This window comes from Thermomonospora sp. CIF 1 (assembly GCF_001896795.1).
Taxonomy (GTDB): Bacteria; Actinomycetota; Actinomycetes; order Streptosporangiales; family Streptosporangiaceae; genus Thermomonospora; species Thermomonospora curvata.
In genome coordinates this window covers 338,675-396,345 of the sequence record NZ_MOYN02000018.1, presented here as the reverse complement: position 1 = coordinate 396,345, position 57,671 = coordinate 338,675, and the positions used below count along the sequence as shown (strand labels likewise).

The 57,671-nt window shown below is 71.9% G+C and carries 52 protein-coding genes (2 of these 52 running past the window's edge); 36 read left to right on the top strand and 16 right to left on the bottom strand.

Going from position 1 to position 57,671, the window contains the following annotated elements; genetic code table 11:
* Positions 1-415, bottom strand: partial view of a hypothetical protein gene (locus tag BUE48_RS12525; RefSeq protein ID WP_286989860.1) — the 5' portion only. 335 nt of this gene lie to the left of the window's left edge; only the first 415 of its 750 coding nucleotides appear in the window; its start codon is at positions 413-415; the stop codon falls past the left edge of the window.
* Positions 416-570: 155 nt separating this feature from the next.
* Between BUE48_RS12525 and BUE48_RS12520 the strand changes: the two genes are divergently transcribed.
* From BUE48_RS12520 to BUE48_RS12500, 5 genes are all read left to right on the top strand, one after another.
* A complete protein-coding gene (locus BUE48_RS12520; protein WP_012852867.1) occupies positions 571-882 on the top strand; it encodes a hypothetical protein in 312 nt (103 codons plus the stop codon).
* A gap of 308 nt (positions 883-1,190) precedes the next feature.
* Positions 1,191-4,940 carry a DISARM system helicase DrmA gene (drmA, locus tag BUE48_RS12515; protein ID WP_502694610.1) on the top strand — a complete coding sequence of 1,250 codons (3,750 nt, stop codon included), beginning with the start codon at positions 1,191-1,193 and terminating at the stop codon, positions 4,938-4,940.
* 2 nt (positions 4,941-4,942) lie between these two features.
* A complete protein-coding gene (drmB, locus tag BUE48_RS12510; RefSeq protein WP_286989858.1) occupies positions 4,943-6,841 on the top strand; it encodes an MrfA Zn-binding domain-containing protein in 1,899 nt (632 codons plus the stop codon).
* Positions 6,838-7,593: a DISARM system phospholipase D-like protein DrmC gene (drmC, locus tag BUE48_RS12505; protein WP_012852864.1), complete on the top strand. Its 756-nt coding sequence runs from the start codon at positions 6,838-6,840 to the stop codon at positions 7,591-7,593. The genes drmB and drmC overlap by 4 nt, the downstream gene beginning before the upstream one ends.
* 153 nt (positions 7,594-7,746) lie before the next feature.
* A complete protein-coding gene (locus tag BUE48_RS12500; protein ID WP_286989857.1) occupies positions 7,747-9,300 on the top strand; it encodes a serine/threonine-protein kinase in 1,554 nt (517 codons plus the stop codon).
* 277 nt (positions 9,301-9,577) lie between these two features.
* On the opposite strand, the gene BUE48_RS12490 is transcribed toward BUE48_RS12500, so the two are convergent.
* The gene (locus BUE48_RS12490; protein WP_286989856.1) at positions 9,578-10,228 is read right to left on the bottom strand and encodes a GntR family transcriptional regulator; all 651 of its coding nucleotides are present in this window, start codon (positions 10,226-10,228) and stop codon (positions 9,578-9,580) included.
* A 260-nt stretch (positions 10,229-10,488) separates the two neighbouring features.
* Here BUE48_RS12490 and BUE48_RS12485 point away from each other — a divergent pair, with 260 nt between their 5' ends.
* From BUE48_RS12485 to BUE48_RS12475, 3 genes are all read left to right on the top strand, one after another.
* On the top strand, positions 10,489-11,469 hold the full coding sequence (locus BUE48_RS12485; protein WP_286989855.1) for a Rieske 2Fe-2S domain-containing protein: 981 nt from the start codon (positions 10,489-10,491) through the stop codon (positions 11,467-11,469).
* 52 nt (positions 11,470-11,521) lie between these two features.
* Positions 11,522-12,163, top strand: a complete 642-nt coding sequence (locus BUE48_RS12480; RefSeq protein WP_052305497.1) for a TetR/AcrR family transcriptional regulator — start codon at positions 11,522-11,524, stop codon at positions 12,161-12,163.
* Positions 12,164-12,709: 546 nt separating this feature from the next.
* Positions 12,710-13,366: a GntR family transcriptional regulator gene (locus BUE48_RS12475; protein WP_041441670.1), complete on the top strand. Its 657-nt coding sequence runs from the start codon at positions 12,710-12,712 to the stop codon at positions 13,364-13,366.
* 220 nt (positions 13,367-13,586) lie between these two features.
* On the opposite strand, the gene BUE48_RS12470 is transcribed toward BUE48_RS12475, so the two are convergent.
* The gene (locus BUE48_RS12470; RefSeq protein WP_286989854.1) at positions 13,587-13,712 is read right to left on the bottom strand and encodes a hypothetical protein; all 126 of its coding nucleotides are present in this window, start codon (positions 13,710-13,712) and stop codon (positions 13,587-13,589) included.
* A 271-nt stretch (positions 13,713-13,983) separates the two neighbouring features.
* Between BUE48_RS12470 and BUE48_RS12465 the strand changes: the two genes are divergently transcribed.
* The 4 genes from BUE48_RS12465 to BUE48_RS12450 all read left to right on the top strand — a co-directional run bounded on the left by BUE48_RS12465 (position 13,984) and on the right by BUE48_RS12450 (position 18,012).
* The gene (locus BUE48_RS12465; RefSeq protein WP_012852857.1) at positions 13,984-14,667 is read left to right on the top strand and encodes a PaaI family thioesterase; all 684 of its coding nucleotides are present in this window, start codon (positions 13,984-13,986) and stop codon (positions 14,665-14,667) included.
* Between the two features lie 121 nt (positions 14,668-14,788).
* Positions 14,789-15,193 carry a nitroreductase family deazaflavin-dependent oxidoreductase gene (locus BUE48_RS12460; protein ID WP_012852856.1) on the top strand — a complete coding sequence of 135 codons (405 nt, stop codon included), beginning with the start codon at positions 14,789-14,791 and terminating at the stop codon, positions 15,191-15,193.
* 238 nt (positions 15,194-15,431) lie between these two features.
* Positions 15,432-16,625, top strand: a complete 1,194-nt coding sequence (locus tag BUE48_RS12455) for an acyl-CoA dehydrogenase family protein (RefSeq protein ID WP_012852855.1) — start codon at positions 15,432-15,434, stop codon at positions 16,623-16,625.
* A gap of 415 nt (positions 16,626-17,040) precedes the next feature.
* Complete coding sequence (locus BUE48_RS12450) at positions 17,041-18,012, top strand: alpha/beta hydrolase (RefSeq protein ID WP_012852854.1); 972 nt, start codon at positions 17,041-17,043, stop codon at positions 18,010-18,012.
* Between the two features lie 9 nt (positions 18,013-18,021).
* On the opposite strand, the gene BUE48_RS12445 is transcribed toward BUE48_RS12450, so the two are convergent.
* A complete protein-coding gene (locus BUE48_RS12445; protein ID WP_041441665.1) occupies positions 18,022-18,657 on the bottom strand; it encodes a DsbA family oxidoreductase in 636 nt (211 codons plus the stop codon).
* 174 nt (positions 18,658-18,831) lie between these two features.
* On the opposite strand from BUE48_RS12445, the gene BUE48_RS12440 reads away from it, so the two are divergent.
* The 12 genes from BUE48_RS12440 to BUE48_RS12385 all read left to right on the top strand — a co-directional run bounded on the left by BUE48_RS12440 (position 18,832) and on the right by BUE48_RS12385 (position 33,452).
* Positions 18,832-19,326, top strand: coding sequence for a GNAT family N-acetyltransferase (locus tag BUE48_RS12440; RefSeq protein ID WP_169313020.1), 495 nt, complete (start codon positions 18,832-18,834; stop codon positions 19,324-19,326).
* A 213-nt stretch (positions 19,327-19,539) separates the two neighbouring features.
* On the top strand, positions 19,540-21,384 hold the full coding sequence (locus BUE48_RS12435; protein WP_012852851.1) for a methylmalonyl-CoA mutase family protein: 1,845 nt from the start codon (positions 19,540-19,542) through the stop codon (positions 21,382-21,384).
* Complete coding sequence (gene scpA / locus BUE48_RS12430) at positions 21,381-23,591, top strand: methylmalonyl-CoA mutase (RefSeq protein WP_286989852.1); 2,211 nt, start codon at positions 21,381-21,383, stop codon at positions 23,589-23,591. The genes BUE48_RS12435 and scpA overlap by 4 nt, the downstream gene beginning before the upstream one ends.
* Before the next feature lie 5 nt (positions 23,592-23,596).
* Positions 23,597-24,586, top strand: a complete 990-nt coding sequence (meaB, locus tag BUE48_RS12425; RefSeq protein ID WP_012852849.1) for a methylmalonyl Co-A mutase-associated GTPase MeaB — start codon at positions 23,597-23,599, stop codon at positions 24,584-24,586.
* Between the two features lie 265 nt (positions 24,587-24,851).
* Complete coding sequence (locus BUE48_RS12420) at positions 24,852-25,856, top strand: GNAT family N-acetyltransferase (RefSeq protein WP_012852848.1); 1,005 nt, start codon at positions 24,852-24,854, stop codon at positions 25,854-25,856.
* 395 nt (positions 25,857-26,251) lie between these two features.
* Entirely contained in the window at positions 26,252-27,151 is a 900-nt protein-coding gene (locus tag BUE48_RS12415; protein WP_286989851.1) for a hypothetical protein, read from the top strand.
* A gap of 734 nt (positions 27,152-27,885) precedes the next feature.
* Positions 27,886-28,326: an HNH endonuclease gene (locus tag BUE48_RS12410; protein ID WP_012852846.1), complete on the top strand. Its 441-nt coding sequence runs from the start codon at positions 27,886-27,888 to the stop codon at positions 28,324-28,326.
* Between the two features lie 227 nt (positions 28,327-28,553).
* Complete coding sequence (locus BUE48_RS12405) at positions 28,554-29,573, top strand: coiled-coil domain-containing protein (protein ID WP_012852845.1); 1,020 nt, start codon at positions 28,554-28,556, stop codon at positions 29,571-29,573.
* 366 nt (positions 29,574-29,939) lie between these two features.
* Positions 29,940-31,055: an acyl-CoA dehydrogenase family protein gene (locus BUE48_RS12400; protein WP_012852844.1), complete on the top strand. Its 1,116-nt coding sequence runs from the start codon at positions 29,940-29,942 to the stop codon at positions 31,053-31,055.
* A complete protein-coding gene (locus BUE48_RS12395) occupies positions 31,052-31,996 on the top strand; it encodes an acyl-CoA dehydrogenase family protein (protein WP_012852843.1) in 945 nt (314 codons plus the stop codon). Before BUE48_RS12400 ends, BUE48_RS12395 begins: the two co-directional genes overlap by 4 nt.
* A 10-nt stretch (positions 31,997-32,006) precedes the next feature.
* Positions 32,007-32,774 carry an enoyl-CoA hydratase gene (locus BUE48_RS12390; protein ID WP_286989850.1) on the top strand — a complete coding sequence of 256 codons (768 nt, stop codon included), beginning with the start codon at positions 32,007-32,009 and terminating at the stop codon, positions 32,772-32,774.
* A 348-nt stretch (positions 32,775-33,122) separates the two neighbouring features.
* Entirely contained in the window at positions 33,123-33,452 is a 330-nt protein-coding gene (locus tag BUE48_RS12385) for a DMT family transporter (protein WP_012852841.1), read from the top strand.
* 62 nt (positions 33,453-33,514) lie between these two features.
* Here BUE48_RS12385 and BUE48_RS12380 read toward each other — a convergent pair whose 3' ends face one another.
* From BUE48_RS12380 to aceA, 6 genes are all read right to left on the bottom strand, one after another.
* Positions 33,515-34,150, bottom strand: a complete 636-nt coding sequence (locus BUE48_RS12380) for a LysE family translocator (RefSeq protein ID WP_012852840.1) — start codon at positions 34,148-34,150, stop codon at positions 33,515-33,517.
* A gap of 41 nt (positions 34,151-34,191) precedes the next feature.
* Positions 34,192-35,598, bottom strand: coding sequence for an aldehyde dehydrogenase family protein (locus BUE48_RS12375; protein ID WP_012852839.1), 1,407 nt, complete (start codon positions 35,596-35,598; stop codon positions 34,192-34,194).
* 193 nt (positions 35,599-35,791) lie between these two features.
* Positions 35,792-36,748: an ABC transporter ATP-binding protein gene (locus BUE48_RS12370; RefSeq protein ID WP_012852838.1), complete on the bottom strand. Its 957-nt coding sequence runs from the start codon at positions 36,746-36,748 to the stop codon at positions 35,792-35,794.
* Between the two features lie 3 nt (positions 36,749-36,751).
* Positions 36,752-37,555 carry an ABC transporter permease gene (locus BUE48_RS12365; protein ID WP_012852837.1) on the bottom strand — a complete coding sequence of 268 codons (804 nt, stop codon included), beginning with the start codon at positions 37,553-37,555 and terminating at the stop codon, positions 36,752-36,754.
* A complete protein-coding gene (locus tag BUE48_RS12360) occupies positions 37,548-38,336 on the bottom strand; it encodes an ABC transporter permease (protein WP_012852836.1) in 789 nt (262 codons plus the stop codon). The genes BUE48_RS12365 and BUE48_RS12360 overlap by 8 nt, the downstream gene beginning before the upstream one ends.
* A gap of 154 nt (positions 38,337-38,490) precedes the next feature.
* A complete protein-coding gene (gene aceA / locus BUE48_RS12355; RefSeq protein ID WP_012852835.1) occupies positions 38,491-39,780 on the bottom strand; it encodes an isocitrate lyase in 1,290 nt (429 codons plus the stop codon).
* A gap of 152 nt (positions 39,781-39,932) precedes the next feature.
* On the opposite strand from aceA, the gene BUE48_RS12350 reads away from it, so the two are divergent.
* The 7 genes from BUE48_RS12350 to BUE48_RS12320 all read left to right on the top strand — a co-directional run bounded on the left by BUE48_RS12350 (position 39,933) and on the right by BUE48_RS12320 (position 47,784).
* Positions 39,933-41,369 (top strand): helix-turn-helix transcriptional regulator, encoded by a 1,437-nt coding sequence (locus tag BUE48_RS12350; protein ID WP_286989847.1) that lies wholly within the window; start codon positions 39,933-39,935, stop codon positions 41,367-41,369.
* 139 nt (positions 41,370-41,508) lie between these two features.
* Positions 41,509-42,516, top strand: a complete 1,008-nt coding sequence (locus BUE48_RS12345; protein ID WP_012852833.1) for a glucosyl-3-phosphoglycerate synthase — start codon at positions 41,509-41,511, stop codon at positions 42,514-42,516.
* Between the two features lie 235 nt (positions 42,517-42,751).
* Positions 42,752-43,981, top strand: a complete 1,230-nt coding sequence (locus BUE48_RS12340; RefSeq protein ID WP_012852832.1) for an acyl-CoA dehydrogenase family protein — start codon at positions 42,752-42,754, stop codon at positions 43,979-43,981.
* Between the two features lie 489 nt (positions 43,982-44,470).
* Positions 44,471-45,073 (top strand): TetR family transcriptional regulator, encoded by a 603-nt coding sequence (locus tag BUE48_RS12335; protein WP_012852831.1) that lies wholly within the window; start codon positions 44,471-44,473, stop codon positions 45,071-45,073.
* Positions 45,074-45,225: 152 nt separating this feature from the next.
* A complete protein-coding gene (locus tag BUE48_RS12330; protein ID WP_286989845.1) occupies positions 45,226-45,564 on the top strand; it encodes a hypothetical protein in 339 nt (112 codons plus the stop codon).
* Positions 45,561-46,709 (top strand): glutathionylspermidine synthase family protein, encoded by a 1,149-nt coding sequence (locus BUE48_RS12325; RefSeq protein WP_012852829.1) that lies wholly within the window; start codon positions 45,561-45,563, stop codon positions 46,707-46,709. The genes BUE48_RS12330 and BUE48_RS12325 overlap by 4 nt, the downstream gene beginning before the upstream one ends.
* A gap of 103 nt (positions 46,710-46,812) precedes the next feature.
* Entirely contained in the window at positions 46,813-47,784 is a 972-nt protein-coding gene (locus BUE48_RS12320) for a phosphotransferase family protein (protein WP_012852828.1), read from the top strand.
* Positions 47,785-47,796: 12 nt separating this feature from the next.
* On the opposite strand, the gene BUE48_RS12315 is transcribed toward BUE48_RS12320, so the two are convergent.
* From BUE48_RS12315 to BUE48_RS12305, 3 genes are all read right to left on the bottom strand, one after another.
* The gene (locus tag BUE48_RS12315; RefSeq protein ID WP_286989844.1) at positions 47,797-48,387 is read right to left on the bottom strand and encodes a class F sortase; all 591 of its coding nucleotides are present in this window, start codon (positions 48,385-48,387) and stop codon (positions 47,797-47,799) included.
* Positions 48,374-48,871, bottom strand: coding sequence for a hypothetical protein (locus BUE48_RS12310; RefSeq protein WP_041439596.1), 498 nt, complete (start codon positions 48,869-48,871; stop codon positions 48,374-48,376). Before BUE48_RS12310 ends, BUE48_RS12315 begins: the two co-directional genes overlap by 14 nt.
* Before the next feature lie 166 nt (positions 48,872-49,037).
* Positions 49,038-50,231: an acyl-CoA dehydrogenase family protein gene (locus BUE48_RS12305; protein WP_286989843.1), complete on the bottom strand. Its 1,194-nt coding sequence runs from the start codon at positions 50,229-50,231 to the stop codon at positions 49,038-49,040.
* 53 nt (positions 50,232-50,284) lie between these two features.
* Here BUE48_RS12305 and BUE48_RS12300 point away from each other — a divergent pair, with 53 nt between their 5' ends.
* On the top strand, positions 50,285-50,629 hold the full coding sequence (locus BUE48_RS12300; protein WP_012852824.1) for a DUF6285 domain-containing protein: 345 nt from the start codon (positions 50,285-50,287) through the stop codon (positions 50,627-50,629).
* Here the strand turns inward: BUE48_RS12300 and BUE48_RS12295 are convergent.
* Both BUE48_RS12295 and BUE48_RS12290 read right to left on the bottom strand, forming a co-directional pair.
* The gene (locus BUE48_RS12295) at positions 50,614-51,294 is read right to left on the bottom strand and encodes a carboxymuconolactone decarboxylase family protein (RefSeq protein WP_286989842.1); all 681 of its coding nucleotides are present in this window, start codon (positions 51,292-51,294) and stop codon (positions 50,614-50,616) included. The two genes, BUE48_RS12300 and BUE48_RS12295, sit on opposite strands and share 16 nt — an antisense overlap.
* 75 nt (positions 51,295-51,369) lie before the next feature.
* Positions 51,370-51,924, bottom strand: coding sequence for a VOC family protein (locus tag BUE48_RS12290; RefSeq protein WP_286989840.1), 555 nt, complete (start codon positions 51,922-51,924; stop codon positions 51,370-51,372).
* Between the two features lie 268 nt (positions 51,925-52,192).
* Here BUE48_RS12290 and BUE48_RS12285 point away from each other — a divergent pair, with 268 nt between their 5' ends.
* Positions 52,193-54,346 (top strand): anthranilate synthase component I, encoded by a 2,154-nt coding sequence (locus tag BUE48_RS12285; protein WP_012852821.1) that lies wholly within the window; start codon positions 52,193-52,195, stop codon positions 54,344-54,346.
* A 131-nt stretch (positions 54,347-54,477) separates the two neighbouring features.
* Positions 54,478-54,624, top strand: a complete 147-nt coding sequence (locus BUE48_RS12280) for a GPGG-motif small membrane protein (protein ID WP_012852820.1) — start codon at positions 54,478-54,480, stop codon at positions 54,622-54,624.
* Positions 54,625-54,699: 75 nt separating this feature from the next.
* On the opposite strand, the gene BUE48_RS12275 is transcribed toward BUE48_RS12280, so the two are convergent.
* Entirely contained in the window at positions 54,700-56,754 is a 2,055-nt protein-coding gene (locus tag BUE48_RS12275) for a molybdopterin-containing oxidoreductase family protein (protein ID WP_012852819.1), read from the bottom strand.
* A 244-nt stretch (positions 56,755-56,998) separates the two neighbouring features.
* Between BUE48_RS12275 and BUE48_RS12270 the strand changes: the two genes are divergently transcribed.
* The gene (locus BUE48_RS12270) at positions 56,999-57,460 is read left to right on the top strand and encodes a DUF4352 domain-containing protein (RefSeq protein WP_286989839.1); all 462 of its coding nucleotides are present in this window, start codon (positions 56,999-57,001) and stop codon (positions 57,458-57,460) included.
* A 145-nt stretch (positions 57,461-57,605) separates the two neighbouring features.
* Positions 57,606-57,671, top strand: the beginning of a protein-coding gene (thyX, locus tag BUE48_RS12265; RefSeq protein WP_041439594.1) for an FAD-dependent thymidylate synthase. It continues 732 nt past the right edge of the window; only the first 66 of its 798 coding nucleotides appear in the window; the start codon lies at positions 57,606-57,608; its stop codon lies beyond the right edge, outside the window.

Genomic DNA, 57,671 nt, shown 5'->3' with positions numbered 1-57,671 from the left:
GGCAGGCCAGGCTCTCGATGCCGAAGCCGACCTCGCGGCCTCCGGGGACCGCCTGGGCGGCCAGGTCCCTCGGCAGGTAGTCGCATGAGGCGACCTCCGGTGGCGTGTCGTGACGGTCGGACTGCCGGTCAAGCCACCAAAAGTGCATCGCCAAAGCGGCGACCGGCAGCAGGACCGCCGCCGCCTTCACCCACAGCCGCACCCGTCGCTCCGCGATCGGCGCGCCGGTCACCGCCGGCAGCACGCCGTTGCAGGCCTCCATGTGGCGCTGCCGCATGACGGCGAGGGCCTCCTCGAACCGGCGGTCGCCGACCCTCCCGGACGGATGCCGCAGCCGAACCCGCTTTCCGTCCCGCAGGCAGAGCACGACGAACGCCTGGCGGCCCCGCCGCCCGGCCTCAATGTAAGAGACCACCGACCAAGGGAGCCGCTGGGGATGATCTGGAAGAGCGCATCCCGGGGACAGAACCGGATATCGGTGGCGGTGAGCGCGGTCGGCGGCCGCATCCAGTCTCCCCCCAGCGCGATGGTGAAGCCCAGGAGCGGGGGGAACATGAGGGCCAGCGCGAAATGAAGATTTTCGTGGTGGACGGACAGTTTCAGCGACACGCCGCCCACGACGACCAGGCACAGGACAAAGAACGCTGCAAGACGCTGTATTCGGGCGGGGCCGAATTCGATGCGGTCGGGGTACCGTCTCATTTCCTCGTCTTCGGAGAAGGCATGGACCCGACCGAGGATAGCGATCATGAGCTGGCGGTCCTTGCGGTGCGCCGCCCGGCCCCCGGCGGCCATTGCTGCGGCGAAAACTCAGCACAAAGCGGTATCTCTGGGCCGCGGGCACACTCAAACGACCGGCTTTTAGCGCTCCTGGCCGTTTAAGGTCATGTCTGCCGGGCCGCTCGGCGGCTCTGGCCGGGCAGATGGCGGGCGTCAGCGGCTTCGGGCAGCCGCCGGGCTCGTCTGCGGCACCGGCCATGACTTCGGCCGACTGCCCGGATTGTGTAGCGAAGTGTCGTAGCCATGTGCTTGTGTATCCGGTACACGAATACGGTGGAGCCGAGTGGAGAGGCATCGTGTCCGAAAACACCGACGGCCTGTTCGCAGATCCCCGCGGGACACAGATGTCCTTGGGGCACGGTGTGGTCCTGCCTGCCGAGACCGGACCTCCCGCCGGGCAGGAGCCGCCGGTGAACCCGCTGGACGCACCGCAGGAGTTCGCCGAGGCGACCTCCTTCGAGGTGCGCCGGGAGCTGGAGAAGCTGATCCGGCGGGACCTGCTCGGACCCTGGGACGGGCCGACCGAGGAGCTCCCTCCCCACATCCTCGGGCCGCGGGAACGCTACCTGGTCGGCATGCTCGGGCCCAAGCCCTCGGCCACCTCCGCGGTCGACAACGCCGACGAGCTGCCCGACACCGATCCCGGGACGGGCGGGGACGCCTCTGAAGGGGAGCTGCCCGACGTCCTCAGCCCACAGGCGCTGGGACGGATCTGGGCGTCGTCGATGGGGCTGTCCTTCTGTGTTCCCGGGAACGTCGATGCAGTCGCGGTGAAGGCGTCCTGGGGGCGCTACCACCGGCACGAGCGCGAGGCCGGCGACGGCCGCACGGTGCGGGTGTGGGCCCGTGAACCGGTTGAGCACGAGCGGCAGGTGCGGCTGGACGCCGAAGACTCCTACAAGATTCCGCTGACCGCCGAGCACGAGGAGGCACCGGGCGTGCTGCTGTCGGTGTCCGTCCGCCCCCGCGACGGCCGCCGGGTCGTGGAGGTGGCCTTGGTCAACCAGCAGCAGGAGCCGGTCAGCTACAAAGACGTCGCCTGGCTGTTCCAGCCGGAGCTGACCGTGACCGCCCTGGACGGGACCGAGGCGATCTTCCTGCCCGTCGACGACCCGGCCGATGACCTGCCGACCTCCGGCGGCGACCCCGAAGAGGCGCACCTGCGGCTGCTGTACCGCAACGAGCGCCGCTACGCCGCGGGCCGCAACGTGGCCGTTCACGCCGAGGTCGCCGAGGGCGAACGCCGGGCGCACCGGCTGACCACCACCTGGCTGCCGGCCTACGACGTGCCCGCCACCGTCGCGCCGACCGGCCCCGGCACCCCCCTGGAACACGTCGAGCTGTCCATGGACGCCCTGGCCACGGCCACCCCCCAGCAGCTTGAGGCCGGGCTGCAGCCGCTGGTCGACGGCTACCGGGCCTGGCTGGAGGAACGGGAGGCCGAGATCGGCGGCCTGCCAGAAGGGCTGCGTCCCGTCGCGGCCAAGGCAGTGGAGGATGCCCGGCGGGCCGCCGACCGCATCGCCGCCGGCGTTCGGCTGCTGTGCGACACCGCCCACCCTCGCCACGCCGAAGCCTTGCAGGCGTTCCGCTTCGCCAACGAGGCGATGGCGCTGCAGCGCCGCAACACCGCGCTGGTGCCGCTGCGGGAGAGCGGTCTGAGCCTGGCCGAGGCCAGGGCGCAGATCCAGGCCAAGGGGGCGGCCGCCGCCAGCTGGCGCCCCTTCCAGCTCGCCTTCGTCCTGCTCAACCTGCCCTCGCTGACCGACCCGGGCCACCCCGAACGGGCCGCCGACCACAGCGCCCTGGTCGACCTGCTGTTCTTCCCGACCGGCGGCGGCAAGACCGAGGCCTACCTCGGCCTGATCGCCTACACCCTGGCCATCCGGCGGCTGCAGGGCGTCGTCGGCACCGGTGAGGACGCCCGTGACGGGCGGGCCGGGGTGGCGGTGCTCATGCGTTACACCCTGCGGTTGCTGACCGCTCAGCAGTTCCAGCGGGCCGCCGCGCTGATCTGCGCCGCCGAGGTGCTGCGGCGGCGCGACCCGCAGACCTGGGGCGCCGAGCGGTTCCGGATCGGGCTGTGGGTGGGCGCCGGAGTGTCGCCCAACTGGTTCAAGGAAGCCAAGGACCAGGTCATCGAGGCCCGCGCCTCCGGCCGCGGCCACCGCGCCAACGTGCTGCAGACCCTGACCTGCCCCTGGTGCGGCGAACAGCTGAGGGCCGAACGCGACCTGTACATCGACGAGGAGCGGCGGCGCATCCTGCTGTACTGCCCGCGCGGCGAGGGCGCCGACGCCTGCCCGTTCTCCCGCCGGATCTCCGGCCCCGACGAGGGCCTGCCCATCCTCACGGTGGACGAGGAGATCTACCGGTACGCGCCCAGCCTGGTCATCGCCACCGTCGACAAGCTCGCCCAGCTCCCCTGGAAGGGGTATGCCGGCATCCTGTTCGGCCGCACCCGCACCCGCTGCCCCCGGCACGGCTTCCGGCACGACGACCTGGACGCCGAGACCGGCTGCGCGAGCAAGCACCGGGCGAACGGTCCCTGGCCCGCCGTGGCCGCCCAGCCCGTCGTCCGGCTCCGCCCGCCGGACCTGATCATCCAGGACGAGCTGCACCTGATCTCCGGAGCGCTCGGCACCACGGTGGGCCTGTTCGAAGGAGCGGTGGCCGAGCTGACCTGCTGGCCGTATCAGGGCCGGACCACCGGCCCGAAGATCGTCGCCTCCACGGCCACCACCAAGCGGGCACGCCAGCAGGTCCGCGGCGTCTTCGGCCGTGAGCTGGCGGTCTTCCCACCGCAAGTCATCGACGCCGGCGACACCTTCTTCTCCCGCCGCGAGCCGGTCACCCCCGCCACCCCCGGCCGCCGTTACCTGGGCATCTGCGCGCACGGGGTGCGCTTCAAATCCGCCCAGATCCGGCTGGCGGAGATCCTGCTGCTGGCCGGGCAAGCCCTCTTCGACGCCTACGGGGAGCCCGCCGACCCGTACATGACCGTGGTCGGCTACTTCAACGCCACCCGGGAGCTGGCGGGGATGCGCCGCTACCTCGATGACGACGTCACCACCCGGATCCGCCGCAACGGCAGGTTCCGGGGCCTGCCGAACCGGATCGTCACCAGCAGCGGCCTGCTCACCATCCAGGAACTGACCTCCCGGATCTCCTCCGGCGACATCAGCGACGTGCTCAAGCGGCTGGAACGTCCCTTCGACCCCGAACTGGACACCTCCCGGCGCCGTTTCGACGCCCCCGCCGAGCTGGCCCGGCATCTTGCCGCCAAGCGCAAGGCCCGCTCCGGGGAGAACGTCCCACCGCCGCACCCCCTCGCCCGGCGGTTCGGTGAGCGGCACAACGCCCAGCTCGACCCGGTGGACGTGGTGCTGGCCACCTCGATGCTCCAGGTCGGCGTGGACGTCTCCCGGTTCGGGCTGATGGTGATGACCGGCCAGCCCAAGAACACCGCCGAGTACATCCAGGCCACCTCCCGGGTCGGCCGGGACGCGGCGCGGCCGGGCCTGGTGCTCACCCTCTACAACTGGGCCCGGCCGCGCGACCTGGCCCACTATGAGGACTTCGAGCACTACCACGCCACCTTCTACCGGCAGGTCGAGGCGCTGTCGGTCACCCCCTACACCCGCCGGGCCCTGGACCGGGGGACCACCGGGCTGCTGGCCGCCGCCATCCGCCACGCCGCCGAGGAGTACTCCTGCAACCACAACGCCTGCGACGTCGACCTGTCCGGCCCGCTCGTCGGCCGGATCATCGACCGGCTGCTGGAGCGCGCCGAGACCGTCGCCCACACCCGCGGCCGTGACTACCTGGAGGAGCGGATCAAGACGGTGCTGGACGAGTGGGAACAGCGCAAGAGCGTCGGCACGGCTCGGCTCGGCTACCAGGACGGCACCTGGAACAAGCAGATCGTCTCGGGCCTGCTGCGGCCCGCCGGTAACGGAAAGTGGGACACCATGACCGTCGGCGTGTCCATGCGGGAGACCGAAAACGAGATCAACCTGCTCTTTCCCGGCGGCGACGCCCTGTTCCGGCCGCTCTACCACCAGCCCGACTGGACGTTCGGACCGCCCGCCGACGAAGACGGCGACACGGCGGCCGCCGACGGCGCCGACCGGTCCGGCATCTTCGGAGAGGGGGCCTGACCATGACCGAGACCGCGCCGTTCCGCCGCCGCGTCGGCAGCGTCCGCCCCAGCCACCTGATGTTCACCGGCGGGGTGGGCTCCCTGATCGACCTGCCGAACTTCTCCGTCCTGGTCAAGGGCCTGGACGAGTGGAGGGACGAGCACGCGGCGGTGATCGACGAGCCCCGGCTGCTGGCCGCCGTGCAGCGCACCCTGGGCAAGAGCGTGCAGCACCTTCGATCCGCCCCCTGGCTGGAAGGGCTGGACAAAGACCCCAACGGTCCCGCCTCCAGAGTCGGCGTGCCGGTGGCGCCGTTCCCGAGCTGGTTCCGCTGCACGGCCTGCAACGAACTCGGAGCGCTGGACTCGGGCGTCTTCGGCTTCGAAAACTCCAACCCCCGCAAACCGCACGAGGCCAGGTTCTTCCACGCCAGGTGCAAAAAGAAGAAACCGCTGGCGGTGGCCGCGCGTTTCGTCCTGGCCTGCACCAACGGGCACCTGGACGAGTTCCCCTACATCCACTTCGTTCACCGCGGGGGAAAGTGCCTCAAGGCCGACCACCCGCGGCTGCGCATGGACGACCGCGGCGGCAACCTCGGCGCCAACGTCGAGATCGAGTGCATCAACTGCGGGGAGACCCGCAACATCCGCGACGCCCAGGGCAGCCGCGGCGAGGAGAACCTGCCGCGCTGCCGGGGCCGTCACCCGCACCTGGCCACCTTCGACCCCCAAGGCTGCGACCGCACCCCCAAACTGCTGGTCGTCGGCGCCTCCAACCAGTGGTTCGCCAAGACTTATTCGGCGCTGGCCGTCCCCACCCCCGATGCCGGCGCGCTGGAGAACAAGATCGAAAAGCACTGGACCTTCTTCGAAGGCCTGGCGCCCAATCAGTATCCCTGGGCGCGTTCGGTGGGGTTCGAACAATTCCAGGAGGTCAAGCAGTGGAGCGATGAAGAGATCGCCGAGACGGTCGCCAAGGTCCGCGCCAAGAAGGAGGGAAGCGCCTCCGGGCAGCAGGAAGGCGGCGGATATCCCGATCTGCGCACCCCCGAATGGGAGGTCTTCTCCGCGGGCAGACTGCCCGACCCCGACGACGACTTCACGCTCCGGCGCGACATCGACGGCGTGACCGAGGCCCTGACCGGCATCTACGCCGATGTGGTGCAGGCCGAACGGCTGCGCGAGGTACGGGCGCTGATCGGCTTCACCCGGCTGGACGCCCCCGACCCCGAAGACCCCGAACTGGTGCGGCTGGTCCCGCTGGCCCGCTCCCGTCCCGAGTGGGTGCTGGCCAGCGAGGTGCGCGGAGAAGGCATCTTCTTCCGCCTCCCCGAGGAACTGCTGCAGGAGTGGGAGAAACGGGTCGCCGACTCCCACGCGCTGCGCCTGCACCGTGAGGCGTATGTGCGCTACCGGCGCAACCGTTACTCCGACCGCATCAACAAGCCGTCGGAGTTCGACGAGATGGCGCACTGGCCCGGCGCCCGCTTCATCGCCCTGCACACCTTCTCGCACCTGCTGATCCGCACCATCTCCCTGGAATGTGGCTACAGCTCCGCCAGCCTGTCGGAACGGATCTACTCCGGCACCGAGGACGACCCGCACCGCGCCGGCATCCTCATCTACACCGCCGTGCCCGACTCCGAAGGAACCCTGGGCGGGCTGGTCTCCCTGGCCGAACCCGACCGGCTCACCGCCCTCACCCGGCGGGCGCTGGCCGACGCCCGGCACTGCTCCTCCGACCCTCTGTGCGCCGAGCGCCTGCCGCAGGCTCCCGCCGATTTCCTGCACGGCGCGGCCTGCCACGTCTGCCTGTTCGTGTCGGAGACCACCTGCGAGCGCGGCAACAAGTTCCTCGACCGGCGCTTCATCGTCCCCATCGACGACCCCGAGCTGGCGCTCTACCCGGACCTGCCATGACCATGGCCTGGGAGCGCTTCGAGACGGCCGTCGCCGACCACGTGGCGCGGCTGGGGCCGGTGCGGCTGCGGGCCCTGGCCGCCCGGTTCGACCAGGGACGCCTGCGGGGGATCGAAGACTGCGTGCCCGATTTCCCCGGCGAGGCGGCCGCCATCGCCGATGCCGCCCGCGGCGATGGCGCCCTGCCTCCCCAGGCCGTCGCGGCCTACCTGCGCGGTGCCGCGGCCGCGCTGGCGCACCGGGAGGCGTCGCTGCGGGTCGAAGCGGTATGGAGCGGACCCACCAGCCATGCGGTGCCGGTGCGCTCGACCGCCCAGGTGCTCATCCGGCTCGTCGGCCGCGCCACCCGCGAACTATTGCTGATGACCTACTCGGCCAAGCCCTATGAGCCGCTGCGGGAGGCGCTGGCCGCCGCCGTCGCCCGGAAGGTGACCGTCCGGGTCGTGGTGGAGACCCTCCAAGGGGCCGGCAGCGCGCTGTCGGGAGAGGAGCCGGCGGCGGCCTTCCACGGGCTGGGCGTGGAACTGTGGCACTGGCCGGTCGCCCGGCGGGCCGACGAGAACGCCAGGATGCACGCCAAAATCGCGCTGGCCGACCGCCGGGAACTGCTGGTCTCCAGCGCCAACCTCACCCACTCGGGAGTGCACGACAACATCGAGGCCGGGCTGCTCGTCCACGGCGGTCCCGCCCCCCAGCGGGCGGCCGAGCACTTTGACGCGCTACGCTCGGCCGGGATCCTGGAGCGGATGTGAACGAGCACTGAGCACTCCTCACCGCGGCCGCCACCGCCTTCCCGCCGGAACCGGACCGATCATGTCCGCAGTACGGGAACGGCTGGGGAGGCCTTGAGACCCCGCGATCGAATTGGGACGGCCGGCATTTCCATGACGGGAGGATGAGCGGCGGTGACGACCATCGCAGACCGTTACCGGCTGGACCCCGTCCACATCGGCAAGGGCGGGATGGGCGAGGTATGGGGCGCCACCGACACCCGGCTGCGGCGCCGGGTCGCGGTGAAGATCATCAGTTTCCCCGACGGCAGGCCCGACCCCGAACTGGTCCGCCGGTTCGTCCGCGAATCCCGCCTCACCGCGCGCATGGACCACCCCGGGGTGCCCATCCTGTACGACGCCGACGAGGTCACCGACGGGCCGTTCGCCGGGCGCCTCTACCTGGTCATGCAGCTCATCGACGGGATCGGCCTGGAGGACCTGCTGGCCGAGCACGACCCGCTCCCGGTCGGCTGGGCCGCCGCGATCGCCGCGCAGGCCTGCGCCGTCTTGGACCATGCGCACGGCATGATGCTGGTCCACCGCGACCTCAAGCCCAGCAACCTGATGATCGACCGGCACGGCGGCGTCAAGGTGCTGGACTTCGGGCTGGCCGTCGCGCTGGACGCCGATGAGCGTTCCCGGATCACCGGCTCCAACCAGATGCTGGGCACGCTGGCCTACATGGCGCCCGAGCAGTTCCAGGGGCAGGCCGGGCCGTTCAGCGACCTGTACTCGCTGGGCTGCGTGCTCTACCGCATGCTGAGCGGCCGCAACCCCTTCGACGGCCCCACCCAGCCCGCCCTCATGCACGCCCACCTTTATGAAGAGCCCGCTTCCCTCCGGCGGCTGCGCGCGGAGGTGCCACCCGACCTGGAGGAGCTCGTCCACCGCCTGCTGGCCAAGCGGCCACAGGACCGTCCGGCCTCCGCAGCCGAGGTCTACGACCTGCTGCTGCCGCACATCGGCGAACTGCCGGCGCTGCCGGGAGCCGTCGCCCCGGGCCGTAGCTCCGCCCGCATGTACGCGGGCGTCGTGGGCCGGGTGCTGCTTCCTCCGGCCGCCTCGTCCGCCACCGTCTCGGCCGGGAATTCCTTCAGCCTCGGGGAAGTGGCCAAGGCCCGGCGGCAGGCGCAGCGGCTCATCCGCGAGTCGCGCTACGACGAGGCGCTCCGTGTGCTCAGCCGCATCTCCCAGCGTGCCGAAAGCGCTCTGGGCGCCGACCACTCCGAAGTGCTCGACCTGCGCAGGGAACACGCCGACGCCCTGTTCAAAGCCGGCGACTACCCGGCCGCGGCCGCGGCCTTCCGCGCGCTCGCCCAGGATCTGGCCCGCCGTGACTCTCCCGATGCCGACACGGTGCTGCACCTGCGCCTCCAGGAGGCCAACAGCCACGCCCTCGCCGGTGACACCGGCCGGGCCCTGCGGCTGCTCGACCGGCTTCTGGACGACCAGCGGCGCATCTACGGCAAGGACGATGAACGGGTCCTGGAACTGCGCCGCCAGATCGGCCTGCTGCTGTACGGGGCGGGCCGGGTCGACGAGGCGGTGCAGGCGCTGCAGGAGCTGGCGGCCGACCTCGAACGCCTGCACGGCCACGACCATGAGGCCGCCCGGAACGTCCGGCCGGGGGGCGGAAGCGCGGAGCCGGGGCGGGGCGTCGGGAGCGCTGCCCGGCAGCGTCCATGATCTGAAGGCCGCCCGGATCCGGGGCATCCGGTGTGCCTTGGCGCGGACCGGGTTGCCGGAGCCGGCCGACAAGGGCTGCATCGGCACGGGCCGGCCGGTGCTCACTCCTTACAAGGGACGCGGCAAGTCCGAAGTGCTCAAGGAGGCCAAGTGGGCTCACGCCCCGGCCGCCGCGGCCCGGCCGAGCGGGCCATCGCCCAGCTGAAGACCCGGCGAATCCTGCACGGGCTGCGCTGCTGCCCGCATCACGCCGGCCATCGATGGGACGGGCTGGACGTCAGGCCGAGGCGGCGAACAGGCCGCGGGCGGCGAACAGCTCGGCCACCAGGTCGCCCTGGCGCTGCAGCTTCCGGGCGCACGCCTGGGCGGCCCGGTCGGGGTCGCCGTCGCGCACCGCCTCCCAGATCGCCCGGCTGCCGTCGCGTTCGGCCTCGATCGCGCCGGGCACCAGGGCGAAGAAGTTGCCGGGCACGATGCCGACCATGGCGCGCAGCACCGCCCGCAGCCGGGGCGAGCCGGCCGTCTGCAGGATGAGCCGGCCGAAGTCGCGGCTCAGGCGGGCCACCGCCGCCGGGTCTTCTGCGCGCTGCAGCGCCCGGCACAGCTCGTCCAGGTGCGCCACCATCTCCGGCGTGCGGCGCTCGGTGGCGCGCCGGGCCGCGAAGCCGAACACCAGGCCGTACAGCGTGTAGTGGTCGCGGACCGCGGCCTCGTCCAGGGCGCCGATGAACGCGCCGCGGTGCGGCTTGATGGTCACCCAGCCCTCGCGTTCCAGCGACAGCAGCGCTTCGCGCACCGGGATGCGGCTGACGCCCAGCGCCCGGGCGATCTCGTCCTGGGGAACCCGGTCGCCCTGCCGCAGCCGCCCTTCGAAGATCAGCCTGCGGATGTAGAGGGCGACCTGTTCGCCGCTGCTCCGCCGGACCATCGCCTCGTCGGGCGGAGGCAACGGTGTTAAAGGGGTTCGCCTGCTACCCCCTCGTGGTTCTTCCCGTCCGCGGTGGATCTTCTCCTCAGCTCGTGGTGGCGCTTCTCGCAATTGACTGTCATTTTATATACATAATCAAGTCTACGGAGTGTGGCGATCCTGTCCCGTGGCGGAGCCCTCCTCGCGCCTCTGGCTCGCGGCGGACCCCGGTGTTACCGTCAATTGAAGAACCCTCTTTAGTCCGTCCCCGGAGGACGACCATGGCGCGTTTCCCCTTCCCGATCCCCAACGGCTGGTTCGCCGTGGCGCGCAGCGACGAGCTGAAGACCGGCCAGGTCAAACCCGCCCGCTACTTCGGGCGCGAGCTGGCGGTCTTCCGCACCGCCTCCGGCGAGCCCCGCGTCGTGGACGCCTACTGCCCGCACCTGGGCGCCCACCTGGCCCACGGCGGGCAGGTCAGGGGAGAGCTGCTGGAATGCCCCTTCCACGCCTGGCGCTTCGACGGCGTCTCCGGCCGCTGCGTGGAGGTGCCCTACACCGACGCCGACCCCTCGCCCAAGGCCCGGGTCCGCTCCTACCCGGTGGTCGAGCGGTTCGGCCTGATCTTCGCCTGGCACCACCTGGGCGGCGCCGACCCCTACATCCCCATGCCGGAGATGAAGGAGTTCGACGACCCCGGCTGGAGCGAGCCGGTCTTCCACGAATTCCGCTTCGCCACCTGCGTGCAGGAGATGGCCGAGAACAACGCCGACTACGTGCACTTCAAATACGTGCACGGCATGGAGACCATCCCCGGCGGTGAGGTGGACTACGACGGCTTCGTCAAGATCGTCACCGAGCAGCAGCAGTTCAAGAACAAGGAGGGCAAGGTCTACACCCTGGAGTTCGTGCGCAAGTCCTACGGGCTGGGCCTGGGCGCGCTGCGGCTCAAGGGCGTGATGTCCTTCATCTCCTCGGTCAGCCCGGTGGACGAGGAGAACGTGCACGTCCGCTGGGTGTTCACCTTCCCCCGCGGCATGGAGAGGTTCTCCCCGAGGATGATCGACGAGTTCGTCAAGCAGATCAGCGAGGACGTCCCGATCTGGGAGAACAAGATCTACGTGGAGAAACCGCTGCTGATCAAGGGCGACGGCCCGATCACCGAGTTCCGGCACTGGGCCCGGCAGTTCTATGGTGAACACGTCCCCGAGCGGCCGTGGCTGCCGCCCCGCCTCAAGCGCCTGGAAGGCAGTGGTGTCTGACCGACCTTCCCAACCGTCCCGGACGCGCGGCGCCGGGACCAGGGAGGCCATCTTGGACGCCGCCGAACGGCTGATGGCCGAGCGCGGCATCACCGGGGTGTCGCTGAACGAGATCAACACCGCCGCCGGGCAGCGCAACACCGCGGCGCTGCACTACCACTTCGGCGGCCGGGACGGGCTGCTGCGGGCGATCCTGCGGCGGCACGGCCCCTGGCTGCGGGCCCGGCACGAGGAGCTGTACGCCCGGGCCACCGCCGGCGGCCGCACGCCGGACGTGCGGGGCCTGGTGGAGGTGATCGTGCTGCCGCCGGCCGAGTACGTCGGGCTGGGCCCCAGCCAGCGCGCCGCGATCCGGATCTGGACCTCGGCGCTGGCCCAGCCCGCGCTGGCCATCGAGGACGTGCACACCCTGGTGGACCCTTCGCTGACCCGGGCGGGCCGGGAGCTGGTGGAGATCCTGTCCCGCGGCATGCCCCGGCGGCTGGCCGTCGAGCGGCTGGTGGTGGCCTCCCAGTCGGTGCTGCACGTGCTGGCCGACCGGGCGCTCGCAGAGGACGCCCCCGACAGCCGGCGGCGCCCGCTGCCGCTGCCGCTGGTGGCGCGCAACCTGGTGGACATGACGGTGGCCGCGCTCACCGCCCCGGTCGGCGCGGCCACCCGGCAGGAGATGGAGCAGACCGCGGGCCTTGCGTGACCGAGGGCTCGCCAGGGGCACGCTGCGAATCGACGACGTGTGACAGACCCACCGGGCCGGTGGCGCGGCCAAGACAACTGCCCCGAACCGCCCTCGGCCCACTACCGGCAGAACACCGGCTGCTTCTTCGAGGACTCGTCGAGACCGAGCTGCTGGAGACGGTCGGTGTGGACAATGTCACCTTCGAGACCGGCTGCCTTCAGGACGGCACCCGGCCGCACTCCCGCCAGGCCCCTCGAAGCCCGGACCGATTCACAAGATCGCTCAGGGAGCGCGACCCGGCTGCTGGTGCTGGACCCGCCCGAATGACGGACGGACACGGCCGGTTCACAAGCATCGGATCGCCCCTGCGCCCCGCCCGCCGAGACGGCGCCACCCGGCATGTGCCGGGCCGCCGCGCTGCTAGTTTTGAAGGAAACAGCGGCGGTGCAAAGCCGTCCATCGGACCCAGAGGTGAGAACGATCCCGCGCAGACAGGAACCCGCCCTGCAGGGGGCCCGGGCGGCGAGCGGGCCCGACCTGCTGCCGAGCCAGACCCTGTCCCGGATGAGCAGCGGTGAGCAGGTTCGGCTCTACGTGCGGCGGTTGATCTTCGATGGTGTGCTGCGTCAGGGGCAGCGGGTTCCCCAGGACGCGATCGCCCAGACGCTGGGCGTCTCCCGCATCCCGGTGCGCGAGGCGCTGATCGCGCTGGAGCGCGAGGGATGGATGACGATCGTCCCCCACCGGGGGGTGTTCGTCAACGCCCTGGACGAGTCGTCGGTCCGCGACCACTACGAGCTGTACGGGCTGTTTTACGGGTTCGCCGTGCGCCGCGCGATCGAGCGCCGCGGCCCGGAACTGGCCGATCAGCTCGCCCCCCTGGCCGCGCAGATCGCCGAGACCACCGACACCGAGCAGCTGCAGGAGCTGACGCAGCGCTTCCACCGCCTGGTGGTGGACGCCGCGCAGTCCCCCCGGGTGCGCAGCCTGCTGCGGCAGATGACCGGCATCGTCCCCGGGAACTTCTTTGAGCTGGTGCCCGGCGCCGACGCCGTGGAGCGGCGCGGCACGGCCGCCATCGTCGAGGCGATCCGCAACGAGGACGCCGCCGCGGCCGAGGCCGCGTACGCCAAGATGCTCCGCGAGGAGGGCGAGCTGGTGGTGGAGCTGTTCCGCAAGCGCGGCATGTTCGAACAGCCCGCCGAGACCGTCCCGTCGTGACCGCGTGCGGCGCCTCCGCCGGCGGGGGCGCCGCGAGCAGAGCCGTTCAACGAGGAGATGCGCGAAGGCGGCCGGGCCTTCGCCGGACGCCGCGACCCCGGTGCCCCGCCCTTCCGCGCCGGCGGCGGGCTGTGACCTCCGCCGGGTCAGGCGCCGGGCGCCACGAAGACGGCCTCCGGCACCTGGCGCAGATGGGCCGGTGCCGGCCGGTCCCCGGCCTTCAGCTCGGCGATCTTCCGTGGTGATGCCCGGTGAAGGCTTCGCGGGCGAGCACCTGCTCGGCCGCCTCCAGGACCTGGCCCCTGCTGAGCGCCCGGCGCTGCTTCCGCAGGACGCGCTCGGTCATCGACGCCTTGCGACGGCCGCGCGCCTCGCAAGGCGCCCCGGCACCCTCGGTTCGCCGCGGAAACGGCGGGTTGGAAAGATGCAGTGAGCCTTGTCCGGCACCCGGGCGCCGGGCGCGGGAACCCCGGCGATGCCCGGCCGGTCGGCCTTCGCAGGTTGCGGCATCGTCCCCGGGCCCGATGGACCCGTATGCCACCTGAGGGAGCGGCGTGCCGGCAAGGCCCGGCGATGTCGTCACGACCGTGGCGAAGACGATCCCAGTGAGGTTGAAGTTGACGCAGTCTTCGACGTCCAAGCCGTCCCCGCACCCGGCCCTGACCGGCCGCGAACAGGAGGCGGGGGAGCTGGCCGACGCGGTGCGGCGGCTGATCGGGCTGACCATGGACGCCCCGGCCCCGCCGGAGGTGACCAAGGAGGCCGTCCGGGCCCTGGAGGCCGTCGCCGACATGCTGCAGCGGCACGTGCCCGACCCGCCGCTGCCCAAGACGCTGCTGCACGAGCCCGACCCCGGCGACGGCGACCTGGGCGCGCGGATGCCGTTCGATAACGTCATCGGCCGCTACAACCCGCTGGCCCTGCCGCTGGAGCTGGAGTTCGACCGGGAGGCCGACCCGCCCCGGGCGCTGCTGCGCGGCGCCTTCACCCGGGCCTATGAGGGCCCGCCCGGCTGCGTGCACGGCGCGGTGCTGGCCGCCTCCTTCGACATCGCGTTCGCCGCGGCCAATTTCATCGCCGGCATGCCCGGCCCCACCGTCCGGCTGGAGATCGACTACCGCCGTCCCACCGCGCTGCACGCGCCGTGCGTGTTCGAGGCGTGGGTGGAGTCGCACGACGACCGCCGGGTGCGCACCGTCGGCCGCCTGGTGCAGCGCGACAAGGTCACCGTCGAGGCGGTGGGGGACTTCGCCAAACTCGACCAGTCCCAGATCGCCCGGATGGTCGAACGCACCCGCTGACCGCCTCCGCGCGGCGCCCGCCCGGCCCGGCGCGCCGCGCGATGGGGATGACCAGGGAGGATTAAGGGAAGGGCGGCGTGCGTTGCGGGTGTGATGAAAATCGCCCACGGAAAGGGGAGACATGCTGTTCGGTGACGAGCACGTGCGCCGCTACGAGGAGACCGACGGGGCGGTCGGACACGACTGGGAGAAGGGCGCACCGGTTCTCATCCTGACCACCAAGGGCCGCAAGAGCGGGCAGGAGCGCAAGTGCCCGCTGATCTACCAGGAGCACCAGGGCAACTATGTGGTCGTGGCCTCCAAGGGCGGCGCCCCGGACCACCCTCACTGGTACCTGAACCTGCAGGCAGACCCTGAGGTGCGGGTCCAGGTCAAGGCCGACAAGTTCACCGCGCGGGCGCGCACCGCCGAGGGCGCCGAGCGGGACGAGCTGTGGGCGAAGATGGCCGCCGTGTGGCCGGACTACGACGAGTACCAGAAGAAGACCGACCGCCAGATCCCGGTGGTGGTGCTGGAACGGATCTGACCTTCCGGCCGGCGGGGTGGGGAGGTCAGGCCTCACCCCGCCGCTCACCGGCTGACCGGCCCTGCCTGCGACTGCACCCCTTCCCCGAGGTCGCCGACGCCGCGTCCCGGCGGCTGTGCGGGACGGCGTCCACCGCTGCCATACGGGTGGAAGCGGCCCGGGACGCGTTGGAGCCGGCCGTCCGCTGCGGCGGGCGCGTTGCCATAATGCGGGCGACTTGATCAGGGAGGGGCGGAAGATGGGGCGTCTGGCGTGGACGGACGGGCTGAGCGAGGTCCAGCGGGAGATCCTGGACACCATCGCCGAGTTCGTGGACCGGGAGGTGCTGCCGGTCGCGACCGAGCTGGAACACGCCGACGCCTACCCCCAGCGGATCGTCGACGGGCTGAAGAAGCTCGGGGTCTTCGGGCTCACCATCCCCGAGCAGTACGGCGGGCTCGGCGAGTCCCTGCTGACCTACGCCCTGGTGGTGGAGGAGCTGTCCCGCGGCTGGATGAGCGTCTCGGGCATCCTCAACACCCACTTCATCGTCGCCTACATGATCGGCCGGCACGGCACCGAGGAGCAGAAGGCCCGGCTGCTGCCGAAGATGGCCACCGGCGAGGTCCGCGGCGCGTTCTCCATGTCCGAACCGGACTGCGGCTCGGACGTGGCCGCCATCCGCACCCGCGCCCGCCGCGACGGCGACCACTACGTCATCGACGGGCGGAAGATGTGGCTGACCAACGGCGCCACCGCCAATCTGATCGCCCTGCTGTGCCGCACCGACGAGGGCGCCGACTCCCCCCACCGCAACATGACGACCTTCCTGGTGGAAAAGGAGCCCGGCTTCGGCGAGGTGGCGCCCGGCCTGACCATCCCCGGCAAGATCGAGAAGATGGGCTACAAGGGCGTCGACACCACCGAGCTGCTGCTGGACGGCTACCGCGTCCCCGCCGGCAGCATCCTCGGCGGCGTCCCCGGCCGCGGCTTCTACCAGATGATGGACGGCGTGGAGGTCGGCCGCGTCAACGTGGCGGCCCGTGCCTGCGGCGTGGCGCGCCGGGCCTTTGAGCTGGCCATCGACTACGCCCAGCGCCGGGAGACCTTCGGCAAGCGCATCGCCGACCACCAGGCGGTGCGCTTCCGCCTGGCGGAGATGGCCACCAAGGTCGAGGCCGCCCACCAGATGATGGTGATGGCCGCCCGCAGGAAAGACTCCGGCCGGCGCAACGACCTGGAGGCCGGGATGGCCAAATACCTGGCCGGCGAGTACTGCAAGGAGGTCGTCGAGGACGCCTTCCGCATTCACGGCGGCTACGGCTACTCCACCGAGTACGAGATCGAGCGCCTGTACCGGGAGGCGCCCATGCTGCTGATCGGCGAGGGCACCGCCGACATCCAAAAGATGATCATCGGTCGCCGCCTGCTGGAGGAGTACCGGCTGGACTGACGCCACCCGGCGGATTTGCGGCCGACGCCGGCCGGGGCGGCGTGCAAGTGCGTCCTGCGGGTCGTCCGGGCGGGCCGGGACGTTCGCCGGGCCCGGCTGCGGCGGCCTGAAACCGTCGAAGAACGGTGGGGGCCTCCGGCGCGTCCGCTTCTTCGGCGACCGGGGCTTTTGCCTCGTTGCTCTCGGCGGTCACCGCGCAGTGAATCGATGACGGCCGCCGTCCCGTATGCGCGGGACGGCGGCCGTCCTGTCGGCGGGGCCGGCAGTGGCTAGGCCGTCCGCCGGGGCGGCGGCCTCGCCCTCGCACGGCCCCGTCCTGCGGTCAGGGATGGCTTGCCCTCACCCGGTATACCCAAGCACTTACTTGGTCATTACTCTCTTTGCCGGTTCTTGAAATCGGCGAAAGGGACGACGGATGCCGGCTGCACCGATGATCGAGGAACGCCCCGGGTGCGGGCTGGGGGCCAAGCTGTTCGCCCGGCTGATGCGCCGGACCCTGCGGCCGATCATCGCCCGCCTGCCCTGGACGCCGCTGGCCCTGCGGATGGCGGGGCTGCTGGACTACGCCGGGGTGCTCATCGTGCGGCCGCGCGGCGCCCGGACCGTCAAGGTCACGGCCCTGGACTGCGCGGCCGAATGGGTCTACGGGGCCGGGGTGTCCCCCACCACCCGGAAGGTGATCCTCTACTTCCACGGCGGCGGCTTCGTCGCCTGCGGCCTGCGCACCCACCGCCGGATGATCGCGCGGATCTCCCGGGCGGCGGGCATGCCCGCCCTGTCGGTGGCCTACCGCATGCCCCCCAACGTCACCATCGCCACCGTCCTGGAAGACTGCGTCAACGCCTACCGGTGGCTGCTGGAGCAGGGCTATGAGCCCGAGGACATCGTCGTCGCCGGGGACTCGGCGGGCGGCTACCTCAGCTTCGCCATGCCGCTGCACGCGATGCGCGCCGGGCTGCCGCGCCCGGCCGGGATCGCCGCCCTGTCGCCCTTCACCGACCTGGACGTGGACCGCAAGATCGCCCACCCCAACGCCCCCATCGACCCCTACATCCCGGCGCCGCGCATCCGGGACATGGTCCGCCTCGTCTTCCCCGGCGTCGAGCTCACCGATCCGTGGCTGTCGCCGGTGCACGCCGATGTGCGCGGCCTGCCGCCCACGCTCATCCAGGCCGGCTCGATCGAGGTGCTGCTCGGCGACGCCGAGACCATGGCCCGCCACCTGGCCGCCGCGGGCGTGCCGTGCACCCTGCAGATCTGGGAGGGACAGGGGCACGTCTTCCAGGTCTTCGCCGACATCTGCCGCGAGGGCCTGGCCGCCATCGCCGAGATCGGCGCCTTCGCCCGGCAGGTCACGGCCGCAGGCGACCGGCAGCGGGCCGCCTGAGGTGCGCGATCAGGAAGAACCGGGCAGCCGCGCGGCGACCTCGCGCAGCGCCTCGGCGAGCACCTCGGCGGGCTGGGCTCCCGACACCGCCCACTTCCCCTCGAACAAAAAGAGCGGCACACCGGTGACGCCCAGCCTGCGGGCCCGCTCCAGCTGCCGCTCCACCTCCGCCGTGCCCTCGTCCGACTCCAGCGACCTGCGCACGGCATCGGCCTGCAGACCGGCCTCGCCGGCCAGCTCGGCCAGCGTGCCGACGTCCCCCAGGTCGCGGCCCTCGGCGTGCTGGGCGCGGAAGAGACGCTCGACCACCGCGTCCTGCACGCCCGCCCGTCCGGCCAGCTCGATCACCCGGTGCGCGTCGCGGGTGTTGACGTGCAGCGCTTTTTCGGGGGCAAAGGGCAGGCCCTCGGCGGCGGTCAGCGCGCGCAGCCGCTCGTGCGCCGCCGCCACCTTCTCGGCGCCGCCGAACTTGACGGCCAGATGCTCGTTCATCGGGACGGCCGTGGCCGGGGCGGTGGGGTCGAGCTGGAAGGGCCGCCAGGTCACCTCGACCCGGCCGGCGAAGCCCGCCAGCGCGGCACGGAAGCGGGCCTGCCCCAGGTAACACCACGGGCAGACCACATCGGAGAAGATCTCTACGTTCACGTCCGGGTCCAACCGATCTTGCCGCCGCGGCATTCCGCCCATACCGCCGCGTCCGGCTCGACGGGATCGCCGCGCGGTCCGGCCGGACGAGAAACGACCTGCGCGGGCGGGGACGCGCCGGTCTTACCGGGAAATGACCTCCGCACCGGGCGCCCTCGAGGCAGGATGCCCGATGTGACCGTCTTGAGGACCGAGCGGCTGGTGCTGACCCCCGTCCAGCCCGGCGACCACGCCCTGCTGCGGGAGCATTGGGGCCGCCCGCAGGTGCGGGCCTTCCTGTTCGACGGCAAGGCGCCCACCGCCAAGCAGGTCACCGGCCTGATCGAAGAGAGCATGCGCGGTTTCGCCACCGACGGCCACGGCCTGTGGACCGTCCGGCTCGGCGACGGCGGCACGTTCGTGGGGACCGCCGGGCTGCTCCCGCTGGACGACACCGGAGAACTGGAGGTCCTCTACAGCCTGGAGCCCCAATGGCGGGGACGCGGCCTGGCCACCGAGGCCGCCCGGGCCGTCCTCGACCACGGGCTGGGCGCGCTGGGCCGCCCGCGCATCCTCGCCGAGATCGACGAGGGCAACCGCGCCTCGGCCGCCGTCGCCGAACGACTGGGCATGCGCCCGTGCCGGATCGTGCCGGGCGTGCTCGGCCCGATGACTCGATACACCACCTGACCTGGGCGGATTCACCCGGAATCAGTCCGTCGGGCGTTGCTGGGTGTGCAGTTGGTCACAAATAAGTGACAAGTTACCGGTGAGTTGGAAGGGGCTGCACGACACACCGGAACGGCGCCGATCACGCCGATTGGCCGCCCGCACAGCGTCCCGGCCCCGGTCGATGGGACCCGGTCTAATGGCACGCGAGCCTGCTCGCCTACCATCCCTGCCATGACGGTGCCGCCTGACGACGTTTCGAGCCCGCGCGCACCGCTTGCGCTGGCCGCCGACTTCCCGGCCGCCGAGCGCGATCGGTGGCGGGAGCTGGTGAAGGGTGTGCTGCGCAAGTCCGGCGCGGCCACGGAGGAGACCCCCCTGGAGGAGGTCGAGGGGCTGCTGACCCGGCGGTCTTACGACGGCGTCCCCATCGCCCCCCTCTACACCGCCGCGGAGGCGGTCGACGCCCGGCCCGGCCTGGCGCCCCGCGTCCGCGAGGTGACCCCCGAGGGCGAGGACGGCCTGGCCGCCTGGGACGTGCGGCAGCGGCACGCCCACCCCGACCCCGGCGCCACCCGCGAGGCGATCCACGCCGACCTGGACAACGGCGTCACCTCCCTGTGGCTGACCCTCGGCGAGGGCGGGTTGCCGGTGAGCGCGCTGGCCGACGTCCTCAAGGGCGTCCACCTGGACATCGCCCCGGTGGTGCTGGAGGCCGGCGCCCACACCGCCGAGGCCGCCGAGGCGTTCTTGACACTGGTCACCGAGCGGGGCCAGGCCGCCACCGCGCTGGGCAACCTCGGCGCCGACCCCCTGGGCCTGGCCGCCCGCACCGGGCGGGCCGGTGACCTGGCCCAGGCCGCCGCGCTGGCGGTGCGGTGCGTCCGCGAGTTCCCCCGGCTGCGCGCCCTGACCGTGGACGCCACCCCCTACCACGACGCCGGCGGCAGCGACGCCCAGGAACTGGGCGCCTCCATGGCCACCGCCGTGGCCTACCTGCGCGCCCTCACCGACGCCGGCCTGAGCGTCACCGAGGCGTTCGGGCAGCTGGAGTTCCGCTACGCCGCCACCGCCGACCAGTTCGCCACCATCGCCAAGCTGCGCGCCGCCCGCCGGCTGTGGGAGCGCATCGCCGAGGTCTGCGGCGCCGGGCAGGTCGTCCAGTGGCAGCACGCGGTGACCTCCACCCCGATGATGACCCGCCACGACCCGTGGGTGAACATGCTGCGCACCACCATCGCCTGCTTCGCCGCGGGCGTCGGCGGCGCGGACGCCGTCACCGTGCAGCCGTTCGACCTGCGGCTGGGGCTGCCGGACGCGTTCTCCCGGCGCATCGCCCGCAACACCCAGACGCTGCTGCTGGAGGAGTCCAGCCTGGCCCGCGTGGTCGACCCGGCCGGCGGCTCCTGGTACGTCGAGCGGCTCACCGACGACCTCGCCCAGGCCGCCTGGGACTGGTTCACCGAGATCGAAAAGGCCGGCGGCATGGCCGCGGCGCTGGAGTCCGGGCTGGTCGCCGAGCGGATCGCCGCCACCTGGCAGCGGCGCCGCGAGGACCTGGCCCACCGCCGCGCCCCGCTGACCGGCGTCAGCGAGTTCCCCAACCTCGGCGAGGAGCTCCCCAAGCGCGAGCCGGCCCCCCAGCCGCCCGGCGGCGGGCTGCCGCGCGTCCACTACGCCCAGGACTATGAGGCGCTGCGGGACCGCAGCGACGCCCACGCCGCCGCCACCGGCGAGCGTCCCAAGGTCTTCCTGGCCACGCTCGGGCCGATCGCCGCGCACACCGCCCGCGTCACCTTCGCCGCCAACCTCTTCCACGCCGGCGGCATCCAGACCGTCACCGGCGAGCCCGCCGAGTTCGCCGCCAGCGGCGCCAAGGTCGCCTGCATCTGCTCCAGCGACAAGCTGTACGCCGAGCAGGCCGCCGACGCCGCCCGCACCCTCAAAGAGGCCGGGGCAGTTCGGGTCTGGCTGGCGGGTAAGGGCTCCTACGAAGGGGTGGACGCCAACATCTACGCCGGCTGCAACGCCGTCGAGACGCTGCAGACGACCCTGCGCGACCTGGGAGTGGCCGAATGATCCCCGACTTTTCCAACGTGACGCTGGGCCGCCCGGCCCGGGCGGACGAGGCCGCCGCCCGCTGGCGCGCGGCGGTCACCGAGGCCACCGGCAAGGAACCGGAGGCCTTCACCTGGGACACCCCCGAGGGCATCGCCGTCAAGCCCCTCTACACCGCCGACGACCTGGCGGAGGTGGACTTCCTCGGCACCTACCCGGGCATCGCGCCGTACCTGCGCGGCCCGTACGCGCCGATGTACGTCACCCAGCCGTGGACGATCCGCCAGTACGCCGGGTTCTCCACCGCCGAGGAGTCCAACGCCTTCTACCGGCGCAACCTGGCCGCCGGGCAAAAAGGGCTGTCGGTCGCGTTCGACCTGGCCACCCACCGCGGCTACGACAGCGACCACCCGCGGGTGCAGGGCGATGTGGGCATGGCCGGGGTGGCGATCGACTCCATCCTGGACATGCGGCAGCTCTTTGAGGGCATCCCGCTGGACCGCATGAGCGTGTCGATGACCATGAACGGCGCGGTGCTGCCGATCATGGCGCTCTACATCGTCGCCGCCGAGGAACAGGGGGTGAAGCCCGAGCAGCTCGCCGGGACCATCCAAAACGACATCCTCAAGGAGTTCATGGTCCGCAACACCTACATCTACCCGCCCGGGCCGTCGATGCGGATCATCTCCGACATCTTCGCCTACACCTCCCAGCGGATGCCGAAGTTCAACTCCATCTCCATCTCCGGCTACCACATCCAGGAGGCCGGGGCGACCGCGGATTTGGAGCTGGCCTACACGCTGGCCGACGGGGTGGAGTACATCCGGGCGGGCCTGGAGGCGGGCCTGGACGTGGACGCCTTCGCGCCGCGGCTGTCGTTCTTCTGGGCGATCGGCATGAACTTCTTCATGGAGGTCGCCAAGCTGCGCGCGGCCCGGCTGCTGTGGGCCAAGCTGGTCAAGGGCTTCGATCCCAAGAACCCCAAGTCGCTGTCGCTGCGCACCCACTCCCAGACCTCCGGGTGGTCGCTGACCGCCCAGGACGTGTTCAACAACGTGGCGCGCACCTGCATCGAGGCGATGGCCGCCACCCAGGGCCACACCCAGTCGCTGCACACCAACGCCCTGGACGAGGCGCTGGCGCTGCCCACCGACTTCTCCGCCCGCATCGCCCGCAACACCCAGCTGGTGCTGCAGCAGGAGTCCGGCACCACTCGCCCCATCGACCCGTGGGGCGGCAGCGCCTACGTCGAACGCCTCACCTACGACCTGGCCCGCCGCGCCTGGGAGCACATCCAGGAGGTGGAGGCCGCCGGCGGCATGGCCAAGGCCATCGACGAGGGGCTGCCCAAGCTGCGCATCGAGGAGGCCGCCGCCCGCACCCAGGCGCGCATCGACTCCGGCCGCCAGCCGGTCATCGGCGTCAACAAGTACCGCCCCGACGCCGATGAGACCATCGACGTCCTCAAGGTCGACAACGCCGCCGTGCGCGCCCAGCAGATCGAGAAGCTGCGGCGGCTGCGCGCCGAACGCGACGAGGAGAAGGTGCGCGCTGCGCTGGACGCCCTCACCGCCGCCGCGGCGGCCATCCAGGACGGCACCCGCGGGCCCGGCCTGGAGCAGAACCTGCTGGCGCTGTCCATCGACGCCGCCCGCGCCAAGGCCACCGTCGGGGAGATCTCCGAGGCCCTGGAGAAGGTGTTCGGCCGCCACCAGGCCCAGATCCGTACGATTTCGGGTGTGTACCGAGAAGAGGCCGGGGCGATGAGCAACATCGAGCGCGCCCGCGCGGCCACCGCCGAGTTCGAAAAAGCCGAAGGGCGCCGCCCCCGCATCCTGGTCGCCAAGATGGGCCAGGACGGCCACGACCGCGGCCAGAAGGTGATCGCCACCGGCTTCGCCGACCTGGGCTTCGATGTGGACGTGGGCCCGCTGTTCCAGACCCCGGCCGAGGTGGCCCGCCAGGCGGTCGAGGCCGACGTGCACATCGTCGGCGTCAACTCCCTGGCCGCCGGTCACCTGACGCTGGTGCCGGCGCTGCGCGAGGAGCTGGCCGCGCTCGGCCGCGACGACATCATGATCGTCGTGGGCGGGGTCATCCCGCCGGGGGACTTCGAGGAGCTGCGCGCCGCCGGCGCCGCGGCGATCTTCCCGCCCGGCACCGTGCTGGCCGACGCCGCCCTGGAGCTGCTGAAGGAACTGTCGGCCAGGCTGGGGCACGGCGGCTGAGGTCCATGCCCGATCTGGACGATTACGTCAAGGGGGTGCGGGAGGGCTCCCGGGCGTGGATCGCGCGGGCGATCACGCTGGTGGAGTCCACCCGCCCCGACCACCGCGAGCTGGCCCAGCGGCTGCTGACGGAACTGATGCCCTACACCGGCAACGCCCGCCGGGTGGGCATCACCGGGGTGCCGGGGGTGGGCAAGTCCACCTTCATCGACGCCCTGGGCACCAACCTCACCAAGGCCGGGCACAAGGTCGCGGTGCTGGCGGTGGACCCTTCTTCCACCCGCACCGGCGGCAGCATCCTGGGCGACAAGACCCGCATGGCCCGCCTGGCGGCCGACCCCAACGCGTTCGTGCGTCCCTCCCCGTCGGCCGGGACGCTCGGCGGGGTCGCCAAGGCCACCCGCGAGGCCATGGTGGTCATGGAGGCCGCCGGCTACGACGTGGTGCTGGTGGAGACGGTCGGGGTCGGCCAGTCGGAGACCACCGTCGCCGAGATGGTCGACACCTTCCTGTTCCTGACCCTGGCCCGCACCGGCGACCAGCTGCAGGGCATCAAGAAGGGCGTGCTGGAGCTGGCCGACGTCATCGCCGTCAACAAGGCCGACGGCCCGGATGAGCCGGTGGCCCGCAAGGCCGCCCGGGAGCTGGCCGGGGCGCTGCGGATGCTGCGCCCGGCCACCGGGGAGCGCGCCCGCGACGTGCCGGTGCTGACCTGCAGCGCCCGCGACAACGTCGGCGTGGACGAGGTGTGGCGGCACATCGTCGAGCACGCCGACCGCCTGGCCGCCACCGGCGAGCTGGCCGCCCGCCGCCGCGAGCAGCAGATCCGCTGGACCTGGGCGATGGTCCACGACCGGCTGCTGGCCGACCTGCACGCCCACCCGGCCGTCCGGGAGCTGGCGCCGGTCTTGGAACGCCAGGTCGCCGAGGGCGCCATCACCCCGGCCGTGGCCGCCGACCGCATCCTGGCCGCCTTCTCCGGTTCTGAGCGGTAGCACGGCGGCCGCCCGGCCCGGACGCGCCATGGCCCGGGCCTCGGGTGGCCGCCGCCTGCACGGCCGTCCTGCCGGTATGCCTCCCGGCAGGACGACCGTTTTCTCAGCCGGATTCCTCCCGGCATGGCCGGAGCCGCTCGCAGAGGGCCCCGCGGCGTGGGGCGCGGCGGGGCATGCGCCGGAAATCCCCAGGTCGCCGGGAAGAGGGGTCAAGAGTTGATTCGGTGTCCCGTCGCAGCCGTCCAGCATCCGCTAAAAAGGCCTAATGGACGTCATCGCGCTGGGTGATCCGACGGATGCGCAGATCGAACAATGGCAGGCGGTGGTGGCCGCCGTGTGGGCCCACGACCGCCCCGGCGAGCCGGCGCCGGATCTGGAACAGACCCGCTCCCGGCTGCTGGAACCCCCGACGACCTCCCGCAACCTGATGTGGGCGGCCCTGGACGAGGGACGCATGTGCGCGGTGGCCTGCCTGCGCCTGCCGCACGACCCGGACCGCTCCGGCGAGATCGACATACAGGTGCTGCCCGGATACCGGCGGCGGGGCATCGGCACCCGGCTGCTGGCCACGGCGGCCGACGGGCTGCGCGCCGCGGGCTGCAAATCGGTGATCGTGCAGGCGGTGGCCGGCACCCCCGCGGTGCCCTTCCTGGAGGCCCGCGGCTTCCGCTGCGTGCTGTCGCTGCGCGCCATGCTGCTGCGCATGGACGACATCGACCCCGATCGCCTGGCCGCCCTGGTGGCCGCGGGCCCGTCCGGCTACCGCCTCACCCGCTGGACCGGCGCGGTCAGCGACGAGCTGGCCATGGAACTGGCCATGGCCAAACGCGCCATGGCCGACCTGTCACTGGCCGGCCCCGGCGGCGGGTCGTTCCGCTGGGACGCCGTCCGGGTCCGCGAGATGGCCGAGGCCGTCGCCGCCCGCGGCGACCTGCTCTACACCGTCGCCGCCCTGTACGGGCCCACCAGCGCTCCCCGCATCGCCGGCTTCACCGAGGTCGTGGTCCCCTCGGCCGCTCCCGAACGGGCCCTGCAGTACGACACCGCGGTGGTGCCCGAGCACCGGGGCAGGCGGCTGGGCATCTGGCTGAAGGCGGCCATGCTGCAGTGGCTGCGCACCGAGCGTCCCGAGGTACGGGAGATCGAGACCGACAACGCCGACGACAACTCCCACATGCTCGCCGTCAACGAGGAGCTGGGCTTCCGCCACCAGCGCGACTACCTCGACTATCAGGCCGACACCGCCGACCTGCCGGCTCTTCCCCGCTGAGGAGGGCTTCGCGGTCGTCCCCTCAAAGGGGCCTGGCCGGTGGCGAGACGGCCATATCGGTGTGCCGGTGTCGTTTGCTCTGGGGAGCTGGTGCCTCGAGCCGCTTTCCCGCGGCCTGCCGCCGTGGGCCGGGGATTGTGCTCTTTGGGCGGCCGTTGTGCGGGACGGCCGGGGCGTCTCCCGCCAGGGGGCGCCGCTGGGAACGGCCGTTCCGGCCGGGTGGGTTTCCTCGGCGGCGGGGTCTTTCCGGGAGGGCACCTTTTGATGGGACAGTGGGCGCCGTCGTTTCCTTCCGGACGGTTATCCCCAGAAGCCGGTTCTGCTTTTTTGTGCCCTCTTCCTGCGCGAACCTCAAAGGGCACGACTCCCGATCCGCAGGATGCCAGGAGGCACCCATGGGCGCGATGCTGTCCCTGACCATCCCCGAGACCACCACCACCCGCTTCCTCATCGCCACCGATGAGCCCGCCGCCCCCGGCATCCGGCGGCTGCGCGACGCGCTGCCCGCCGGGGGATTAGCCCGCACCGCCCGTGACCTGCTGACCTCCCCGCTGCTGACGGTCACCGGCTGCCGCGCCGCCGACTCGCCCTGGGCCGCCCGGCTGCGCGACCTGGGCGGCGGCGAGACGGAGCTGAGGGAACTGCGCTCGGCCCGCTGCCATCTGGTGGTCACCTCGATCGCCACTCCCGCCGCCCAGCCCCGCCACGCCCAGGCCGCCCGGCTGGTCGCCCGCACCCTGGCCGCCGCCACCGCGGGACGCGTCGCGGACCTGGCCGCCGGGCTGCCGCTGACCGACCCCACCGGGCCCGAACCGGAGCGCTTCAAGCTCTGCGACGACTGGCTGGGCGTCTTCGTCGCCCCCGACACCGGCCAGGGCGTGCGGGCGGCCACCGCCGGGCTGCACCGCTTCGGGCTGCCCGAGCTGCTGGCCCGCCGCGTCCCCTACGAACGGCTGCGCACCGCCGTCAACGTGCTGCGCGGCCTGGCCTTCCGCCTGCAGGCCGACCAGCGGTCCTGGCTGTCGACCGCCCCCGCCGCCGGTTCCTGGCGGCTGCCCGCCGACACCGAACTGGACCCCGGTGACGTCCTGCGCTACTGGGACGTGGCACCCCCCGATCTGGGCGGCCCCATCCCGCTCCGGCTCGTCCCATGCCCCGCCGACTGCCCCGAGTGCGGAACCGCCCTGCAGATCGCTCCGCCTGACGGCGGAGAGGACGCGGCCTGGTGGACCCGCACCGCCGCTCCCGCCGTCCCGACCCACCTGGTTCCCCCTCCGGGCCGGTCCTCTCCCTGACCCCGGCCGCCCGAGCCGCGGGCGGCACCGCTCCCGGCGGCGGAGCCAGGGCGGCTCCTATATCGCCGCCCTGCTCCGCCGCCGGTGCTTCCGGAGACCGTTCAACACGTGGCCTTGAAGGCCGGGGACGGGAACGGACCCTCCACGGCACGGCAGGAACCGGCAGGGCATGGTCTTGAGAGCCGGGGGCGGGAGTCTCGGCGATGCTCGGTGCCATGCCGTCGCGGCTCACAGCATCCTCCCCGACGGCGACGCGGCCGTCCCGGCCCGCGGAGACGGCGTGCGGGAAAGCCCAGCATGACGGCAGGCCCGAAGAAGAACCGCCCCGCTCACATCGACTTCGCAGCCCGGCACACGAAAGCGCCGCGCATGCCGGCATCACCACGGCTACCGGCCTCCTGAGAACAGCGCTTGCCTTTTCGTCAGAGCATGCGAGCGGCTCCAAGAGAAACCGCTCTCTTGTCGGTGAGCAAGGAGGCGCCACGGGCCGGTCCGCCTCGCGAGAACCCGGCGTTGGAACCCGCCGCCCCCGGTGGGGGAGCGGGAGGCAATGAGCGGAAAATGCCTTGCCCTCACCCACCCGAAAAGGCACTCTGATCAGCGACCGGCGGAGCGAGTCGAAATGGCGGAATTCATGAGGCTTTTCCTTGCCGCTCGGCGGCCGGCGCGGCGTGCCGCCGGTGCGGCGGACGGGACCGGCCGGCGGCGCGAGCAAGCCGGGAGGAGGTGAAGCGGTGAGCGTGCTCGTCCTGAACGCGTCGTATGAGCCGTTACAGCGAGTGGACCTGCGGCACGCCATCCGCATGCTGGTGCGCGGGGTGGCCGTCGTCGAGGAGGCGGAGGAAGGCCGGATGATCGGCGCTTTCCCCGTGCCGCGGGTGCTCAGGCTCGTGCGATACGTGGCCATGCGGTGGCGCCACGGCAAACGCCCCCCGTGGAGCAGACGCGGCGTCCGTCTGCGCGACCGCGGACTGTGCGCCTACTGCGGCAAGCCGGGCAACACCGTCGACCACATCGTGCCGCTGTCGCGCGGCGGCGGCGACACCTGGGAGAACACCGTGCTGGCCTGCGGCAGGTGCAACAACCGCAAGGGCAGCCGCACCCCGGCCGAGGCCGGGCTGAAGCTGCGCGTGCAACCGCGTGTGCCGCGCTGGGACGAGCTCATCGGCCGCTGAGCGGGCGGTCCGGACCGCCGCCGGACCGCCCGCCCGTCTTGAACCGCTCACCCGGGCTCCCGCTTTGGAATGCCGCTCGCCCAGGGGGGTTCGGGAAGATCACCTGGCCGGCCCGGCGAGGGGAGCGGTAACGGGGTGCGACGTGATTTTTGTGATCATGTCGTGATATGCGGGGAGAACGTGATAGCGTGCCGCCCGGCTTCGGCAATGCTCCCAAGGAGACGAGTGTGGCGGCTTTCAACGCGTTCTTCGAGCAGATCGGCGATGAGCGAAATCCTCGCCGGCCTGCGCGTCGGAGCACGCCGTGGAAACGGTGCGCGTTGCTCGCCCTCCTGACGGTGACCGGTGCGCTGGTCCCGGCGCCCGGGACGGCCGGTGCTCTTCCCACGGCACCGAAAGATCCCAAGAAGGAGTACGCCGAGCTCAAAAAGCGCGCCGAGCGGCTGTCCAAGGAGTACCGGGGCGAGCTGATCGCGCTGGAGGAGGCCAAGAAGGCGGCCGAGCGCGCCACCGACGAGGCCGAGCGGCTCGATGCGGAGCTGGCGTCCGCGCAAGAGGCGGTCGGCCGCCTGGCGTCCGCCTCCTACATGCGCGGCGGCCTGCAGACCATGGCGCTGTTCGCCGCCGACCCCGCGGCCGTGATCCGGCAGGCCGCGGTCCTGGAGCACCTCAACACCGACAACGGCCGCCGGGTGCAGCAGCTGCAGGCGCTGACCGCGCGGGCCGACCGCGCCCGCAAGGACGCCGAGGCCAAGGTGTCCGAGGTCCGCGAGCAGATCAAGGACCTGGAAGGGCAGCGCGAGCGGGTCACCAAGCTGCTGGCCAAGTACAAGCCGCAAAAACCCTCCACCGGCCGCCCCGACGGCGCCCTGAAGAGCAAGTCCCCGATCATCGGGAACACCATGACCGCCCGGATGCGCTCGGTCCTGCTGGCCATCGACAACAAGTTCGGCCCGTTCCCCGCCATCGGCTGCTTCCGCAACAACGACCCCCAAGACCACGGCTCCGGCCACGCCTGCGACTTCATGGAGAGCACCGGCGGCAAGATGCCCAGCGCCAGCGCACAGGCCCACGGCGACGCGGTCGCCCAGTACGCCATCAGCAACGCCTCCCGCCTGGGCATCAAGTACGTCATCTGGAAGCAGCGCATCTGGGACGTCCGCAGCGGCGGCGGCTGGCGCACCATGGCCGACCGCGGCAGCATCACTCAGAACCACTACGACCACGTGCACATCTCCGTGCTGTGACCTGGCGCCTTCGCCTGAAGCCGGAGGCTCTTCCCCGTGCCCCGCGTCACCGTCCTGGTTCGTCCACGCCCTGGACCCGGACGCGCCCAGGCCGGCGCTTCCGGGGCGAGCGCCGCCGGAACGGCGCCGATTACACGCCGGGAACACCCAGGGGCGTTCGGCTGAGGCCGGTTTCTCCCGTGCCCGCTCGGGCTCGTCCCCGGCCCTGAACAAGGCCAGCGCCGCGGGAACGGGGAATGGCCGCCATCGGTGCTCCCGCCCGCGGCACCTTGAGCGCCGACGCGGCGGGAACGGGGAAGGGCCGGATGGCGGTGTGCTCCGGGACGGATGAGAGCATGATCATGCTCGTCCACCAGGGGAGGTGCGATGACCGCCGAGCTGGAGCGGCTCCGCCGGCAGGTGCGGGAGCTGGCCGAGGAATGGCGGGCGGCCGGGCGGTACCGGCCGGCCTGTGACGCGTGGCTGCGCGGCCACGACCCGCAGTTCAGCGCCGAGCTGGCGCGGCGAGGGTGGATCGGGATCACCTGGCCGCGGGAGCTGGGCGGCGCGGCCCGCTCGCACACCGCCCGGCTGGTGATCACCGAGGAGCTGCTGCGGGCCGGCGCGCCGGTCGCCGCGCACTGGATCGCCGACCGGCAGATCGGGCCGGCGATCCTCCGCTACGGCACCCCCGAGCTGCAGCGGGAGTTCCTGCCGCGGATCGCCGCCGGCGAGGTCACCTTCTGCCTGGGCATGAGCGAACCGGAGGCCGGGTCCGACCTGGCCGCCGTGCGCACCCGGGCCGTCCGCGACGGCGACGGCTGGCGCATCAGCGGACGCAAGATCTGGACCAGCCACGCCCACCGCGCCACCCACGCCTACGTCCTGGCCCGCACCGAGCAGACCGAACGCCGGCACCAGGGGCTCACCGAGTTCGTGGTGGACATGCGGGCGGAAGGGGTGTCGGTCTCCCCGATCGTGGACCTGGCCGGGGAGCACCACTTCAACGAGGTCGTCTTCGACGACGTCTACGTGCCCGGCCGCTGGGTGATCGGCACCGTGGGCGACGGCTGGCGGCAGGTCACCTCCCAGCTCGCCTACGAACGCGGCGGCCCCGAACGCGTCCTGTCCACCTATCCGCTGCTGGCCGCCCTGCTGCGGGACGGGCGGCGCCGCCGCGACGAAGGAGCGCTGGCCGCCGTCGGCCGCCTGGTCGCCCGGCTGGCCGCGCTGCGCCGCATGTGCTGGGACATCGCGCATGCCATGGACCGCGGCCAGGCCCCCGTACGGCAGGCCGCGGCCCTGAAATACCTGGGCACCGAGTTCGAACGCGACGTCACCGAGACCGCCCGGGACCTGGTGGCCGCCCCGCCGGACCTCCACGGCGACGAGCTGCAGCGGCTGCTGGCCCAGGCGATCTTGGCCGGGCCGGGCTTCACCATCCGGGGCGGCAGCTCGGAAGTGCTGCTGTCGATCGTGGCCAAAGAGGAGGTCGGGCGGTGAAGGCGCTGCTGGACGCGGTCGACGAACTGCTCGCCCAGGTCGCCGCCGACGACTGGGCGGCGGTGTGGGACGCCGTGCTGGACGGCGGCTGGCCGCTGGCCGGGATCCCCGAAGAGCACGGCGGGGCGGGCGGAACCACCGCCGACCTGGTCGCGATCGTCACCCGGGCCGCCCGCCACCGGGTGCGCATCCCGCTGGCCGAGACCGCCCTGGCCGCCTGGGTGCTGGCCCGCGCCGGCCGCTCCGACCTGCTGGCGGACCTGCGCGTGGGCACCGTCGCCGTCCCCGAGGCCCCCGTGCCCTGGGCGCGCGCCGCCGATTTGATCGTCCGGTATGGCCCGGGCGGCGCGGCCCTGCTGAGACCCGGCGAGGACGAGGTGACCGTCGAAGAGGGCGCCAACATCGCCGACGAGCCCCGCGACCGGCTGCGCGCCGCCGCCGGCACGCCGCTGCCCGGCGCTCCCGCGCTCGCCGAGGTGCGGGTGCGGGCCGGGCTGCTGCGCGCCGCCGCCTGCGTGGGCGCCGCCGAGGCCGCGCTGGACCTGACGCGCCGGCACGTCACCACCCGCGAGCAGTTCGGCCGCCCGCTGGCCCGCATCCCCGCGGTCGCCGGCGGCGTGGCGATCATGGCGGGCGAGCTGGACCAGGCCCGCGCCGCCCTCGACCGCGCCGCCCGCGCCCCAGGCTCCCACGCCGCCGTGGCGGCCGCCCGGCTGTGCGCCGGACGGGCCGCCTCCACCATCGCCCGCCTGGCCCACCAGCTCCACGGCGCCATCGGCATCACCAGGGAATACGACCTGCACGTGCACACGCGGCGGCTGTGGGCGTGGCGGGACGAGGACGGCGGTGAGCACTCCTGGGCCGTCGAGCTCGGCACCGCCGCGGCCGAGGGCACCGAACAGCGGCTATGGGACGTCCTGACCGGCGTGCCCGCCGAGTGAGGGAGGCGACATGACCACCTGGCAGACCATCCGGCTCGACGCCCCGCACGAGGGGGTGCGCCGCATCACCCTGGCCGATCCGGACCGGCGCAACGCCATCGGCACCCTCATGCGCCGGGAGCTGATCGCCGCGGTGACGGCCGTCCGGGACGACGCCGAAGCGCGCGTTTTGGTGGTGGCGGCCGAGGGCAGCAGTTTCTGCGCCGGCGCCGACCTGCCCGCCCTGTTCGGCGAGCCGGGCCGCCCGGTGGGGGAGATCCGCCAGACCCTGCGCGCCTACTACGAGAGCTTCCTGGTGCTGCGGCAGCTGGCCATCCCCACGATCGCCGCGGTGCAGGGACCGGCCGTGGGCGCCGGCCTCAACCTCGCCCTGTGCTGCGACCTGCGCATCGCCGGCCCCAAGGCGAGCTTCGCCGCCACCTTCTCCAGGATCGGGCTGCACCCCGGCGGCGGCTGCACCTACTTCCTCACCCAGGTGCTGGGCCCCCAGCGAGCCCTGGCGATCCTGCTGGAGGGCGGGGCGCTCTCGGCCGAGCAGGCCCTCGAACACGGCCTGGTGCTGTCGATCGCCGACGACCCGCAGGCCGAGGCGCTGGAGCTGGCCCGCCGCCACGCCCGGCTGCGCCCGTCGCTGGCCCGCGACATCAAGCAGGCGGTCCACCTGGCGGCCACCGGCGACCTGGAACAGGTCATCGAGTACGAGTCGTGGGCGCAGGCCGAGTCCGCCACCCATCCGGAGATCGCCGAGTTCGCCGCCCGCTTCGCCTCCCGCGACTGAGCCGGGCGCCGGGTCGGACGGGCCGCGGCGGGGGACCGCACGGCATCGGCGGCCAGGCCGTCCAAGCCGTAAAGGGGACGGGCCGACACGCTGAGAACGGGTGCTGAAGGGGCCGGTGGCGGCCGCACCGGCTTTCCGCGAGCCGGCCCGGCGGGGTGGGCCTTTAGGGCTGGAGCATTCCCGCAGACCGTCGTTCACCGATCGGAGCCGGATCCGCAGGGCGTCTTGGGAACCGGACCTCTCACCGGCAGGCGGGCATTTCCCGGCGAGGTGGGTGTTTCCGGTCATGAGGGCCGGCATGCTGAGCCGGGCCGTCGCGGGGCGGATGGCGTGGAGAGGAGCGAAGTGATGCCCTACGTGCTGCTGGGACTGGCGATCATCGCCGAGGTCACGGCGACGCTGTCGCTGCGCGCCTCGGAGGGGTTCAGCAAATGGGGACCCTCGGTGATCGTCGTGGTGGGCTATGCGCTGTCGTTCCTGCTGCTGGCCAAGGCGCTGACGGCGCTCAACGTCGGGCCGGTGTATGCGATCTGGTCGGCCCTGGGCACGATCGGGGCGTTCGCCGGCGGGGTGCTGCTGTTCAACGAGCCGGTGCGGCCGGTGACGGTCCTCGGGGCGGCGATCGTGGTGGCCGGTGTGGTGGTGATGAACCTGGGCGGCGGGGTCAGCCACGGGTGACCCCGCCCGGTCATCGCGGGGGAGCGGCGGTCACGTCCGGCCGGACGTGCCCGCCGCTCCCTTCAGCGGTGCTCCAAGGCGACCCGGGCGCCGATGCCCACCAGCATCGTCCCGGCGGTGCCGTCCAGGATGCGGCGGGCCCGGGCGCCGCGCAGCAGCCGGGAGATCGGCTGCAGCGCCAGCGTGAACAGCCGCCACCACAGCACCGCGATGACCAGGAACACCAGCGCCAGCGTCGCCGTGGTGCGCAGCCGGGGCTCGCCGGAGGCCACGAACTGGGGCAGCAGCGTCAGGAACAACAGCGCGATCTTGGGGTTGAGCAGGTTGGTCAGCAGCCCCTGCCGGAACGCCTCGCCCCGGCTGCAGTGCGCCGGCCCGCCGGCGGCCACGGCGTCGGCTTCGCCGTCGCCGCCGCGCACGGCGCCCAGCAGCATCCGCACCCCCAGGTAGGCCAGGTAGACCGCGCCGGCCGCCTTGACCACCGTGTAGGCGGTGGCGGAGGCGGCCAGCACGGCCGACAGGCCCAGCACGGCCGCACTGGCGTGCAGGCTGATGCCCAGGCAGCAGCCCAGGCCGGTGGCCCAGGCCACCGCGGACCCGCCGCGCAGCCCGTTGCGCAGCACCAGCAGCATGTCCGGCCCCGGCGTGATCGTCAGCACCGCGACCACGCCGAGGAACGGGATCAACAGGTCAGGCACGGACGTCCATGGTAGGCGCCATGATCAGCGGCGGCGCGCTTTCAGATCTTGGAGCGGTAGACCACCTGGGTCTCGGTGAAGCCGTACACGCCCCACGGGCCGTTCTCCACGCCGATGCCGCTCCACTTGAAGCCGCCGAACGGCAGGTGCGGGGCCAGCGCCAGGTGGGTGTTGACCCAGGCGCTGCCGCACTCCAGCTGGGAGGCCACCTCGGCGGCGCGGTCCAGGTCGCCGCCCCACACCGAGCCGCCCAGCCCGAAGTGGGTGCCGTTGGCGCGGGCGATGGCGTCCTCCAGCTTGGTGTACTTGACCACCGGCAGCGCCGGGCCGAACTGCTCTTCGTCCACGATCCGCACCCCGTCGCTGACGTCGGCGAGGATGGTGGGCTGGTAGAAGTAGCCGGGCCCGTCGATGGGCTTGCCGCCGGCCGCGGCCTTGGCGCCGTTGGACAGCGCGTCGGCCACCAGCGCCGAGACCCGCTCCAGCTGGGGCTTGTTCTGGATCGGGCCGTACTCGACGCCCTCTTCCATGCCGTTGCCGACCTTGACCGAGCGGGCCTTGGCCGCCAGCGCCTCCACCATGTCGTCGTAGAGGGACTCCGGCACGTACACCCGCTTGATCGCCGAGCAGACCTGGCCGTTGTTCATGAACGCGGCGCCGAACACCTTGTCGGCGATCTGGGCCGGGTCGGCGTCGTCCAGCACGATCGCCGGGTCGTTGCCGCCCAGCTCCAACGTGACCCGCTTGAGGTCGGGCGCGGCGGAGGCGGCCACCTTCTTGCCGGTCTCCACGCTGCCGGTGAAGCTGATCTTGCGGGGGACGGGGTGGGAGGTCATCTGGGCGCCCAGCGCGTCACCGCCGCTGATGACGTTGAACACCCCCGGGGGCAGCACGTTGCGCAGCAGCTCGCCCAGCTTGAGGGTGGCCAGCGGGGTGTAGGGGGAGGGCTTGAGCACCACGGTGTTGCCGGCCAGCAGCGCCGGGCCGAGCTTCCAGGTCGCCAGCAGCACCGGGTAGTTCCACGGGGCGATGGCCGCGACCACGCCCATGGGCTTGCGCACCACCTCGACGAAGGCGTTGTCGTCGTCCTGGACGATCTCGCGGGGCAGCTCCAGCTCGGCGAAGTACTTCAGCCACACCCCGGCGCCCATCAGCTCCATGGTGGCGTCCTGCAAGGGCTTGCCCTGCTCGGCGGTGAGCACCGGGGCGATCTCCGCGGCCGAGGCGAACAGTGCGTCGGCCGCCGCCAGCAGCGCCTTGCGCCGGGCCTGCTCGTCCTTGCGCCACTGGGTGAACGCCTCGGCGGCCGACTCCATGGCCGCGTCCAGCTGCTCTTTGGAGCAGTCCGGCGCCTGGGCGTACACGGTGCCGGTGGCGGGGTTCACCACATCGAAGGTGCTGGGAGCCGACACGCCCTCGCCGGCGATCGTCATCGTGAAGTCGCTCACCGCGGAAATCCTCCTCAAGCAGACCGAATGTCGTTCAGTATGTCGCGTGAGAGCCCGTGCCACCAGACCCGCGGGCCTTCCAAGGGCGAGGGCACAGCGCTCGCCGCCTCGCGCTGAGCTCTGTTCCATCCGGTCGCAGGCGAGCGGGTAGCGGGGCGCGCCGCGGCCTTCCGCCGCGGGCGCGGCGGCGCGCTCAGGCGGTGATCCGGCCCTCCCGGTACAACCGGGTGATCACTTCCTCGATGTCGGGTTCGCGCAGGGCGATGTCGGCGACCGGGTGCCGGCCGGCGAGCGCGGCCACCACCGCGGCGGCGTTCATCCCGCGCGGCACTCGCAGCCACTGGCGCGGCCCCTCCACCCGTTCCACGGTGACCCCGGCGACCTCCACCGGCGGGCCCGGCCGCTCCAGGTCCACCACCAGCATCCGGTCGGCCGCCGCCACGTCCCGCAGCTTTTCCAGGTCCCCGTCGTAGGCCAGCCGCCCCCGGTCGATGATCATCACCCGGCGGCACAGCCGTTCGATGTCGCCCAGGTCGTGGGTGGTCAGCAGGATCGTGGTGCCGCGCTCGGCGTTGACGCGCTCCAGGAAGCCCCGCACGGTCGCCTTGCTCACCACGTCCAGCCCGATGGTGGGCTCGTCCAGCACCAGCAGCGGCGGGTCGTGCAGCAGCGCGGCGGCCAGGTCGCCGCGCATGCGCTGGCCCAGGCTGAGCTGCCGCACCGGGGTGGCCAGGAACGGCCCCAGGTCCAGCAGCTCCACCAGCTCCGCCAGCCGCCGCCGGTGCACGCTCGGCTCCACCCGGTACAGGTGCCGGATGAGGGTGAGGCTGTCGCGCAGCGGCAGGTCCCACCACAGCGTGGTGCGCTGCCCGAACACCACCCCGATGCGCCGGGCCAGCGCGGTGCGGCGGCGGGAGGGGTCCAGCCCGGCCACCCGCACGGTGCCGGAGGTGGGCGTCAGGATGCCGGTGAGCATCTTGATCGTGGTGGACTTGCCCGCCCCGTTGGGGCCCAGGTAGCCCACGAACTCCCCGCTCCGCACGGTGAAGGAGATGCCGTCCACCGCCCGGACGGTGATGCGCCGCCGCCGCAGCCGGCCGGTGCGCTCCCGCACCGTGAACGTCTTGCGGATGTCGGTGACCTCGATCACGGCTCAGCTCCCCGTCGATCGGTAGTGGCGCAGCCCCGCCCGCCAGGCCAGCGCCGCCACCGCGCACAGCGCCAGCGCCACCGCCGGCGAGGCGAAGCGCAGCAGCGGCGGCAGGCCCAGCGGGTCGGGCCGGTCCAGCACGTACAGGGCCGGCTGCCAGTTGACGAAGACCAGCGGGATCACGAACGTCAGCCCGCGCACGAACTCGCGGGCATACAGCGTCATCGGGTACTGGGTCAGGTACGCCCCGCCGTAGGTGACGGACTTGGTGGCCGGGTGCATGTCGAGCGCCACCAGCTGCACCGAGGCGGTCAGCACCCACAGCGCCGCGAAGATCACCGTCCCGGAGATCAGCATCACCGGCACCATCGCCACCCGCCCGGCGTCCCAGTCCACCTCCAGCCGGGGCAGGACGCAGCCCAGCGCCACCGCCGCCGGCAGCAGCCTGGCCATCCGGCGCGGGGAGAAGTCCTCGGTGGCGATCTGCACCAGCGGGCTGACCGGCCGCACCAGCATGGTGTCCAGCGTGCCCCGCCGCACGTGCTCGCCCAGCCGCTCGGTGCTGCCCAGCAGCACGTCGGCCAGTGTGAACGACAGCGCCGAGGTGCCGTACAGAAACAGCACCTGCGCGGCGGTGAAACCGGCGATGCGCGGGGTGTGCTCGAACAGCAGCAGGATCGCGACCAGATCGAGCGCGGCCACCGCGGCCGAGCCCAGGCACAGCAGCGCCATCGACAGCGGGAACTGCGCGGCGGCCCGCAGCCACGTCCAGGCCAGCAGCGGGTACAGCCGCAGCGCGTCACCCACCGTGGATCACCAGCCTGCGGCGGGCCGCGGCGGTCACCGCCTGCCCCGCGCCCAGCAGCACCACCGCCCACAGCGCCTGGAACCCGTAGGCGCCCAGCAGCTCGGCGCCGGAGTACTTGCCCAAGAACACATCGGCGGGGACCTGGATCAGCGCCGCCCACGGCAGCGCCCGCGCCAAGGTCCCCAGGGCGCCGGGGAAGACCACCAGCGGCAGCACCATGCCGGAAAAGAACATCGAGGTCACCAGCGCGACCGCCTGCAGCCCCCGGTCGTCGTGCAGCCAGCACATCGCCATGGCCACCAGGTAGCGCAGCGCGAAGCCGGTCACCACCGCCAGCGTCACCGCCGCCGCGAACGCCGCCCACCCGGCCGCGTCGGGCAGCCGCAGCGGGAAGACCAGCGCGCCGGCCAGCATCGGCGGCACGCCGCGCAGCAGCAGGGTGCCGGCGGCCCGGCCCAGGTCGTCGGCCAGCCACCAGACCTGCAGGTTCACCGGGCGGTGCAGGTCGATGGACACATCCCCCGAGCGGATCCGCTCGGTCAGCTCCAGCCCGCCGAAGATCTGCACCGGCCCGATCATCGCCTGGGTGATGAAGCAGAACGTCACCGCGTCGATGGCGGCATAGCCGCCGAGGGCGGGCCGGGCCTCCCACAGCGCCAGCACGACCCAGGCCCGCACGAACCCGAACACCGTGTTGGTGACCGCCTCGGCGAACGCTCCCAGGGGGTAGGCGGTGTAGCGGCGGAAGGCGTAGGTCGCCACCCAGGGATAGACGCTCACTTCTCACGACGCTAAAGCCGGCTTCGGGAGCGTTCCATGCCACATGACACACAGGGCCGGATCCGCGCCGTGAAAAGCGGAGGACCCCTCCGGACGGAGGAGCGTCCGGAGGGGTCCTCAGCCTCGGCCTGGACCAGTTCTCGATGAGTGAGCCTTACTTGTCGAAGAACTGCTCGTCCTCGGTGGAGCCCTTGAGCGCCGTGGTGGACGAGTTCGGCGAGATCGCCGTGCTGACCAGGTCGAAGTATCCGGTGCCGACCTCGCGCTGGTGGCGGGTGGCGGTGTAGCCGCGGCTCTCGGAGGCGAACTCGCGCTCCTGGAGGTCCACGTAGGCGGTCATGCCCTCGCGGGCGTAACCGTGCGCCAGGTCGAACATCGAGTAGTTGAGGGCGTGGAAGCCGGCCAGGGTGATGAACTGGAACTTGTAGCCCATGTGGCCCAGCTCGCGCTGGAACTTGGCGATGGTCGCGTCGTCCAGGTGCTTCTTCCAGTTGAACGACGGCGAGCAGTTGTAGGCCAGCATCTGGTCGGGGTACTCGGCCTTGACCGCCTCGGCGAACTTGCGGGCCTGCTCCAGGTCCGGGGTGCCGGTCTCCATCCAGATCAGGTCGGCGTAGGGGGCGTAGGCCAGGGCCCGGGCGATGCAGGGCTCCAGGCCGTTGCGGACCCGGTAGAAGCCCTCGGCGGTGCGCTCGCCGGTCAGGAACGGCCGGTCGCGCTCGTCGACGTCGGTGGTGAGCAGCGTCGCGGCCTCGGCGTCGGTCCGCGCGATGATCAGGGTCGGCACGCCGCAGATGTCGGCGGCCAGCCGCGCGGCGTTGAGGGTCTTGATGTGCTGGCCGGTGGGGATCAGCACCTTGCCACCCAGGTGGCCGCACTTCTTCTCGGAGGCCAGCTGGTCCTCCCAGTGCACGCCCGCCGCACCGGCGGCGATCATGGCCTTCATCAGCTCGAAGGCGTTGAGCACGCCACCGAAGCCGGCCTCGGCGTCGGCCACGATCGGAGCCAGCCAGTAGATGTCGTCCTTGCCCTCGGACCACTGGATCTGGTCGGCGCGCAGCAGCGCGTTGTTGATGCGGCGGACCACCGTCGGCACCGAGTTGGCCGGGTAGATGCTCTGGTCCGGGTAGGTCTGCAGCGCCAGGTTGGCGTCACCGGCCACCTGCCAGCCGGACAGGTAGATGGCCTTCAGGCCGGCCTTGACCTGCTGGACGGCCTGGTTGCCGGTCAGCGCGCCGAGGGCGTTGATGTAGTCCTCTTCGTGCAGCAGCTTCCACAGGCGCTCGGCGCCCAGGCGGGCCAGGGTGAACTCCTCCTGGATCGAGCCCCGCAGCCGCACGACGTCCTCGGCGGTGTAGTCCCGCTTGATGCCCTTCCACCGCGGGTCGGTGTCCCACTGGCGCTGCAGCTCTTCGGCCGCGCCCTTGAGGCGACTGTCAGTCATGATCGGTGCCCTTCTGGTGTCGTCCCCTGGGTGCTTGTGTCCGAGTCTGCCCTGAGGTCAACCGGTAGATGTACTAATGAGTAACAGAAGATTCGAAGAAGTTTCTGTACTATGAAGCCGTGTCGACCTTGCGAACAGAAGAACCCCTGAACTTGTCGAGTGACGTAGATCTCGTTACATTCGGGCAACGGCTGCGTCACTTGCGCCGGGCCCGCGGTATGACCCTGGCCGACCTGGGCGCCAAGGTCGGCCGCGCCCCCTCCCAGCTGTCGCTGCTGGAGAACGGCCGGCGCGAGCCCAAGCTGTCGCTGCTGAAGTCGCTGGCGGCCGCCCTGGAGGTGCCGGTCGAGGAGCTGCTGCGGCGCCAGCCCCCCAGCCGCCGCGCCCAGCTGGAGATCGCCCTGGAGGAGGCGCAGCGCGACCCGCTCTACCGGTCTTTGGGCCTGCCCTACCTGAAGGTCGGCAAACGCCTCCCCAACGACGTCATCGAGCACATCCTCGCCCTGTACGGGGAGCTCAAACGCAGCCGCACCAAGCCCACCGCCAGCCCTGAAGAGGCCCGCAAGGCCAACGCCGAGCTGCGCCGCCAGATGCACGAGCGCGGCAACTACTTCGGCGAGATCGAGCAGGTCGCCGCACAAGCCCTGAACGCGGTCGGCTACCGGGGCGGCGCCCTGTCACAAGGCATGCTCATGGCGCTGGTGCAGCACTTCGGCTTCACCCTGCGCTATGTGCAGGACCTGCCGCGCTCGGTGCGCTCCATCACCGATTTGCGCAATCGGCGCATCTACCTGGAGCGCGAGCAGCTGGGCATGCACACCCCGCGCACCATCCTGCTGCAGACGCTGGGCCATTTCGCCTTGGGCCATGAAGTGCCGCGCGACTTCGCCGACTTCCTGCGCCAGCGCGTGGAGGCCAACTACTTCGGCGCGGCGGTGCTGATGCCCGAATCGGCGGTGGTGCCCTATCTGCAGGAGGCCAAGGCCGCCCGCGAACTGTCGGTGGAGGACCTGGCCGATGTGTTCTCCGTCTCCTACGAGATGGCCGCCCACCGTTTCACCAACGTGGCCACCCACCACCTGGGCCTGCAGCTGCACTTCACCAAGAACGACGAGAGCGGCACCATCTACAAGGCCTACGCCAACGACGGGCTGGTCTTCCCCCAGGACGCCGACGGCGCCATCGAGGGGCAGCGCATGTGCCGGCATTGGGCCGGGCGCAACGTCTTCGCCGCCCCCGACCGCTTCTCGGTCTACTACCAGTACACCGACACCCCCAACGGCACCTACTGGTGCCTGTCGCACATCGACCCCAGCCACGAGCGGGACTTCGCCATCACGCTGGGGGTGCGCTTTGAGGACTCCCGCTGGTTCCGCGGCCGGGAGACCACCAACCGGGTCAAGTCGGCCTGCCCGGACGGCGACTGCTGCCAGCGTCCCCCCGCCGAGCTGGCCCAGCGCTGGGAGGGCATGGCCTGGCCGTCGGCCCGCGCCCACTCCCACGTGCTGTCGGTGCTGCCGCCGGGGGCCTTCCCCGGGGTGGACGAAGCCGACGTCTACGCCTTCCTCGACCGGCATGCGCAGGAATGACCAGGCTTCGGCGGTAACCGCTGTGTTGTGCGATTGTTAACTCTTTGGGTCGATTGGCTTGGATCGTTCCCCCTGGTACTGAATCCGCAGCGATGTGGGTTTCCCTTATGGAGGTCGTTCACCTGCGGAGGGAGTGCGCGTGCTGACTGAGGCCACCATGTGGATGCGCCGCCGGACGAGCACGGCGGCGGACTGGCCCGTGGAGATGCTCCTGAAGGCCAAGCAAGCGCAGACGGGCGCCGAGCCCGGCCAGGGGCGGATCAGCGTCGTGCTGCCCGCTCGCAACGAGGAGGAGACCGTCGGGGAGATCGTCTCGGTGATCCGCCGGGACCTGATGGAGCGGGCGCCGCTGGTCGACGAGATCGTGGTGATCGACTCCCGGTCCACCGACCGCACCGCCGAGGTGGCCGCCGCGGCGGGGGCCGAGGTGGTGGCGCAGGATGCGATCCTGCCGGAACTGCCGCGCATGTCGGGCAAGGGCGAGGCGCTGTGGAAGTCGCTGGCGGTCACCACCGGCGACCTGCTCGTCTTCATCGACGCCGATCTGCGGAACTTCTCCTCGCACTTCGTCACCGGCCTGCTGGGGCCGCTGCTGACCGACCCCACGGTCGGCTACGTCAAGGGGTGCTATGACCGGCCGCTGATGACCGGCGGCACCCGGGTGGACGGCGCCGGGGGAAGGGTCACCGAGCTGGTCGCCCGCCCGCTGATCAATCTGCACTGGCCGGCCCTGGCCGGGGTGATCCAGCCGCTGGGCGGGGAGTACGCCGGGCGCCGCTCGCTGCTGGAGCGGCTGCCGTTCGTCACCGGCTACGGCGTGGAGCTGGGGCTGCTGCTGGACGTCTTCGCCGACAGCGGGCTGGACGCCTTGGCCCAGGTGGACCTGGGCGACCGGGTGCACTCCCACCAGTCCACCGAGGCGCTGGCGGCGATGTCCGGTCAGATCATGCTGACGGCCTGGTCGCGGCTGCAGCGGCACGGCCGGATGCTGCCGCTGGAGAACCCCGGCACCGAGCTGGCCTGGTTCTCCCGCAGCGGCAACGGGCATGAGATGCGGATCAACGACGTGGGGGTGCAGGAACGCCCCCCGATGATCGAGGTGCCCGGCTACGCCAGGGCCGGCCGTTCGCTGCAGCCGGAGCTTTAGAGGTTCTGCGCGCAGATCCGCTTTGACCTCCCGGTTCGGGCCGCCCGGCCCGGACCGCACCCGCATCGGGCGGTGCCCCGGGCGCGGTCGCACGCCGCGCCCGGGGCACCGCTGTTTTTCCCGCGCCGCCCGGGCGCGCTGTGAGCCGCGACACCCTGTTACCCGCGGGTAATGCCTTCTCCGGCGCGGGGTGCTACCGTTGGTAACATCCGTGTTGGAGAAAGGGTCAATAACGATGACGAGCAGCGAGGCGGCGCCCTTCTCACTCGAGCTCAGCGAGGATGTCGCCGAGGTCAAGGAGTGGGTGCACCAGTTCGCCAAGGACGTGATCCGCCCGGCGGCCGAGGAGTGGGACGAGCGCGAGGAGACCCCCTGGCCCATCATCCAGGAGGCCTCCAAGATCGGGCTGTACTCCCTGGACTTCTTCGCCAACCAGTGGCTGGAGCCCACCGGGCTGGGCATCCCGGTGGCCTTCGAGGAGCTGTTCTGGGGCGACGCCGGCATCGCGCTGTCCATCGTGGGCACCGGCCTGGCCGCCGCGTCCGTCGCGGCGACCGGCACCCCCGAGCAGGTCGGGGAGTGGGTGCCGCAGATGTTCGGCACCCCCGACGACATCAAGCTGGGCGCCTTCTGCGCGTCTGAGCCCGACGCCGGCAGCGACGTGGGCTCCATCCGCACCCGCGCCGTCTACGACGAGGCCAAGGACGAGTGGGTGATCAACGGGACCAAGACCTGGGCCACCAACGGCGGCATCGCCAACGTCCACGTGGTGGTCGCCTCGGTCTACCCCGAGCTGGGCAGCCGCGGCCAGGCCAGCTTCATCATCCCGCCGGGCACCCCGGGCCTGCGGCAGGGCCAGAAGTTCAAAAAGCACGGCATCCGGGCCTCGCACACCGCCGAGGTCATCTTGGAGGACGTGCGCATCCCCGGCCGGCTCATCGTCGGCGGCAAGGAGAAGTTCGACGAGCGCATCGCCCGCGTCCGCGAGGGCAAGCGGGCCCGCGGCCAGGCGGCGCTGAAGACCTTCGAGACCACCCGGCCCAGCGTGGGCGCCATGGCGGTCGGCGTGGGCCGTGCCGCCTACGAGTACGCCCTGCAGTACGCCCAGGAGCGCGAGCAGTTCGGCCGCAAGATCGGTGACTTCCAGGCCATCGCCTTCAAGCTGGCCGACATGAAGACCCAGCTGGACGCCGCCCGCCTGATGGTGTGGCGGGCCGCCTGGATGGCCCGGCAGGGCAAGGAGTTCGCCAACGCCGAGGGCTCCATGGCCAAGCTGTTCGCCAGCGAGATGTGCGTGCGGGTGACCGAGGAGGCCATCCAGATCCTGGGCGGCAACGGCTACACCCGCGACTACCCGGTGGAGCGCATGCACCGGGACTCGAAGATCTTCACGATCTTCGAGGGCACCAGCGAGATCCAGCGCCTGGTGATCGGCCGCGCCGTCACCGGGCTGCCCATCCGCTAGGCCCTGACCTGCGGATATGTAAGTTCCAGCCACTGTGCCGCCGCTTGCGGCAGGCGCCGATCTGGGCGCCGAAGCGGTTCGCGGGCCGGTCTGGGAGACGTCTGGGAGACGAACTTGGACGTCGCCCGCCGGCGGGCGGCCGGCACTGGGACCTGGGAGGTGGGGGACAGCGCCGCGCACTGCTCCAGCGCTGTCCCCCACCGCTGCCGCCGCCCCACCTGGGGTGGGACAACGCGGACCGGGGACGAAGCCGTGGACTTGCAACGGCACCGAAGCCCTCGCTTTCGAAGGTGCGCCCTGAACACTTCACCGAGAAAGCCCGCCGGATCGAAGCGACGGCGCACAGGCCCCCGTGCGGGGCGGCCGGCGAGGCATCCTTAGCATCTCGGTGCATAAGGTGCATGATCGATTTGTCACCCGGGGCATGAGGGGAGGTCGGCCGGTGCGGATCGGCGACCGGGAAACGGCCCGTGGCGAGGGAGGCAGGCGATGAGCACGCGCGACCCCGACCGCCGCCGCGCCCTGCTGGAGGCCGCCGACCAGGTGATCCGGCGGGAGGGCCCGGGCGCCTCCATGGCCGCCATCGCCGCCGCGGCCGGCATCAGCAAGCCCATCCTCTACCGGCACTTCGGCAACAAGTCCGGCCTGTACCAGGCGCTGGCCGAGCGGCACACCCGCAAGCTGATCGAGACGATCCAGGACCGTTTCCAGCGGCCCGGCTCCCAGCGTGAGCGGATCACCTCCACGATCGAGACCTACCTGTCGATGATCTCCGAGAACCTCCAGCTGTACCGGTTCCTCATGGAGCGGGCCAGCGCGGAGGACGCCGCCACGCACAGCGCGATGAGTACCATGATCCGCGGGCTCAGCCAGGAGCTGGCCAAGGTGTTCATGGCCGAGGTCGAGCTGGCCGACCCCGACCGCGCCTACGTGTGGGCGCACGCGGTGATCGGCATGGTGCAGAACGCCGGGGACTGGTGGCTGGACCACCCGGAGGTGCCCCGCCGGAAGGTGGTCGACGCCCTGGCCGATCTGATCCTGGTCGGGCTGCCCGCCGCGGCCGGCGGCCGTCCCGACGGAAACGAGGGCTGAGGCTCCCGCACCGCCCGGAAAACGGTCTTTTCGGCACACTCAGGGTCGGGCAAATGTCCGAAATCTGCCATAAGGCGGAGACGGAACCCTCCTTGCCTTTAAATGATCAAAGGGGGGACCACGATAAGGCCCGACTCTAAGGAGAAGAGCCGATGGCCAAGTCCAGCAAGTCCGTCACGCTGAGCACCGTGGCGGTGATGTCCGTTGCGTTCGCCGCGGGCTGCGGCGGCGGCAATACGGTCACGGCCGACTGCGTCGTCCGGCAGTCGGACGGCCGTCTCGCCGCCGTCCATGAGAGCAACTGCCAGGCCGGCGGCGGGGGCGGGGGCGGCAAGAGAAGGTACGAGTGGGTGTACGGGGGCAAGCTCTCCGGCGGCTACGTCACCGGCGGATCCTTCGTCCAGCCCGGGGACGCGACCGTCAAGACCCGTTCCGGAAGGGTGATCTCCCGCGGCGGGTTCGGCGGCAGCGGCAAGAGCGGAGGGTCATGATCCGGCGGACCGGCCCCGTCCGCCCGGACTGGGAACGCACCATCGAAGAACAAGGGCTCGGATTCCACCGGTACGTGGCCCAGGGCGACGACGGCCGGCCCTATTGGGACGAGTCGGCCTACTACAGCTTCACGATGGCCGAGGTGCTCGGCCTGGAGGACACCGTCACCGAACTGCACCGGATGTGCCTGAACGCGGTCGACCACGTCGTGCGGGAGGGCCGGTTCGGTGACTACGGCATCCCCGAACGCTGGTGGGAGCCGATCGCCGAATCGTGGCGGCGGCGCGACCGCCACCTGTACGGCAGGTTCGACCTGTGCTACGACGGCCGCTCCCCGGCCAAGCTGCTGGAGTACAACGCCGACACCCCCACCAGCCTGGTGGAGAGCGCCGTCGTCCAGTGGTTCTGGAAGGAGGACACCCACCCGCGGGCCGACCAGTGGAACAGCCTCCACGAGGCGCTGATCGACCGGTGGCGGGAGCTGCTCCCCTCCGGCGGCCTCCTCCACCTGGCCTACAGCGGGGCCGACGAGACCGGCGAGGACGCCCTCACCGTCGGCTACATGGCCGATGTGGCCGCCCAGGCCGGGCTGGAGGTGGAGCTGCTGACCATGGAGGACATCGGCTCCGACGGGCATGCCTTCTACGACCTGGCCGAACGGCGGATCGAAGGGTTGTTCAAGCTCTACCCGTGGGAGTGGATCGTCCGTGAGCCGTTCGGCCCGCTGGCCGTCGCCCGGCAGCCGAAGGAGCCCTGGGTGGAGCCGCTGTGGAAGATGCTGCTGTCGAACAAGGCGCTGCTGGCGATCCTGTGGGAGCTGTACCCCGGCCATCCGAACCTGCTGCCGGCCTATTTCGACGGCCCGCGCGAGATGACCGCCTATGCGGTCAAGCCGCTGCTGGGCCGGGAGGGTGCGAGCATGCGGCTCGTCCAGCCGCACGAGGTCGTCGAGACGCCCGGCGGCTACGGCGCCGAAGGGCATGTGTTCCAGCAGCTCTGCCCGCTGCCGGACTTCGACGGATGGCGGCCGGTGCTGGGGGCGTGGGTCGTCGGCGACGAACCGGCCGGGCTGGGCATCCGCGAGACCCGCGGCCTGATCACGGGCGACACGGCCTCGTTCGTGCCGCATCTGATCGAGGACTGACCATCGGGGCGGGGAAAGGCCTGTCGCACGCCCCTGCGGCCTGTCAGGATGGACCCTTGCAAGCGGACACTTATACGCAGGGCTCGCAGGGAGCGGAGGCCGCATGGATCTGCAAGGGTGCATCGCCCCGTTGCGCAAGGTGCTCGCCGCACGGTACGGCACGGACGTGCAGGTGGAAGGGCTGCGCCGGGCCGCCGGCGGCGCCTCCCGCATCACCTGCGCCTTCGACGCGGTGATCGGTGCGCGGCGGCACCCGCTCATCCTGCGGCTGGCCACTCCCGCCGCGGCTTTCACCGGCGGTGCGCTCACCCAGGAGGCGGCGCTGATGCGGGCGGCCCGGCGGGCCGGGGTGCCCAGCCCCGAGGTGATCGCCGACGGCGACGCCGACGGGCCGCTGGGCGCGGAGTTCGTGGTGATGGAACGGATCGAAGGGGAGAGCATCCCGCGCCGGATCCTGCGCGACCCCGCCCTGGCCGAGCTGCGGCCCCGCCTGGCCGCCGAGTGCGGGCGGATCCTGGCCGCGATCCACTCCATCCCGCCCCACGAGGTGCCGGGCCTGCAGCGCGAGACCGGCGACATGGACCGCTGGCGGGAGCTGCTGGATGCGGCGGGCGAGCCGCACCCGGCGCTGGAGCTGGCCATGCGTCGCCTGGAGACCGAACGGCCCGACCCCGGCCCGCTCACCGTCGTCCACGGCGACTTCCGCAACGGCAACCTCATCGTCGGCCCCGAGGGCGTGCGCGCGGTGCTGGACTGGGAGCTGGCCCACCTCGGCGACCCGCTGGAGGATTTGGGCTGGCTGTGCGTGAAGGCCTGGCGGTTCGGCGCGCCCGCCCCGGTCGGCGGGTTCGGCTCCTATGAGCAGCTCATCGAGGCCTACGAGCAGGCCGGCGGCGTCCGCGTGGACCGGGACGCGCTGCGCTGGTGGGAGATGTACGGGGTGCTGCGCTGGGCGGTGATCTGCGTCATGCAGGCCCGCAAGCACCTGGACGGCGCCGAACGGTCGGTGGAGCTGGCCGCCATCGGCCGGCGGGTCGCCGAGAACGAATGGGACCTGCTGCAGATGCTGCCCTGAGACGGGCGGCCCTCAGGCGGCGGGCCGCGCGTCCGTCAGGCGGGCGTAGACGATGAGGTTGTCGCGGTAGGAGCGCCTGGCGCGGTCGAACGTCCCCCCGCAGGTGATCAGCCGCAGCCCGGCGTGGCGGACCGGGCCGTAGACGCGGTGGGTGGGGAAGGCGCTCTTGGCGACCTGCTCGGAGGCGTCCACCGTGAACACCGCGACCCGGCCGTCCCGGCGCACCACCCGCACCACATCGCCGCGCCGCAGCTCGCCCAGCCGGTGGAAGACCGCCGGGCCGCGCAGGTCGTCGTAGTGGCCGACCAGCACCGCCGCCCCCCGCGAGCCGGGCGGCGGGCCGTGCCGGTACCAGCCGACCTCCTGCGGCCGGCTCAGCGGCGGCACCTGCAGCGTCCCGTCGTGGTTGCGGCCCACCCCCCGCACCGGGGCGCGCACCCCGATGCGGGGGATCTCGACCCGCAGCGGCTCGGCGGCCGGCAGCACCCGCCCCTCGGGAGCGTCCGCGGACCGGTCGCGGCCGGCCGCATCGTGCATGTGCAGCGCCGCCACCGCGATCAGGCCGAGCGCGACCAGGTACCCGGCGCCGCTAGACCCTGCCACGGCGCCGGGCGAGCACCAGGCCGCCGATCCCGGCGGCGACCGCCGCGCCGAGCAGCAGCGCCCCGCCCGGGGAGGGGGCCGCCCCGCCCCGGGCGGCGCTTCCGCCGCCCCCGGCCGCCACGCCGCCGCGCGGCAGGTCGCGTGGCTCCTGGACGCGGAAGCGGGCGCTGCCCCCGGAGATCCCGCCCGGCTCGCAGACCGTGGTCACGGTGTAGGTCTGGGCGGCCACGCGGCGGACCCGGGCGGGGAAGGAGAACCGCCCCTTGTCGTCCACCACGGCCGGCCCGCCGCGCAGCGCCTGGCTGACGACGCGCACCACCTCGTTGCCGGTGCGCCCGCAATCGCCGCTGACGGTCACGACTTCCCCGGGCATGGCCACCCCGGGGCTGACCTCGACCTCGGTGCCTGCGGCCAGTGCGGGCGGCGCCCACGGCAGCACGGCGGCCGCCGCTCCCGCACCGGCGACGATCGTCTTGACGCGCACGTCACTCCCCCGATGAAGCACCGGATTCTCCCGGTGAGGCGCCGGGCGGCCCGGCCGCCCGGCGCAAGGACCCCTCCGGCCTGATCCGGCCGAATGATGACTGTTCGTGTCCGTCGTGTGATCGACAGTTATACCAGTGCGTCCCGGCCGAAGGGAGCAGGCGGGCTCAGCGCAGGCCGAACTCCCAGTTGCGGCCCCGGGCGTACTCCTTGAGGATGCGCCGTGCGGTGGTGGTGATGTGCACCTCGTCCGGTCCGTCGTAGATCCGGGCCGCCCGGGCGTGTCGGTACATGTGCTCCAGCGGCGTGTCGCCGGTCAGCCCCTCGGCGCCGTAGACCTGGATGGCCCGGTCGATGACGTTGTGCAGCATCCGCGCGCCCACCACCTTGATCGCCCCGATCTCCACGCGGGCCTGGTCGCCGGCGTCGATGCGGTGCGCGGCGTGCAGCGTCAGCATCCGGGCCGCCTGGATCTCGGCGTAGGAGTCGAACACGTGCTGCTGCATGAGCTGCTTGTCGGCCAGCGGCCCGCCGAAGGCCGACCGCTCGTGCAGCCGCGCGCACATCAGGTCGAAGGCCCGCTGCGCCTGCCCCAGCCAGCGCATGCAGTGGAAGATGCGGCCCGGCCCCAGCCGCTCCTGGGCGATCACGAAGCCGTGCCCGCGCGGCCCCAGCAGGTTCTCCGCCGGCACCCGCACCTCGTCGTAGATCACCTCGCAGTGCCCGCCGTCCAGGCCGAGCACCGGGGTGTCGCGCACGATGGTGTAGCCGGGGGTGTCGGTCGGCACCAGGATCATGCTGAAGGCCAGGTGCGGGGGAGTGCCCTCCGGCTCGGTGCGGCACATCACGGTGGTGTAGGCGGCCCGGTCGGCCAGCGTGGTGAACCACTTGCGGCCGCGGATCACCCACTCGTCCCCCTCCAGGGTGGCGGTGGTGGTCAGCTGGGTGGGGTCGGAGCTGGAGATCCCCGGCTCGGTCATGGCGAAGCTGGGGTAGATCTCCGCCTGGACCAGCGGTTTGAGGTAGCGCTCGCGCTGGGCGGGGCTGGCGTGCCGGTGCAGCATCAGCGAGTCCTGCAGGGTGAAGGTGCCGAGGGCGAGCTGGCCGAACTCGCTGCGGCCCTGCACCTCGTTGACGTACACGTAGTCCAGGAACGGCAGCCCGCCGCCGCCCAGCTCCTTGGGGTGGCCCAGCGCCCACAGCCCTTCCCGTTTGGCCTGCCGCTGCAGGTCGGCCAGCAGGGCGCGCGCCTCCTCGTCGCCCCGCCGCAGCACCGGTTCGGCCGGCTCGACCCGCTCGGTCATGAACGCATGCACCGCATCGCGGATCGGGCGGACGGACTCGGGCACTTCGAAGCTCATGACCCCTCCCTGATCTAGAATCACGTTCTGTTCCCCGACGAAGGTGAGGCGAGATGGCCCCGCCCCATGACGCACCGTCCGCCGGTGAGCTGATCGCCGCGGTCCGCGAGTTCCTGCAGGGCGAGATCCTGCCCGCGCTGGAGGGACGCACCCGCTTCCACGGCCTGGTCGCGGTCAACGTGCTGGGCATGGTCGAACGGGAGCTGGCCCTCGGCCCCGCCCACCAGCAGGCCCATCGCGAGCGGCTGGCCGCCCTGGGGTTCGCCGACGACGCGGCGCTGGCCGCCGCCATCCGCGCCGGCGAGCTGGACGACCGCTATGCGGAGGTCAAGGCGGCGCTGCTGGATGCGGTGCGCGACAAGCTCGCCGTCGCCAACCCCGGTTATGCCGACTCCTGACCCGTCTGCCCGTGCGGCCGGCTGCGGCCGCTCTCCAGGAACGGCTCGGCCAGGTCGCGGGTGCCGAACTCCTCCGGGGCCGCGACCTCCACGATCGGGTCGTCGCGGTCGTCGAACTCGGTGCGCAGCGCCTTGGACATCGTGGCGTGCATGTCGTACAGGCAGGTGATGTAGGTCAGCTCCAGGATCTGCTCGTCCGGCAGGTGCTTTTTGAGGACGGCGAACACCTCGTCGTGCACCCGGCCGCCGCCCAGCACCAGCGCATCGGTGTAGGCCAGCACCGCCCGCTCCAGCTCGTCGAACTTGTCGGAGACCTCCCAGTGCGCCACCGCCCGCACCTTCTCCTCCGGCACCCCCAGCGCCCGCAGCTGCTTGCAGTGCTGGGAGTAGACGAACTGGCTGCCGCGCGCCCAGCCGGCCCGGGTCTGCCCCAGCTCGCGCAGCACCGGGTCGAGCTTGGCGCCGCGGTACAGCTGGAAGCCCTGCACGCAGTGCTTGAAGATCGCCGGGTCCAGCGCGAAGGTCGTCCACCACGTGCCGGGCGAGCCGGCCTCGGTGCCGGGCTCGGCAACCGGGTCGCGGCCCTCGCCGAACAGCCGGTCGTAGAAGAACAGGATCAGCTTGTCGGTGACCTCGGCACGGCCGACCTGACGGAGTCTGGGCATGAAGTCACGTCCTTGTCTGGGAACGGGAAGGGGACGCCCCGGCGGACCGCCGCCGGGGCCTGCCGGGCGGGACCGTCACACGGTGCGGTCGGCGGCGGTCTTCGGCTCGTGGCGCACGTCGCCGGGGCCCAGCTCCCGGGTCCAGGCCGCGAACTCCAGCAGGATCCCGTCGGGGTCCTGGAAGTAGATCGAGCGCACGTACACCCCGTCGTGGACGTCGGGGGCCACGCCGAACTCGCTGTCGTCGTGGTTGAGGATCACCCCCACGTCGACGCCCTTGGCGATCAGCTTCTCGCGGTACTCCTCCAGCTTCTCCGGCGGGACGTCGAAGGCGATGTGGTTCATCGAGCCCACCGCCGAGAGCACCTCGCCGCGGTCCGGCAGGTTCCGCGGCGCCGAGACGCCCGGCACCGCCTCGGGGGCGTCGGGGAACCAGAAGAACGCCAGGTGGTTGCCGCCGCCGCAGTCGAAGAAGAAGTGCTGGCCCATGCCCATGGGCAGCTCGATCGTCTTGACCAGCGGCATGCCCAGCACCCCGGAGTAGAAGTCCACGGTGCGCTTCATGTCCCGGCACACCAGGGCCAGATGGTGGACCCCGCGCAGTTCGAACTCCTTGTTCACGCCGCTCATGTGACCAGCCTTACGTAAGTGATCCCTTCTGTGGTCATCCTGGCAGGATTCCCCGCAAAATAGAACCCTGTTCTAGTCGATGGGGTTCGGCGGCATGCGGTAGCCTGGCGGCACTATGCGAACCGCACGGCACCAGTGGTGGTGGCGCCGCTGAGGCGGCGCCGGTTCGCACGTGTCCGACAGCCAGCGACCGCCCCCCGTCCGGCGGTCGTTTCGCTTTTGCGGGCCGCCGGTGGCGGGGCCTTGGAGAATCCGGAGGGCCGCCACGGTGGAGACCGACGCGCGCCGAGCACAGACCACCGAGTACCTGACCGCCGGGGGAGTGCGGGTGCTCCGCACCGCCGTCCCCGTCGACTCCGAACGCAAATCCGACGCGCTGGCCGCCCTCGTCGCCTCGGTGGGGGAAAGACGCGGCGGCGTGCTCAGCTCCGGCATGGAGTATCCGGGGCGCTATAGCCGCTGGCACATGGCCTACGTCGACCCCTGCGTCGAACTGGTGGCCCGGGGCCGGCGGATCGCGGCGCGCGCCCTCAACGAACGCGGCCGGGTGGTGCTGCCGGCCATGGCCGCGGCGATGCGCCCCGCCGGCGAGGTCGTCGCCGACCGGCCCGGCGAGCTGATCGAGGTGTTCATCCCGCCCACCGAGGAGTTCTTCCCCGAAGAGGAACGCAGCCGCCAGCCCACCGTCTTCACCGCGCTGCGCGCCCTGATCGACCTGTTCCGCTGCCCCGACCCGCACCTGGGCTTCTACGGGGCCTTCGGCTACGACCTGTCGCTGCAGTTCGAGCCGCTGCGGCTCAACCACCCCCGCCCCGCCGACCAGCGGGACCTGGTGCTGCACCTGGCCGACGAGCTGATCGTGGTGGACCGCAAACGCGAGACCTCCCACCGCCTGTCGTATGAGTTCATCGTCGACGGCGCCAGTACCGAGGGCCTGCCGCGCGTCACCGAGCCCGCCCCGCCGCTGCCCGCGCCTAAGGAGCTGCCGCCGCAGCCGGTGCCCGGCGTCTACGCCCAGATGGTCCGCGAGGCCAAGCGCAAGTTCATCGCCGGCGACCTGTTCGAGGTCACCCCCGCCCACGCCATGTACGGCCGCTGCGACTCGCCGGTGGCCTTCTTCGAACGGCTCCGCGAGACCAACCCGGCCCCCTATGAGTTCCTGTTCAACCTCGGCGAGGGCGAGTTCCTGGTCGGGGCGTCCCCGGAGATGTTCGTCCGGGTGAGTGGCGACCGGGTGGAGACCTGCCCGATCGCCGGGACGATCCGGCGCGGCGCCGACGCCCTGGAGGACGCCGCCCAGATCCGCACCATCCTGTCCTCGGCCAAGGACGAGTCCGAGCTGACCATGTGCACCGATGTGGACCGCAACGACAAGGCCCGCATCTGCGTGCCCGGCAGCGTCAAGGTCCTCGGCCGCCGCCAGATCGAGCTGTACTCGCGGCTGATCCACACCGTCGACCACATCGAGGGCCGGCTGCGCCCCGGCTTCGACGCCCTGGACGCCTTCCTGACCCACATGTGGGCGGTCACCGTCACCGGCGCCCCCAAGACGTGGGCGATGCAGTTCATCGAGGACCACGAGGACGCCCCCCGCCGCTGGTACGGCGGCGCGGTCGGCTTCGTCGGCTTCGACGGCTCGATGAACACCGGCCTGACGCTGCGCACCGCCCAGATCCGCGACGGCGTCGCCACCGTCCGCGCCGGCGCCACCCTGCTGTACGACTCCGATCCCGAGGAAGAGGAGCGCGAGACCCACCTGAAGGCCAGCGCCCTGCTGCGCGCCCTGGCCGGCGAGGAGCCCCAGGCGCCCGAGACCGAGCAGGAGGCCGACCGTCCCGGCGAGGGCCTGAAGGTGGTCCTGGTCGACTTCGAGGACTCCTTCGTCAACACGCTGGCCGACTACTTCCGCCAGCAGGGCGCCGAGGTCGTCACGCTGCGCCACGGCTTCCCGCTGCACCTGCTGGACGAGCACGCACCCGACCTGGTCGTGCTGTCGCCCGGCCCCGGCCGCCCGGCCGATTTCGACACCGCCGCCCTGCTGGACGCCCTGGACGCCCGCAACCTGCCGGCCTTCGGCGTCTGCCTGGGCCTGCAGGCCATGGTCGAGCACGCCGGCGGCCAGCTGTCGCTGCTGCCCGAACCCGCCCACGGCAAGCCCGGCCAGGTGAAGGTGACCGGCGGCCAGCTGTTCGAAGGGCTGCCGGATGAGTTCACCGCGGCCCGCTACCACTCCCTGCACGCCACCGCCGACCAGGTGCACGGCTTCCAGGTGACCGCCATGACCGGCGATGTGGTCATGGCCATCGAGGACCCGGCCAAGCGCCGCTGGGCGGTGCAGTTCCACCCCGAGTCCATCCTCACCGCCCGCGACCGCGTCGGCCACCGCCTCATCGCCAACGTCCTGCGCCTGTGCCGGAAGTGACGTTCTCCCGGCGGCGTGCACCGAACGCGGCGCGATGCGGTTTCCGCTGGTCGGCGGGGGAGCCCGTTTGAGGCGGAAGACACCGGGCATGGCGGGGGCGCACCCCGAGGACGAGGAAAAGAGGAACCCCCGTGTACACCTTGCTCTGGCTGCTGGCCGTGGTCCTGGTGATCGCCGGTGTCTATGTCATCGTCGCCCGCCGGGACCTGCTGTGGGGAATCGTGCTGATCGTGGTGGGGTTGCTGGTCGGCCCCGGCGGGGTGAGCGTTTTCGGTTGACGTCGCCGCTTCGGCTAAACAGGCGATGGCCCTTCCGCCCGCGTGCTCTTCACGCGGGCGGAAGGGCCGTTCCACTTACAGCGCGGTGATCTCCACGCGGGTGTCGTGGTAGACGGCGCCGCCGCCCATGTCGGAGTCGCGCTCATCGACCAGGACGTTGGGGTTGGCGCCGCCGGCGAGTTTCGGCCAATGCCCCTTCGTGGTGGCGGCCACCCCCGGGCGGACCGAATCGCTGACTTCTGCCACCGCCTCCAGGCTTCCCCGGTCGTTGAACACCCGCACCCGGCAGCCGGTCGTGATGCCCCGCGCGGCGGCGTCGCCCGGGTGCAGCACCACGCGCGGCTCGCCCGCCCGGCGCCGCAGCTCGGGGTTGTTGGCGAACACCGTGTTGAGGAAGTGGTGGGACGCCGAGGAGATCAGCGACAGCGGGTGGCGGCGGGCCCGCTCGGGGTCGGCGACCTCGAAGGGAGGGACGTAGCCGGGCAACGGGTCGAGCCCCGCCGCGGCGGCGCGCCGGGAGAAGAACTCGAATTTCCCCGAGGGAGTGGGAAAGCCCTCGGCGAACGGGACGAACGGGTCGGGCACCGACAGGCGCACGAAGCCCTCCTTGCGGAGGCGGTCCAACGTGATGCCCTCCAGGTACGGGTGGCCCGAGCTCAACGCCTGCTCGGCCAGTTCCTCATCCGAGGCGTACAGGCTCGGCTCCTCCAGTCCCAGATGCCGGGCCAGCCTGCGGAACGTCTCGGTGGTGGAGGCGCACTCGCCCGGCGGCGGCACGGCCGGCTCGTTCCAGGCCAGGTACAGGTGCCCGTAGCCGTTGTGCAGGTCGGCGTGCTCGTGCTGCATGGTGGCCGGCAGCACGATGTCGGCGTAGTCGACGGTGTCGGTGGGGAACTGCTCCAGCACCACGGTGAACAGGTCCTCGCGGGCCAGGCCCCGGCGGACCTTCGACTGGTGCGGGGCGCTGGCGGCCGGGTTGGCGGCGATCACGAACAATGCCTGCACGGGCGGGTCGTCCACCTCCAGCAGGGCCTCGCCGATCCGGGTCATGGACAGCTCGCGGGTGCGGGCGGGCCGCAGGTCGTCGCGGAACAGCGCGGCCCGGTCGATGGGGTAGTGGTCGTCGGTGGAGTACGACAGGCCGCCGCCCGGCAGCGCCCAGTCGCCGGTCACCGCCGGCAGGCAGGCCAGGGCGCGCAGCGCGGCGCCGCCCCCGCCGTGCCGCTGCAGGCCCATGGTGGCCCGGATGGCGGTCGGCCGGGTGCGGGCGATGCGCTCGCCCAAGGCGACGATGTCGGCCTCCGGCAGACCGGTGATGCGCGCCACCCGCTGCGGCGGGAACTGGGCGATGCGCTCGCGGAACTCCTCCCAGCCCAGGGTGCGGGCGGCCAGGTAGGCGCGGTCCTCGGCGCCCAGGCCGACGATGACGTTCATCAGCCCCAGCGCGAGCGCGGCGTCGGTGCCCGGCAGCGGCGCCAGGTGCAGGTCGGCCTGCCGGGCGGTGCGGGTGCGGATCGGGTCGATCGCCACCACGTATGCGCCGTTCTTGCGGGCGTCCTGGACGAACTTCCACAGGTGGTGGCCGCTGGTGAGGGGGTTGGTGCCCCACAGGATGATCAGCTTCGCGCGTGCCAGCGACTCCGGGTCGATGCCCGCCGAGGTGCCGGTGGTGTAGGTCAGCCCATGGGAGCCGGCGATCGAGCAGATCGAGTAGTGGTGGCGGGAGGCGCCCAGCACGTTGAACAGCCGCCGCCCGGCATGGCCGTTGCCGCCCTGGATCCAGCCGAGCGTGCCGGTGCCCCAGTACGGCCAGATCGCCTCACCGCCGTGCTCGTCGATGATCCGGCGCAGCCGGCCGGCGATCTCCTCCAGCGCCTCGTCCCAGCTGATCCGCGCGAAGCGGCCTTCGCCCTTGCGGCCGACGCGGCGCAGCGGGTGCAGGATCCGGTCGGGCGCCGCCGCCCGCTCCAGCCAGCGGTTGACCTTGGTGCACAGCGCCCCACGGGTGAAGGGGTGCTCGGGGTTGCCGCGCAGCCGCACCGCCCGGCCGTCTTCGACGGTGACCTCCCACGAACAGGTGTCGGGACAGTCCAGCGGGCAGGCCCCCAGTACCTTCAGCGGACCGGCCATGGACCCGGCTCCCGCCGTCGCTTCATGAGCGTCCTCATGGCACGGACGTTACCCGGCCCGGCTTGAAGACGGCTCTCCCTTTTTGATCCGCCCTCTTGCGCCCGCACGCCGTCCCGTGCGGCTCAGTGCCTGGGAGGCGAGTCGCCCACCCCTTCTAATCATCGATAACTCTGTCGCGCAGAATGTTTGTGAACACTATCATCGAACACATCTCACGTGATCGATTGGGTCGTGGAGTGCTTTCATGAACAAGATCATCTCTATCGCTGTGGCGGTCCTGGCTGCCTTCGTCCTGTCCGGGTGCGAGGGCGCCGACCCGGTGGCCGTCCAGCCCGCAGAGCCCGGCAAGGGCGGCAAGAGCGGCGGCAAGGACGTCCCGGTGAAGCTCGCCGCCAAGCGGACCGCCTTCAAGCCGACCCTGCTGCACGACGGCAGCCCGTTCACGTGCGTGAAGGTGACCGTCACCAACCAGACCACCAAGCAGCTGGAGGTCAACCCGCTCTACTTCTCGCTGACGGACAGCACGGGCATCAAGCACGCCACGGCCGACGCCCTGGGGGTGGCCGAGGGGCAGATCGACACGACCACCCTGGCGCCCAAGGAGAAGGCCGTCGGGACCGTGTGCGCGAAGGGCAAGTTCAGGCCGAAGGTGGTGGCGTTCACCAACCCGCTGTTTTCGGAGGTCGCGCGGGCCGAGGTCGCCTGAGCCGCTCCCGGCCGCCGCTGCACGGAGGACCCCGCTCGCCGGCTCTCACCCACCGGCCGGCGGGCGGCGCCGTCTCCGGAGCCGGTCGATGCCCCGCACCGGGTCGGAGATGGGAGAGGGAGAAGAGTGCTTTACGGTTAGGCTGGTGAAGAGCGTCGAACCTGAAGTATTCCTGATCGCCAAGCCCGAGCTGGACTACGGCGAGGTCGCC

Bases quoted from the DNA above. Each gene is read 5' to 3' on its own strand.
- BUE48_RS12520 (WP_012852867.1), top strand. From the start codon at position 571: ATGAAGATTTTCGTGGTGGACGGACAGTTTCAGCGACACGCCGCCCAC.
- drmB (WP_286989858.1), top strand. From the start codon at position 4,943: ATGACCGAGACCGCGCCGTTCCGCCGCCGCGTCGGCAGCGTCCGCCCC.
- drmC (WP_012852864.1), top strand. From the start codon at position 6,838: ATGACCATGGCCTGGGAGCGCTTCGAGACGGCCGTCGCCGACCACGTG.
- BUE48_RS12490 (WP_286989856.1), bottom strand. From the start codon at position 10,228: ATGGTCCGGCGGAGCAGCGGCGAACAGGTCGCCCTCTACATCCGCAGG.
- BUE48_RS12485 (WP_286989855.1), top strand. From the start codon at position 10,489: ATGGCGCGTTTCCCCTTCCCGATCCCCAACGGCTGGTTCGCCGTGGCG.
- BUE48_RS12475 (WP_041441670.1), top strand. From the start codon at position 12,710: ATGAGCAGCGGTGAGCAGGTTCGGCTCTACGTGCGGCGGTTGATCTTC.
- BUE48_RS12470 (WP_286989854.1), bottom strand. From the start codon at position 13,712: ATGACCGAGCGCGTCCTGCGGAAGCAGCGCCGGGCGCTCAGCAGGGGC.
- BUE48_RS12460 (WP_012852856.1), top strand. From the start codon at position 14,789: ATGCTGTTCGGTGACGAGCACGTGCGCCGCTACGAGGAGACCGACGGG.
- BUE48_RS12455 (WP_012852855.1), top strand. From the start codon at position 15,432: ATGGGGCGTCTGGCGTGGACGGACGGGCTGAGCGAGGTCCAGCGGGAG.
- BUE48_RS12450 (WP_012852854.1), top strand. From the start codon at position 17,041: ATGCCGGCTGCACCGATGATCGAGGAACGCCCCGGGTGCGGGCTGGGG.
- BUE48_RS12435 (WP_012852851.1), top strand. From the start codon at position 19,540: ATGACGGTGCCGCCTGACGACGTTTCGAGCCCGCGCGCACCGCTTGCG.
- scpA (WP_286989852.1), top strand. From the start codon at position 21,381: ATGATCCCCGACTTTTCCAACGTGACGCTGGGCCGCCCGGCCCGGGCG.
- meaB (WP_012852849.1), top strand. From the start codon at position 23,597: ATGCCCGATCTGGACGATTACGTCAAGGGGGTGCGGGAGGGCTCCCGG.
- BUE48_RS12420 (WP_012852848.1), top strand. From the start codon at position 24,852: ATGGACGTCATCGCGCTGGGTGATCCGACGGATGCGCAGATCGAACAA.
- BUE48_RS12415 (WP_286989851.1), top strand. From the start codon at position 26,252: ATGGGCGCGATGCTGTCCCTGACCATCCCCGAGACCACCACCACCCGC.
- BUE48_RS12400 (WP_012852844.1), top strand. From the start codon at position 29,940: ATGACCGCCGAGCTGGAGCGGCTCCGCCGGCAGGTGCGGGAGCTGGCC.
- BUE48_RS12390 (WP_286989850.1), top strand. From the start codon at position 32,007: ATGACCACCTGGCAGACCATCCGGCTCGACGCCCCGCACGAGGGGGTG.
- BUE48_RS12385 (WP_012852841.1), top strand. From the start codon at position 33,123: ATGCCCTACGTGCTGCTGGGACTGGCGATCATCGCCGAGGTCACGGCG.
- aceA (WP_012852835.1), bottom strand. From the start codon at position 39,780: ATGACTGACAGTCGCCTCAAGGGCGCGGCCGAAGAGCTGCAGCGCCAG.
- BUE48_RS12340 (WP_012852832.1), top strand. From the start codon at position 42,752: ATGACGAGCAGCGAGGCGGCGCCCTTCTCACTCGAGCTCAGCGAGGAT.
- BUE48_RS12335 (WP_012852831.1), top strand. From the start codon at position 44,471: ATGAGCACGCGCGACCCCGACCGCCGCCGCGCCCTGCTGGAGGCCGCC.
- BUE48_RS12330 (WP_286989845.1), top strand. From the start codon at position 45,226: ATGGCCAAGTCCAGCAAGTCCGTCACGCTGAGCACCGTGGCGGTGATG.
- BUE48_RS12325 (WP_012852829.1), top strand. From the start codon at position 45,561: ATGATCCGGCGGACCGGCCCCGTCCGCCCGGACTGGGAACGCACCATC.
- BUE48_RS12320 (WP_012852828.1), top strand. From the start codon at position 46,813: ATGGATCTGCAAGGGTGCATCGCCCCGTTGCGCAAGGTGCTCGCCGCA.
- BUE48_RS12305 (WP_286989843.1), bottom strand. From the start codon at position 50,231: ATGAGCTTCGAAGTGCCCGAGTCCGTCCGCCCGATCCGCGATGCGGTG.
- BUE48_RS12300 (WP_012852824.1), top strand. From the start codon at position 50,285: ATGGCCCCGCCCCATGACGCACCGTCCGCCGGTGAGCTGATCGCCGCG.
- BUE48_RS12295 (WP_286989842.1), bottom strand. From the start codon at position 51,294: ATGCCCAGACTCCGTCAGGTCGGCCGTGCCGAGGTCACCGACAAGCTG.
- BUE48_RS12290 (WP_286989840.1), bottom strand. From the start codon at position 51,924: ATGAGCGGCGTGAACAAGGAGTTCGAACTGCGCGGGGTCCACCATCTG.
- BUE48_RS12275 (WP_012852819.1), bottom strand. From the start codon at position 56,754: ATGGCCGGTCCGCTGAAGGTACTGGGGGCCTGCCCGCTGGACTGTCCC.
- BUE48_RS12270 (WP_286989839.1), top strand. From the start codon at position 56,999: ATGAACAAGATCATCTCTATCGCTGTGGCGGTCCTGGCTGCCTTCGTC.